We start from the raw sequence: 55,415 nt of genomic DNA on the forward strand, positions 1-55,415 counted from the left end.
TATTCGTTGGTACAACGAAAAACGTATCAAAGTATCTCTGGGACGTTTAAGTCCTGTGGAATACCGGCACAAGCTTGGCCTAGCCGCATAAAACCAGTCCAAGTTTTTATCCGCACCTCCGTTCTGCAGCTTGCCTAGCCCGCTCTGCGAGGTACAAAAGCAGGTCGGTGCGAAAAAATACCCAGCCACGGCCAAACTTCAGTCCAGGCAGCTCTCCTTTTCTGGCGAGTGCTTCGATGGTCGTTACATCACAGAAAAGCAGTTCTGCGCACTGTTTCGCGTTGATTGTGTCGGTCATAAGTCCACCATCGGCTTAAATACGCAAAAAAATAACCAACAAAAAACCAGCAACGTCCAGTCAAAAGCAGCTGGTCAAGGCTCTCTTCATAATGCCAAAGTGAGGCAGTGCACTCATTACCAAACAGAGAGGGAGAGGTCTGCTCATGTCTAAAGCCCAAATGAACTGGCGGTTTGCCGCGGTACACGAATACAACTCCTGGAGGCTGGCACCCTTCGAGTCCCAGGACAATGCAATTACTGGCCCAAAAGGTGCGCACAGGTTGCTCAGCGAGGGTCGATGGGGTACTCCACTTAGGCGGAAAGAAGACGGCCTAGCACTTGCTGTATTGGTCTGGAAGACTTCCCCTATGGGAATCGGCGCGCGCCCCCATGAAAAAGACACATCTACAGCGACGGTCATTCGGCCCGCCCCAGGTGCAGAGAAGCGTTTCGATGAAGCGAGGGTACCCATTGAACTAATCAAGAGCTTCAAAAGGCGCAGCGGCCCGACACCAGCTCAAATTGATGACTGGTTCGAGTTTTATAGAGTGAACGGCACAGAGCCTTCAAGCGATTCACTGGAGCCTAGCCTAGTCGAGTTCTACCGCTGGCTGGACAACGCACAACCGCCACTATCAGCCACAGAAAAGGATGCACTGGTCAAAGTGCGCATCGGTCAAAGCGCCTACCGGCGCCAGCTTCTGCGGCGCTGGAAGGGCTGCGCCATAAACGACTGCCGCGAGAAGACGCTGCTAATTGCCTCTCATATCAAACCGTGGAGCGTGTCCACCGACGATGAGCGCCTCTCCGTAGACAACGGAATCCTGCTGAGCCCAACACTCGATAAGGCCTTCGATTCAGGGCTAATCAGTTTTGGGGACGACTTCAAGGTTTTGCTTCACCGCAATCTGAGCGCCCACTCGATGGAGGCTTTGCACCTAAAAGAGGATATGCGCCTAAGACAGCAGCATGAAGGCATGAGAGCTTTCTTAAAGTGGCACAGGCAATTTCACGGATTTGAATAAGCACCTCCCCCTCCGAGTTGGGTTAACGATGCCCACTTCTCGCAAAAACCTTGCTAGTCCTTCAATTTGATTTTCATTGATTGTTTTTCAAGTGCGGGCGACTGGGGCGCGTGGAAGAGGCGGGCAAGAGCTGACAGTCACGCGCGCGTATTGCACTCGAACGTCGCCGGAAAACTGAAGTTTTATCAAGCTCCTCGCGCTCGAGGCATAAAGAAATGCTGGGACGACTTCAGGTTTTCTCATGTCGGCAAAGGTTCTTCAGCCTCAACATTTCTCAACATGTGCAGCGCTGCAATTTCAAGTTTTATCAAGTAGGTGATGGCAGCATTGCAGTTGCTCGACCCTCGCCCTTCACCTTAGTGCGCTGGCGTCTAAACATTAAGGTAATTGCTTGCTCAGGCCCTCGGGTAATCTTTGGGTGCTCTTACAGCAATCTTGCCGTGGACATCACCCCAACCTGTCCCTAGAGCCACCACTCGGAGGGGCCGTAATTGAGCTGTCCGCAAGCGTTGTCAATGTCAAGTTTTGACAAGTTCTGTCCGCGTGCGTGCCGCGATGCACACCAAGGTTCTGGTCTTTGAACCATAACTTTTCTTAACAGGCCCCGCCTTACCCTGCCCTGTAGACCACGCTCATAGAATTAGACTTCACAGAATAAGGGGGCGATATGACTTACACAGGATGGATGTCAGTAAAAATCGATGGTCACGAAAACGAGGTTATGGACATTCCCACACTGAGTGCCGTTCCGCCCTCGGATTTCAAAGACTATGCAGAGACACACCTGCTATATATCGACCACCATGATGTGATTCGAGCCATAGTGGGCGACTATCCAGTCGCAACGTCTGCTGCTCAAGCAGACGAGCTCATCAAGTTGTTGGAAGAGTTCAAGCGGCGAATGACCTAAACCGGTCTAATTTAGAAAAATCGGCTGCTCATAGCTATCGCGCACATCACCTGCTATCTCTCGCGCGTGATGCGCATCGAAGTTCGACAGCAGTCGCAGGTGAATCCTGCCCCAAGACACACCTCAAGGAGATGTAATGCGCGAAGAGACACCGACCGAATACGAGGTGGACAAGCTCTACCAAGTTAAGAAGGTGGCCGACAACCTGGCTGGCATTCTTGGGGTGGGCTGGGCAGGCTTTGCGTTCATGCTGTCCCAGAATGCGCTCATCGGCGTTACGGTCGGTGCAGCGCTGGCGCTGCTGGTTCGCGCTCCGTATGCCAGGCGGTACAAGGCGGCCAAAGCCTACCTTGACCACCTCACCTCATCGTCTGGCGCCAGCAGCTGATATAGGGGCTGACAGCAGGCCGGGTTGAAACCCAATACTGGGCGAGACCGGTGTGACTGGCGAAAGCAGGCTTTGCTGCATCCTGTTGCTCGACAGAAGACCGCGCATGGCCGGCCTTGCCAAGATGAGCCCCATGGCCCCGACATTGCCAGTTGTCGCCCCTAGAGTTGCAGGCACCACAGCATCAAAGAAACCAAGGCTTGGCACGCTTCCAACCACTTCAGGTGTGCGCATCACCGTGGGGAATGTTCGGCCAGCTTGAGCAATGGACAGCATGTCGCCAGTGAGCGGCTTGCCTCTTTTAAGAGCCGCACCCAATGCTTTGGCATCGATGTTCCCCGATGGCGTCAATACCCGCTCCAACTCGTGCACCCGGGCAATTTGCTGCCGCGCATCCCTGAATGCCTGCACAGCTGCTTCGTTTCCTGTCCCTTGCAGGTGGCGCTCGAGCTGGTTCTCAATAGCTGTCGCAGTTTTTCGCGCTGCTCGGCCGGCGGTCTGATTGCCGGCCGCAAACAGGTCACCAGCTCTTTCACGCAAAGTCCTGATGGCATCGACAGCAGAGCTGCTATCCATCGTCTTGACGTTAGCGCCCTTCACAATCTTGGCCACCCCGTTATCCGGGACCAATCCAGGGAAGCTGTTCTTGGTGTTGGCGTATTGCTTGCCGATGTCTCTGAGCTCAGTTCTAAATGCCTTATCTGGGGTGATGGGACCCAAATTACGGAGCGCCTCGTAACTCTGCCCTGCCTGCTGGCGCAGGTTGGCCAGAGACTGGCGGGATAGCTCCGCCCCCTCGGGCAATCCAACTGCACGGCGAGCCAAATTGTTGGAGGCCTGCTGGTTGCTTAGCGTCAGCTCTGCATTGAGCTTTGCTCGGTCCAAAGCGCCATCAAGCACACGATTTACCGTCGATGGCTTTGCCTGGCTCGGTGGCTGCTTGTAGCCCGCCTCGATTGCATCCTTTACTGCCTGGCGGTGCATCTCTGGCATGACTGGGCCGCGGGTCGCCTGCTGCACCGCCTGTCTCGTTGCCGAGACTGCTGGCGCTGGTGTTTTGGCCTTGTAGTCGCGCATCGCGGCTTCGAATGCGGCGCGAGGGTCTGCTCCCGAAGGATTAGATTGCTGTCCAGGCTGAGCGTAGGTTGGGGGTTGCTGCTGTGCTGGTGTGGCAGCCGCCGCGTTGACGTTAGGACCTTGGCCGCCGTACTGCGTTCGGTACTGCTGCATGGCTTGCTCGAATGCTCTGCGGGCATCAGGGCCGGACTGCTGCGGCAGTTCAGCAGCGCCAGCAGACGGAATGACGGCATCCAATCTCGCGGCTGCTCATGGTGACAGGCGCTTGGCCTGCACCTGTAATGGTCTGGATGGCGCCGCTCATTACTGCACCCCCAGCACTGCACGGATGCCTGCAACTGGCCAGGCCAAACGGCAGTGCGCGACGCTCGCGGATCTGCTGAATGGCAATCAGGTCCTGCGACAGCGGCGAGAAATCCTTGAGCCCCAGCAGGCGCTTGTAAGCGTCGAAGTATCGGCTCAGCAATTGATAGCGGCCGGCGGCCGTGCTCTTGATCTTGAGACGCGGCAAGTCAATGAGCTGACGCGGGTGGTCCGCGTAGCCAGAGAATTGCCCTCCACCCACCAACACGTCATAGCCTCGGTCGCGGATTGGCTGACGCCCGTTATCCGTCCCCTCCCCCCATGCCAGCACATTTTTGCCGCCGGCGTGGCCTGCTGTGATTGCCGTCACACCGCACCTCCATCCTTCGGCGGCAGGCCCAGGCGCTTGCGCACCCACTCATTGAGCAGCGGGCCCAGGGCGAATTGGTCCCAGGCGCGAAAAGCCCAATCGCCCGCCGTCATTGAGAACATCCCCACCAAAAACCCACCCAGCCCTTCGGATAGGCCTGTTGCCTGCACAAAATCGGGTGTTCCGTAATTGCTGGCGGCAATGCCCAGCACCAACATCGCCGCTTTGCGCGACCAGGTTCCCTGCATCCACATAAGCGCTCCTGCGCTACCGAGGATGCCTGGCACCTTTGGCAGCAGTTGGTCAGTCCAGTTGTTATCCATTCACCCCTCCTTGGGCGCGTAAATCTACGTTGAGCCAAATGCTATGGAGAAACACTTGACTTTCAGCAATCAATAAAAAAACCGCCCGAGGGCGGTTTGGTTTTTTTTATCGAATTCAGAGCCAGGTTTTAATAGTCTCCTGCTTCCATATCTTGCACAGCAGATCTCACAGCTAGAGCGATCAATACTCCGAGCGTCAGCAGAAAATATGTCATCGCAGGCCCTTTCTATTGAATCTGTAACCTTTATCGCACAACTATTTCTGATGTAACAGATAGTAAAACCCAAAGGAATCACTGTCAGAATCAGATGACTTAGGGTAAGAAAATCGCCAATAAAATCAAACCGCAATCAATTAAGGGAGCACTCACATACAGAAAATTGACGTAATTTCAATGAATAAATTTAAAGCATCTCTACATGCAGGAAAAATCTTTCCGCAACCATCCACACAGAGTGGCCAAGCCGCACCCGCGCTCGCCACAAACAGATGGCGGCATATGACTAGGCTAGAAAATAACCCAAGCAAAATCAATGACCATATGTATATAGATCCAATTGATTCAATCCCTGCCGATCAATAAAAAGCCCGCCGAAGCGGGCACTTCCAATACGGAAGTGGTGAGGTATTCAAAGTGCTGAATCATCTAGACTCCCACTCTTAGCGGAGATGACTCTCAATGAACAAAATACTGAAACTCGCCTTTGCGGCATGGCTCTCTGGACTTGCACTTCTTGCCAACGCGTTCAACCCCAATCAGCCCACTGTTCCAGAGGGGACCAAAGTCGGGGCCTACCTCTGGGGCGGCATGTTGAACTCAGGAGAAGGCTTGGACAGGTTCCACAGATCTGTTCAATTTCTGTTGGATCAGGGGTTTGAAGCGATCAGGTTCACTGTCTCCAACAACAGCATCAAGGAACTCGGCCTCGACAAGACCCAATGCAACCGCGAGACGCCGATGGGCTGCTATCTCGGGCAAGCGCTGAACCACCCAGTTTTTAGTGACAAGCGCTTAAAAGTTCTCATGGTGACTTTCCACGAAAACTCTGCGCGCAACGTTGTCGTATCAGGATTGGATAGCGCATCTCGAAAAGGCATTTCAGCCGAGCTAAATGACGCCTTGCGTCAGTTGCAGACACACTTCAGCGGAAGACCTGTCAAAGTTGTGATCTCCAACTGGGAGGGAGACAACATGGTCTACTGCGGCGGGGTATTTCAGTACATCCGCTCTCAGAAGGTTGCCAGCGACTGCGACACAGGCGACGGCAAAGGTTTGGACCGCCGGCTAGACAACTTTGTCAGTTGGATGAAGCTGCGTGACTCGGTGGTTACCGAGTTCCGAAAATCACACCCCGCTCTCGACGTTCAGCATGCACCAGAGTTCAACATCGCGGATCTCGTTCCCAGCCGCTGCAAGGTGTCCTGTGATGAAAACAAAACCGTCTTCAAAGCGCTTGAAAGAGAAGGCCGAAGACCTCTGTGCTCCTTCTCTTCCTACAACAGCACCAACCGCAATGCGCTCGACCAGGACCTGCCTCGCCTTCTGAAAACTTGCGACCAAGTGATTCTTGGAGAGCTTGGTTTCGCAGAAGACCGCATGGGTTCAAAGCGTGTGCAGCAAGGCTTCTCCAATGCTGCAGCTGCTGTCTCACAGCACCCAGGGAAAGTGCCTGCAATGATGATCTGGAATGCCTTTAACGAACCAGGCAGAACCCGCAACGACAGCTACGGGCTATTCAAGGAAGATGGACGCCCTGGGAATATCTTGAACATTCCTCAGAGCATGCGTCCATAAGCCCCTGCGAGCATCAAACCAGAACTACGCCGTACCTAGCCGCGAGGTAATTCTCAACTGCGCTCAGCTCAGACAGGCTGAGCGCTCCTGAGTTGAAATACAGATGCGACGCGTGCTGCCCATAACAAGGGAATGTGCCCGCACCAGCTGAAGTAAGCTGCAGCCCCAAAATAGGTGCGAGTGCATTGGGGACGGCGGGATCTACAACAGGCAACGGTGCGGTAAGCACTGCCACCTGAGAGGCCCGCCCCTTGTCCACGTTAATCCGCAGCCTCATGCTTGCGACATCAAGAGAGCACCGGATGATATGGAATGCACCATCGCGCAAATCTATGTCGGGCGGATTGGCGGTGATCGACACTCCGCCTGCACGCAATAACGGCCGACCAGTGGACTCGCTGATCCTCAAACCAGGCGTTGTGCCATCTGCTGGGCCAATACTGCCCCATACCTGACCGCCTGACACAGCTGATTCACCGCTACCCGCCAAAGGACAGCGGATCACCGAAATCACAGTGAAGCCACTTGTCGGATTGATGAGTGCATGCTCGCTATTGGGCCGCATGGCGCCGCGATCCACGCCGGCGAACTTGTCAAGGCCAAGGTGCCAGCCGTACCGTGGGCTATGCTGTAGTTGCTTGCACAAACAACAACCAAAGGGATTGCGGAGATGAGCGAAGAAACGCTGAAGCAACTGCTTGCCGAGCAAGCGAAACGTATCGAAGAGATTTCAGCGCTACAGGTCCAATTGCTGGCGATGATTACGGCGAACACAACCATTGCCACCGCGCTCATAAAAATGGATGGGGGAACAGATGCACTCATTGCTGCACTCGCTCCTCAAACACTTCGAACAGAAGCCCTGCTACTGAATTTTTCGACTGGAGATGCGCTGCTGGAGTCCTACTGGGATTTTCTTCGGGGTACCTTGCCTCCGAGCGTGCACGAGCGAGTTCAAAATCATCAGCTTTGGCCCGTGGCGCAAAAAACTGCGGCATAGATTTCGTCTGCTCTTCAAGAGCGCGCGCCCCTGCCATCAACTGGTCAAACTTTCGATCCATACGAGCAGACCGAATTGCCCAGTGCATCGGCAGCGGCGCCGGCCTCTTGGCTTGGCGTATCTCACTCATGGCCCACCTCCTTGGTCGGGGTGGAGGGCTGCGCCAGCTCGGGCATGGTTTGGGGTTGAGCGGCGAGTTCGGGCCAGATCTGCCCAGTCATTGGGGCGCAAGTCGCGGCGCGTCACGGCACCGCTGGTGCGACGCTCAATTTCGGGGCAATGCTCAATCGGGGTCCTGCGCCCTTCCTGTTTCCATTGCCAAACAGCCGCTTTGGTTACGCCAAGCCAATCAGCTAACGCTTTCTCTGAACCGGCGATTTCAGCCGCTTTCTCAATCGGATGTTTCATACCCTTGAGACTAGCATTTCTAGTCTTTAGAGGCAAGTATTACTAGCCAATTGAAGTATAGAAAATCTATACGATCACGCCATGGATATCAAAGACTGGATCAAGGCTGCGCGTCAGCACGCTGGTTGGACCCAAGAGAAACTGGGCGAGGCGGTGGGCCGTACGAAGGCCAATGTCGGCCACTGGGAAACAGGCAAGCACGAACCAAAGCTCGAACAAATCGAAGCAATAGCCAAGGCAACTGGATACGCGCCTCCCACATGGGGTGGCCTTGTGCATTCCAACGTCGAGCCAGCCCTAGAACTTAAAAAATCAAGAAGAGTGCCAATCACAGGAAGCGTGCGCGGAGGAGACGACGGCTATCTGGTTCAGGACGTGGTGCCTGATGGATGGGTCGAATACTGGACTGGTGACCCCAATGCCTATGCCCTGCGCATCAAGGGCGACTCCATGCACCCGCGATACCGCGCCGGAGAGTTCGTGGTCATCACGCCAAGCATTGAGGCACAGCCTGGTCGCGACGTGGTTGTGAAACTGCTCAACGGAAAGTGTTTGCTTAAGGAGCTCAACTGGATCCGAGGCGACGAAATCCAGTTGCGGAGTATCAATAACGGGTACGCCCCTATGACCATCCCCAAAGAGGAGGTGGAATGCATCTTCCGCGTAGCTGGCTCAGTAGGGCCTGATTCGATGGTTTTTTGAACGTGGCAGTGTTGGGCAAAGATTCAGAATCGATGCCTGATAGCGAGATAACCACCAGCCAAAGTCCGCCCTGAGCGGGCTTTTTTACACCCAGTCTTCTCTGACTTCGTAGATCACCCAGGCCACAAGCACCGCCACCACCCACAGACCAACCAATTGCAACATGAAGGTAGACATCGCCGCTCTCCTTGAAGTGCGTTGATGTAGTCATAGTCTCACTTTAGATGGTCTCCTGCAAATGGAGACAGCTTGATCAACGCTGGCATTTCCGCCTACACGTTTGGCTGATCGACTGGGTCACTTGGCGGTTTCCCCGGCGGCGCATTGTTCGGGGGGTCAATCGGTTCGGGCGTCGGCACCTGCTCTTTTCGGGGATCCGCCAGTCTTGGAAAACAATTCATCCGTCGCAGCAACAACCCGCCGCGATGGGTGCCAAGTGATCGAGCCAGCACCTTGGGTCTTTAACAAGCAACTCGGGTGAATTGGCGTAATTGATGAAAGCGTCCTGCCCCCGCAATCTGTCGGCAGACAGCAAAAGACAGGTGACGCGAGAACCAGCCAAGCCCAGTTGGGCCAGATCAATCGAGCACCACTCGCTTGCCTGAGCGGTCAATCAGGAAGCTGAAGCGGACTTCTCCAGGCTACGCAGCCACCGTGCACGCCTGCAGGAAAACAGGTATCGAGAACCACGCGCGGCAACCCAACCAGGGCCTTGTGCACAAGGCTGCGGTTTGCAACTCAAGAAGTTCAGCCATGGAAACCGTCAACACCAAGAAGCAACCCTACCCCAACAACCCAAGCGGATGCCGGGATCACCACGATTACCGCTATCAGCCAGTGACGGATCGCAACTGCATTCTCAGGGAGAAGATCATCGCCTTGGCGCAACGTCATCGACGTTACGGCGCGGGCATGATCTATCTGAAGTTGCGCCAGGCTGGCGAGGTGGTGAACCACAAGCGAGTGGATCGCCTGTATGCCCAGGCGGGGCTGCAAGTGAAGAAGCGCAAGCGCAAAAAGATCGCACTGGCCGAGCGGCATCCCTTGGAGCGCCCGACGGAGGCCAACCAGGTGTGGTCCATGGACTTTGTGTTCGACCGCACGGCTGAAGGGCGCTGCATCAAGAACTTGACCGTGATTGATGACGCTACACACGAGGCGGTAGCTATCGTGGCGGAGCGTGCGTTGAGCGGCAACCAACTGGTGCGTATCTTGTAGCAGTTGGCCAATACACGGGGGTTGCCCAAGGCGATCAGAACCGACAACGGCAAGGAGTTCTGTGGCCGAGCAATGGTGAGTTGGGCGCATGTGCGTGGCGTGCAACTGTTCCTGATCGAGCCGGGCAAGCCTAACCAGAACGCCTATATCGAATCATTCAACGGGCGGTTCCGCGATGAATGCCTCAACGAGCATTGGTTCACCAGTCTGGCGCACGCTCGGGCGATCGTCGAAGCTTGGCGCCGGGAATACAACGAGGAGCGCCCCAAGAAGGTACTTGGCGGATTGACCCCTGCGGCCTATGCCCAGCGACTGATCCAAAACCAGTTAAATTAACCCCGGACTCCAAAGCCAAGCGCTACTGAAAACGGGGGGACGTCGTACATACGCAAAAACGACAAACCCGCCGAAGCGGGTCTTTGTTTAACAATTGCCTTTCTTGGCTTGCCCAGGCGGGCAGCCATGCGGATGTGGCTTCTTGTAGCCATCGTCGTAATAGCCACCGCGATCATGATAAACAGCACAGCCACCCAGAGTTAGTACTACTGCCGCCACAGTCAAAAGCTTTTTCATAGTTTCCCCCTTTACTAACCCGGCCCGAGTCTATTCAGATTGCCGATCGCGCTCTGTAAAGCATTGTCACGAAAGGTCCTAGCTGCCAGTCAACGATCTGGCTTTTCTTTTGGGATTTGGATGAGTCTGACTTTCGTAAACTGCCATGGCAAAACCATTTCGCGCGCCCGGATGGCGGTCATGCGGGCCGAAGCTCTGGAGCGGGAGCGCGTGGCTGCAAAGGCTGACCAGGTGTCTGCGCACAAAGGCTGGCGCGTCATCGGTTTTCCGCCCGAAACCCTACCCAAAGCAAAGGAAGAGCATGCACGGCTGCAAGTCATGGCTCGCAAAGCAGGTGACAAGCCAGTCTAAGACTTTAACGAGCCGGCATGGCTGCGCAAAGCAAGACGCTCTACAGTGCAAAGAGCTGGCAAGCAAGGCTAGATGGATCGAAGTTCAGATCCAAGAAGGTCGTAGAAAAAAGCCCCACCTTACAGCGCCAGCGAGCACATCTCACCCAACACAGCCCGCCACTGAGCGGGCTTTTTGCTTTCTAGAGACCTATAAGCCGCCCCTACTAAAAGGTTGGTGTTTGTTGGGCAACAACCAGCACACGACTTAGGTCTACGCCAAAGCCCTGGGCCTTTTCAAGCAACTGCCTGAACTTCTGCTCAGGAATCGACTTGCTGCGTGACAGCAACCAGAAATAGTCAAGGCTGTCGCCAATCACCAAAGAGGTCTGGTACTCATCGTCGAGGCTCACCACGTTGTAGCCGCCATAGAAAGGTCCGAAGAAAGAAACCTTGAGAGCAGCCAAACTAGGATCTCCCAGCAAGCTAGCCTTGCCATTGGCTTCACGCCATTCTTTCCTTGCCGCGTCATATCCACGGTTAACGACTGTCACAGTACCATCGTCGTTGAGGCTGTAGTGCGCCGAAACCTCGGTCAACCCCTTTTCAAAATGATGATCAATGCGCACTAGTTCATACCAAGTGCCCATGTAACGCTTGACATCAAAAGAAGCGACCGGCTGTATGCCCTTAGGCACAGAGACAGCACAACCAGAAACCGCCGCAGCGACCCCAGCAGCAACCACGGTTAAAGCAGCAGTACGAATCAGAGAATTTCTCGAAAAACGCATTGTTGTTTCCTTGGGCATAAAGCCCCATTCAAGCATTCACAATCAGGCCCGGCTTTAAACGCGGGCTTTTCTCATTCTGGGAGCCAATCTGCAAGACAAGGCCGATGCATATCGCTTGGAGCTGTGAAGCCACAACGTTCCCAATGCCGATCGTGCTGCTGGATTGAGGCGGCTGAATCGCCTCGCAGATCATCGCGGACTTCTGCAGCGGCTGCCATACGAGCGACGCAGCGGCCGCAGCATCATTTTTGTACCGGTCAAATTCTTTGAAGAGTACTTCATGGCGCAATCGGCAGAACGCGAAGCCCGAACAGCCTAGGAAGAAGCACAGATACGAAATCTACCGCACCACCTCTTTGTGACGCCTCTTCGTGACGCCTCTTCAAGCCGCATTGGAAGACATGATTCCAACGAAATTCCCGCTGCCTGGCTGCCCTCGCACGATTTCACTAGGCCCGCCCCGCTTATCCCTGTACTGTCTTGCATAGGTACAAAAATTTGACTGAAGGCCACGTTCCGCTCATGAGCAAAATCAAAGAATCCACCGTTCACCATGTCGTGGACTCTAAGCAGTGGGAACTCAATCGCGAAAAAGAACGTATTACCTATCCAGCGAATCACGCCGGACCGATACAAATGGACTGGCGCAAGCGCGAAAACTACTCGGCCTCTGATCTAAATTACCGAGGAAGAAACAAAGCACAGTAGAAGATCATCCCATTCTGACGACGACATCCAACTTATGGGGGGCAGTTCACTGAGTGGGGTTCTCTTTTTGGAGCTGCCATGGCATACAGAGCCAGCGCAACCCGCCCCAAGCTATCCCTACTCAGCGCACCATGCTGCACAACGCAATCCACGGCAGCCCGCTGACAACAAGCATCATGCGAAACAGCACAGCCCACAAAACCCAGAGCACCATCCAGGCGCTACGCCGTGCCTGCATGCTGATGGCATTGACCACCGACCGACAGAAGCAGACTACGCTTTCTTCGCCGCCCCAGAAAAAGCCAAAGCCCCGTTCATCGGGGCTTAATTTTTGAAAGCACTATGAATGCGTCCATAAAGAACTCAGCCATCCTTGCCATGAAAAGTCAGATTTGCTGACACTAAAAACCAGCCTCTCGCCAAAACACGCTTGCCGCTGTATTGACAAACTGGGAGGCGATAGCCTCCCAGCGGCCATGGATGCTGACTTTGCCTCGCCAGCGGTGTTGTGAAGCAGTGTCTTCACCAGGCTGCGTGGTCACATCCAACACTACTCTGTAGACGGGGCGCTCTGGGTAGAGCGCACCTTGCATGCTTCTCACCGGAATATTGCCTCCGGCCAGCGTAGACAAGCTCGCTTCGGAAAGAACCCGGCTTGCATCTTGGTCAATGCTGCGCACCTTCAAATCCAGCACAGGCCCTGCTCCACCATCGGAGATAAAAATCCCGCCATCTCCTATGCGGATGCGCTGAACATCTTCCTCCTGCACATAGGCAAGAATCTCCAACTGAGCGCCTACGACCTTACCCAACAATTCATGGCGTGCCAGCCAATCACCAGGGCGAAGGTCTGGGTCAACATCTCGCAGCACACCCGTGCCTGCCGAACTCAGGCGATAGCGACTGGCTTCGATTTCTATCGCAAACTGCTGAGCCCTCGCCTGTGTTTGGCGCTCCAGCAGAACCTGCCAATCCCGACGTAGTTCGGAGTCAAAACCCGCAGCAGCCATTTGCTGCGAATACTGCGTCTGCTGAGCATCACTTTGGGTTTGAGCAGCTTTTAGAGACGGCGAATCCAGCATAAAGATCGGCGCATTCACTTCAGCCATCTGTGCTTCTGGCAGCAGTTGCTGCTGCAACTGCGATGCATCCAGCGCATGCAAAGGCCATACTTCTGCGGATTGCAACATACCTTGCGTACGGACCGGAGTAGGCAATGGCAGCCAGCAGAGAACCATGAGGGCAATCAACCCTATGGCACTCCAACGGGCTCTTCGACTATGAACAATCTGCGGCCAGCGCTTGTACCAGGCTGAAATTTCGGACCAGAGGGGCTTCGCAATAAACCACACAATTTCCACCAAAAATAGCAAGATGCCCAGTGCCTTGATAAAAAAGTGATAGACCAAGGCAGCGATACCCAGAAATAAGACCAATCGATAAATCCAGGTCGCCCAGGCAAACACAATTAGCCAACGGCGTTTTGAATCCGTGAAGGACTCGGGCACCGGTTCACCAAGCTTGAAGAGCTTTTCTCTCAAATCCCAGCGGGCCACCGCAAAAGCACGTGAATGCAAGTTGGGCATTTGCAAAAAATCCGATAGCAAAAAATAGCCGTCAAAGCGCATGAAAGGGCTGGCATTTATGGCCAAGGTGCTGACCCAGGTGGTGGTGGCCAGTAGAAAAGCCATGGACTTTGGCGCACCATCAGGTAACCAGACCCATGCCAACAAGGCCCATGCAGCTATGACGAGCTCCGTCACGATACCGGCACCAGCCACCTTGAGACGCTGGTCACGTCGAGTCAGTTTCCAGACCTCATTAGTGTCGGTGTAAGCCACCGGCCACAACACCAGAAACGCTATGCCCATGGTGGGAACACGGCAGCCAAATCGTTTGGCCGTAAAGCCATGACCCAGTTCATGCAGCACTTTGACAAACCCCAGCGTCAGCCCATAGGCCAGCAGACCCTGCCAAGTCAATGAGTCAACCAAGGTTGCCGTAAACTCTCCCCAGGAGCGCGAAACACCCCAAAGTCCCGCGACCAGAGCCAGCACGCTGGCCCAGGCGAAAGCACGGCTAAAGAGGAACTCCAGCCGTGGAGCCCAACGCCCCAGCCAACGATCAGGCTTGATCAGTGGCACCCGAAAAAACAGGTAATTGTGAAGCAGCCATTGCATCCAGCTTGATCGTCTGGACTGCCACTGCTGAGCCAGCTTTGCGGCGCTATTCGGCTCAGGCTCTAGCAGGTCATTGCGCTGTGCAAATTGAAAAAGCGCAGCCACATCTTCTTCACGGAGTGTCAATGTCGTGTGATTGATGATGTCCTGCGCAATGGATTGCGCCGCACCCAAATGCCAGCGTTTGAACACTTCGAAGCTTGCCCAATCGAGCTGAAAGAAAAGGTTGCGCACCGGGTCATGCAAAGTCCAGCTCGGCTGACCGTCAGGCAGCACGGGGCCAGGCAGCAGATCAAGCTCCTCACGGAGGCAGGGCCATGCATTGTTCATGCTCGCCTACCAAGCAATGAACTGGCGAAGCACGGCCCAGGGCTTACGCAAAACCCAATAGGCCAGCGGCACCCATTCACCTTGCAGCTTGGCCGTCCCTTTCAGGCCAATACGTGCCGCCGCATCGAAAGGCATGGCAGCGCGCATCCGATAGGCATAGCTGCCATCAGGCCTGGCGCTGGCGTCATACGCCATGTATCTAAGCTTGCCTTCGAGCCCTGCCATGGGGTTTGCCGCCAAATACAGTTTCACGGGAGAGCCTTGCTTCAGAGGAATGGCGTCACTGACCGGAACCCAGGCCTCGATTTCCACCTCATTGGGACGGGCAATACGCATTACCCGCTCGCCAGTCTGCACTGGCTTACCCAACCACTCTATGGGCGAATCAAATAAAACCATGCCATCTTCAGACGCCAACACCCGGCTGCGATCACGTTGATCATTCAGGTATTGCACCTCGCTGCGCTTCTCGCCAATGCGACCAACCAGTGCTGCCAGTTGCGCTTTGGAACGTGCATCACCCAGGGCCAACTGAGCAGATTGTCGGTATTCGGCTTCGGCGGTCAGCAATGCTTGCTGAGCGACATCCAGGCGACTGCTGATCTGAGCCTCATCCAAGCCAAACAGAGGATCACCTTTGCGCACGATCTGATTGGGTTGAACATGAATCTGGTCTATGACCCCGTCCATGGGCGCTCTGAGAACCACGGGCTGAGCAGCAACCAGCTCCCCTGGCGCCAGAACGCTCATATGCACAGGTAGAACACTTAGTACAAGCAACCCACCCAATGCCCAAGTGGACTTCTTCAACCACCATTTTTGAGCGACAGCGCTGGAAGCCACAGACTTTCGCCAAAGCCTGGACTGGCCGGCATTCAATGCCGCATAAGCGTGAAACCAGATATGGCCCCATTCTGCGAGAAGTGGAAGGCGCTGTGCTTCAAAGGGATGGGAACCTGAGAGTAGCAGCCCGCCACGGGGAAGAGACGACGCCAAGTCCTCAAGCAAAGGAACCCATACCGCATATGCTCCGAGCCATTCATTCCAGGATTTGGCCAATTCAGGGGGAAGCTGAGAAAGATCGACGCTGCGCACTTGCGTTGATTGCTGAGCATGTAAAAAACGGCACAGCTCATTCAACCACTGGGCATAAGGCGAATTTTTATCATGCTCCAGCACACCGGACACCGCAGTCACTCCGCTATGGCTTAGCCATAAGCAGGCTTGACGATAAGGGGCCAGCAAACGGCTGTCGTTGACCAGCATGAAGCCAAGTTCGGCACTGCTGCGTGCAGCCCGAGCGCGATGACCCAACTCCAGCAGCAGCATCGCCGGGTTCACGTTCTGAGGTAACACCGCTGCGTTCACTGCACTACTCCTCGGGTGGCTTTACGCATGATTTCATCAACCACGGGAATACATAGGCATTCTGTGCCCTGCCTGATGCTTCGCTGCATTTGCCATCTTCTCGCTCAGTCCTGCGCGCCCTGGGAGCACGACTGATGAAGTACGAGCAGTACCGATCACCAGCTTGAAAGTTTGAACGGACTCGCGCCCCTGTCCATCGCTCACCTTGATATGCAAAACAAGTGTGGCGTTCATGTCTTTAGGTGCATTGATCAACAGCTGGCCTGTATTGCGGTCCAATTGAATCCATCCAGGCAAGGCTTGTTGCCCGGAAAAACTAAATTGCAGTGAAGATGTATCGAATGAGCTTTCTGGAGCTATCAGCAAGGCCTTCAGATTCAGGCTGGAGCCAGTTCCAGCTGGAGCAGAAAGAAGCTCAGGAGTTCCATCAAGCGCAGATCGCATTGCGTCTCCCGAGGCAGGAAGGGGCGAACCCATCCAGTCACCAAAGCCTGTGACAGCTTGCAAAGCAGTCAATCCATATTCCGCCCCGCTCTCTGCTCCTGACATTCCAGAATTTTGCGATTGATATGTTGGATTAAGTATTGCCGATGCGGAGTGGAAAAAATCAGCGCCCGGTTCCGCGACTTCTGATGGCTGAAACAGGTTGAGACCAAGCCCCGATACCCCTAAATCGGCAACCATCAACACAGCTTGTGGCAATACGGCTGGAGGTACCAGAGGCTCAACGACGAAGTCGAGCAATGCTTCTCTGGATGTATTGCCTGCTGTGTCTCTCTGCTGAACCAAAAGCCTGTGTGCACCCAGACCCGATAGTTGCAGAGAACTGCCTTGGCCGATGCTCCAGGACACACCGTTGTCCAATGAATACTGCCAGCTAGCACCAGCTTCCAGCCCAGAAACAAAGATCACACCTGTGGGCGAGATCTGCTGCCCATTCACCAAGGTATATTGATCCAGCGCAAGCTCTGGTGCTGCAGGGGCAAGCGTTTCAACAGCATAGACATTGGAGTCGGTGCTGCCCGTGCCGGTATTTCCGGCAGCATCCGCATAGCCGGTGTTGTCCAGCGTGATCAGATTGGCGGTGTTCTCGAGATTGATCGTCGGCGTCAAGGTCGCCGTCCAGGTCTTGCCGCCATCGGCAGAGCTCAAGCCGGACAGCGTGCCGTTGGCAACCGTGAAGTCCGCCGTGGTCAATCCGGTCACCGCCTCGTTAAAGGTGATCGTGACCAGCGAGGTCTCGCCCACCGACAAGGCATCGTCGGCCACCACAATGCTCGCCGTGGGACGTACCGTGTCGATGGCGTAGTTGGCCGAGTCCGTCGTCCCCGTGCCGGTATTTCCGGCAGCATCCGCATAGCCGGTGTTGTCCAGCGTGACCAGATTTCTGGTGTTGGTAATGCCCGCCGTGGGCGTCAAGGTCGCCGTCCAGGTCTTGCCGCCATCGCTGCTGCTCAAGCCGGACAGCGCACCATTGGCAACCGTGAAGTCCGCCGTGGTCAATCCGGTCACCGCCTCGTTAAAGGTGATCGTGACCAGCGAGGTCTCGCCCACCGACAAGGCATCGTCGGCCACCACAATGCTCGCCGTCGGACGCACGGTGTCGATGGCGTAGCTGCCCGAGTTCGTCATCCCCGTGCCGGTGTTGCCGGCAGCATCTGCGTAGCCGGTGTTGTCCAGCGTGATCAGATTGCCGGTATGGCTAATGTCGGCTGTCGGCGTCAAGGTCGCCGTCCAGGTCTTGCCACCATCGCTGCTGGAGACCGCACTCAGCGTACCGTTGGTAATCGTCAGGTCGCTGTTGTCAAAACCGCTGACCGCTTCGCTAAAGGTAATCGTCACCAGCGAGGTCTCGCCCACCGACAAGGCGTCGTCGGCCACCACAATGCTCGCCGTGGGGCGCAAGGTGTCGATGGCGTAGCTATTGGAATCACTTGTCCCCGTGCCGGTGTTGCCGGCGGCGTCCAGATAACCGGTGTTATCCAGCGTGATCAGATTGCTGGTGTTGGTAATGCCCGCCGTGGGCGTCAAGGTCGCCGTCCAGGTCTTGCCGCCGTCGCTGCTGCTCAAACCGGACAGGGTGCCGTTGGCGACCGTGAAGTCCGCCGTGGTCAATCCAGTCACCGCTTCGTTAAAGGTAATCGTGACCAGCGAGGTTTCGCCGACCGACAAGGCGTCGCCGGCCACCACAATGCTCGCCGTGGGACGCACAGTGTCGATGGCGTAGCTATTGGAATCACTTGTCCCCGTGCCGGTGTTGCCGGCAGCATCCACATAGCCGCTGTTGTCCAGCGTGATCAGATTGGCGGTATGGGTAATGCCCGCCGTGGGCGTCAAGGTCGCCGTCCAGGTCTTGCCGCCGTCGGCAGAGCTCAAGCCGGACAAGGTGCCGTTGGCGACCGTGAAGTCCGCCGTGGTCAATCCGGTCACCGCCTCGTTAAAGGTGATCGTGACCAGCGAGGTCTCGCTCACTTTAAGTGCCGAATCGCTCACCACAATGCTCGCCGTCGGGCGCACGGTGTCGATGGCGTAGCTGGTCGAGTCCGTCATCCCCGTGCCGGTGTTGCCGGCAGCATCCGCATAGCCAGTGTTGTCCAGCGTGATCAGATTGACGGTGTTCTCGAGATTGACCGTCGGCATCAAGGTCGCCGTCCAGGTCTTGCCGCCATCGCTGCTGCTCAAGCCGGACAGCGCACCAGTGGCAACCGTGAAGTCCGCCGTGGTCAATCCAGTCACCGCTTCGTTAAAGGTGATCGTGACCAGCGAGGTTTCGCCGACCGACAAGGCGTCGTCGGCCACCACAATGGTCGCCGTGGGACGCAAGGTGTCGATGGCGTAGTTGGCCGAGTCCGTCGTCCCCGTGCCGCTGTTGCCGGCGCCATCCACATAGCCGCTGTTATCCATCGTGATCAGATTGGCGGTATGGGTAATGCCGGCCGTGGGCGTCAAGGTGGCCGTCCAGGTCTTGCCGCCATCACTGCTGCTCAAGTCGGACAGCGCACCATTGGCAACCATGAAGTCCGCCGTGGTCAATCCAGTCACCGCTTCGTTAAAGGTGATCGTGACCAGCGAGGTTTCGCCGACCGACAAGGCATCGTCGGCCACCACAATGCTCGCCGTGGGACGCAAGGTGTCGATGGCGTAGGCATTGGAGTCGGTGCTGCCCGTGCCGGTGTTGCCGGCGCCATCCACATAGCCGCTGTTGTCCAGCGTGATCAGATTGACGGTATGGGTAATGCCAGCCGTGGGCGTCAAGGTCGCCGTCCAGGTCTTGCCGCCATCGGCAGAGCTCAAGCCGGACAGCGTGCCGTTGGCAACCGTGAAGTCCGCCGTGGTCAATCCGGTCACCGCCTCGTTAAAGGTAATGGTGACCAGCGAGGTTTCGCCCACCGACAAGGCATCGTCGGCCACCACAATGGTCGCCGTGGGACGTACCGTGTCGATGGCGTAGTTGCCCGAGTCCGTCGTCCCCGTGCCGGTGTTGCCGGCGCCATCCACATAGCCGCTGTTATCCAGCGTGATCAGATTGCTGGTGTTGGTAATGCCGGCCGTGGGCGTCAAGGTGGCCGTCCAGGTCTTGCCGCCATCGGCAGAGCTCAAGCCGGACAGCGCACCATTGGCAACCGTGAAGTCCGCCGTGGTCAAACCGCTCACCGCTTCGTTGAAGGTAATCGTCACCAGCGAGGTTTCGCCGACCGACAAGGCGTCGTCGGCCACCACAATGCTCGCCGTGGGACGCAAGGTGTCGATGGCGTAGGCATTGGAGTCGGTGCTGCCCGTGCCGGTGTTGCCGGCGCCATCCACATAGCCGCTGTTGTCCAGCGTGATCAGATTGACGGTATGGGTAATGCCAGTCGTCGGCGTCAAGGTGGCCGTCCAGGTCTTGCCGCCATCGCTGCTGCTCAAGCCGGACAGCGCACCAGTGGCAACCGTGAAGTCCGCCGTGGTCAATCCGGTCACCGCCTCGTTAAAGGTAATGGTGACCAGCGAGGTCTCGCCGACCGACAAGGCGTCGTCGGCCACCACAATGGTCGCCGTGGGACGCAAGGTGTCGATGGCGTAGTTGGCCGAGTCCGTCGTCCCCGTGCCGGTGTTGCCGGCGCCATCCACATAGCCGGTGTTATCCAGCGTGATTAGATTGGCGGTATGGGTAATGCCCGCCGTGGGCGTCAAGGTCGCCGTCCAGGTCTTGCCGCCATCGCTGCTGCTCAAACCGGACAGGGTGCCGTTGGCGACCGTGAAGTCCGCCGTGGTCAATCCGGTCACCGCCTCGTTAAAGGTGATGGTGACCAGCGAGGTCTCGCCCACCGACAAGGCGTCGTCGGCCACCACAATGCTAGCCGTGGGACGTACAGCGTCAACACGCACGCCGGAGGTACTGGCAACGTTCTTGAGTAAGGTGATCGCATCGTTACCCACTGCATCACGCATCGTCGCCCCATTGAGCTGCATGCTATTGCCGACACTGATGCCATTGCTGTCAAGTTGGCCGCTGGTAACCGTCAAACGGAATACCAGAGCATTGGTTCCGGCGCCGGATAGGTAAGTTGCATAGGCCGTGACACCATTGTCCAGAGTGACCTCCAAACGTGGTGAACCCGCAGTAGTGTCGAGTTGCACCACATCGTCCAGATGCACGGTGAAGTCGAGGTTCTGCCCGGCCACATAGCTGCCGTTGGCCGGGACATCAACGCTGGTGATACTCGGCGCAATACGGTCGACGGCATAGACTGCACCGGAGAGGCCACCGACCACCGCATTGTCCGCAGCATCGACGATACCGGTTCCGCTGCCGTTGAGGTTCAACCCCAGCGTTCCTAAACCACTCAAGCCGTTCACCAGAACAGTCCAGGTTGTGCCGTTGACCCGGGTCACAGTAGAGATCGTGCCACCGGCGCTTCCGGTGAGAGTCAAAGCGAAGTCATTGACATCCACACCGCTGACGTCTTCGCTGAAGGTCACGGTGAAGCTGACCGAGCCGTTGTTGGTCGGCGTCGCGTCGACATGGACAATGCCGCTGGCGCTCGGTGCGGTGGTGTCCACCAGCACACCGGCAGTGCTGCCGAGGCCATTGAGCGCCAGATTCAGGTTATTGCCGGCAAGATCGGTGAGGGATTCGCCGCGCAAGTCTAGGGTGTTGACAGCGATACCGTCGGTATCGGTGTCACCACTCTGCACGGTGTACTTGAACACCAACTGCGCGCTACCGCTGCCCGAGATATAGGTGGCGTAACGGGTCGCGCCGCCCACATTCAGCACCAGCCGTGGCGGCAGGCCGCCGATCTGAACCGCCTCACTGGCGGTCAGGGTGAACGACAGCTCGCTGCCGGCCTTATAGCTGCCATCGGCCGGAACCGCCACGCTGACCACCGTCGGCACCACACCGTCGACCTTGACGTTGGCCGGGCTGGCGATGTTGTTCAACGCGGTCACGCTGTCGTTGCCAGCAGTATCACGGATGCTGCCGCCGTTGGGGTCGAGGCTGCTGCCGAGCGTGACGCCAGTGCTGTCGAGCTGCCCGCTCGCCACCACCAGACGAAACACCAGGGCGTTGCTGCCGGAACCGGAAGCGTACTGGGCGTACACCGTACCGCCAGTGTCCAGGGTCACGGCGATACGCGGGATGCCTCCCACGGTACTGACCACCACGTTTTCACTGAAGTTGACCGTGAAATCGAGGTTCTGGCCGATGATGTAGCTGCCACCGGACGGCATGCCGACGCTGGTCACCACCGGTACCACACCATCGACCACGATGTTGCTGCGACCGCCCAGAGAGTCCGCACCGCCTACGGTCGGCAGGGTCAGGATCGCCACTTCGCCAGCGGTGTTGGTCAGTACCGCGTTATTGAGTTGCAGCGCCGCCGTGCTCTGGAAGTCGAGGTCGGCGCTGGTGTCACCGGCCTGCACGATGTACTTGAACACCAGCGTGTTGCTGCCCGCCCCGCTCACGTAGACCGCACTGCGATCCAGCAGCCCGGTTTCCAGCAACAGGCTTGGCGTGCCACCGCTGAGGTCGACGTTCATCGTCTGGTCAAAGACCATGTTGATCAGCACTTCGTCGCCGATCTTCACGGCACGGTCCAGGCCCTGGGCAGAAACACTGGTGACCGCCGGGTTGGCTGGAACCACGGTGATGAGGATTAGGTCGAAATCGGTCTTGGCACCGCCGCTGCCGGAAAAGCCCATGTCGTTGGTCTGGATGCTCATTTGAGCATTGCCGAGGAAGCCGGTGGTCGGCTTGAACGTCAGACTCTGCAGCGTGGTGTTGAGAGCAGCCAGGGTACCCTGCATGCGGATGGATGTGTCATCGACGCCGTCGCCGGTCACGAAGCTCACACCGCCGGCAGCGGTCAGCGACATGGTGCCGTTCACCGAGTTGAGGATCACGATCACGTTGCTGCTACCGGCATCCGGATCGCTAAAAGAAATGGCGTTGCCTTTAAGGGTGTTGAACGCCAGGACCTCGTTCTGCTTGGTGCTCTGAGCACCCGGCACACTGTTGACCGGCGCATCGTTCACCGCGGAGACGTTGATGATCACGGTCTTGCTATCGGTCTGCGCAGCGCCGCCGGTATTGCCGTTGTCGTTGATCGATACCGTCAGCAGCACGCTGTCGGTGCTGTTGAGGGCAGTCTGGAACGACACGCGGGTGGCGGCGATGAAGGTGTTGATATCGCTCAGGCTGCCAGACAGAGTGAGCGTGCCGGTACCCGAACCATCCACCGTGACCCCGCTGCCGGAGACGGCGCGCAGGACGCCGCTTGGTACCGAGAAGGTTGCAGTAACCGAAGCATTGCCGGCGTCCACGTCGCTGAAGCTGATGTTGGTCACGCCGCCTGGCACATCTTCGGTCACGGTGAGCGATACCGGTACGGTGACCACCGGCGCGTCGTTCACCGGGGTGACCGAGAGGGTGATGGTCTTGGTGTCGGTACCGACGCTGCCAGTGTCGACCAAAACCGTCAGAGTCGCGTCGACCGTGGAGTTGGCGGCCGTGGTGTAGGTCACGCGGTTGTTGGAAATGAAGGCATTGACATTGGCGATGGTACCGCTCAGGGTCATTGCGGCAGGGGTTCCGCCCACGGTCACGCCAGCGCCGCCTAGGGCTCCAAGGGTGCCGGAGGTGACGCTCAGGGTCATGAAGATGTTGCTGGAGTCAGGATCGCTGATGCTGATCTGGCTGATTACCGTGGCGATGTCCTCTAGCACCGTGATGCTCGTCGGCACATTGATCAGCGGTGCGTCATCCACGGCGCTGATGAGGATGTTACGGGAGACGCTCAGGGAGTCCAGGCTACCGTCATTGACCTTGAACTCTACGGTGCGGGTCCCGACTGTGGGCGATTCCGACAGGTTGGTGAAGGTCACCGCCTGCAACGCCGCCTGGAACTGCGCCAGGCTCGCCTGGTTGCCGGCAGAGGTTAGGGTCAAGGTGCCAGTGCCGGCATCCCACGTGCCGATGATATTGCCCATGGTCGCCGAAACGGAAACCAGCGCCAGGTAATCATTGCCGTTGCTGTAGTTGTTCGAGATGCGCGCGGTCGCCGAGGCGATGTACGGGCCGTCGGCATCGGTGATGGTCAGGCCGCTGTCGATGACGACCGGGATCGACGTGGTGTTGTTGCCCTCGGTCCAGGTCAGGTTGCCAACACTGCCGGTGAGGGTCGGCGCGTCGTTGACCGCTGTCACGGTGATGCTGGCAGTGTCGAGTCCGGCGGAGAACGGCGTAATGCCGCCAGCAGAGGACGCAACGGCCTTGGTGCCGTGCATGCCGTTGGTGATGCCGGTCTGGTCCCAGGCGCGGAACGTGAAGCTGGCGGTGGTGCCGCTGACACCATTCGGTACAAAACGTACATGGTCGCTGGAGCGCAACAGCAGTGCCGAGTTGAGGCTGACGACACCGACGTTGTACCAGTTGCTGCCGTTGAGGCTGTACTGCCAGGTGCCATTGCCTGCGTTCAGGCTGGTAATGGCGATGCCCTTGACCGCGCTGGTATCGACATCGGTGTAATTGGTGGAGTAGAGCGTGCTGACCAGCACACCGACGTCGTTGATCTGGCTATCGGTCAAGCCTGGCAGCGTCGGCGACCCTGCGGTCAGCACCGGCGCGTCGTTGGCGTTGGTGACGGTCAGCGAGGCCGTTGCGGTACCGCTAGAGTACGCGCTGCTGCCACCGGCGATGCTGGCGTCACCTGTACGCGGGGTACTGGCGGAAGACGCAGTCCCGCTGGTCTGGTCCCAGGCGCGCAGGGTAAAGGTCGCGGTCTCGCCATTGACACTGCCGGGGGTGTAACGGACAAACGTGGTGCCCGTCAGCAGCAGCGCGGTGCTGTTGGAGAGCGTGCCGAAGGCGGTCCAGCCGGTGACGCCGTTGAGGGAAAACTGCCAGGTGCCGTTACCGGTGGTGGCCGTAACTGCTGCCCCGAGCAGCGCGCCGGAGTCCGGATCGCTGTAGGTCAGGCCAGCCAGCACCGTGTTGATCTGGACCCCGGTGGACGGGATGTCTTCAGTAGTACCAGTCAGCAAGTACGGACCGCCTGCAAGCGTTGGCGCATCGTTCACCGCGACCAGGGTAATCACGCTGGATATTGCCACGTTTGTGGCGTCGAGTCCGCCATTAGCGGTACCGCCACTGTCGCGAATGCTGGTCAGCTTCACGGTGCGGCTACCACCGGAGGGGCTATCACTGTCGTTGCGGTAGGCCAGGGAGTTGACGATGCTCTGTGCCAGAGCCACGGAAATACTGGTATGGGAAATGGTGACGTTGGCAACGCTACCAGTCACCGTGACCGATACGCTCAGCCCGTTGCTACCAGTAGTCGCGATGAACCCGTTGGTCAGAGTGATGTCAGTGCCGTCGATCACCAGCTTCTCGAAGCTGCCGTTGGCAAGGTTGTTCACCTCCACGCCAATTTGCTTGATGCTCTGCCCGACTTCGACGGTGCTGATGCTGGTGCCGCTGTAAAGCTGCACCGCAGAGCCGTTCTCGGTATAGGTTGGGCTGGAGCCGGTGGAGGTCAAGATCGGCGCATCGTTTACGTTGGTAACGCTGACGGTGATGTCCGCGTTGCCGCTGGTTGCGCCGTCGCCATCATTCACGGTAATGCGCACGGTACGGGTAGCGGTGCTGGGATCGGCGGTGTTGCTATTGGTATAGCTGATGCTGCGCACCAAAGCCTGGACGGCTGCCGGGGTCGCATTGGCGTTCAGGCTGATCACCAGGTCGTTGCTGCCGGCCCCGCCGGCGAAGCTGCCTATGACTTGACCTCCGAATGTGATGTTCAAGCCCGAAACACCGATCTGCCCTGCCCCAACCCCTTGGTTCACGATGGCCAGAATGTCTTCGCCGTTGACGCGGTTCGCAACGATAGCGACGGTAACGTTGCCGCTATTGAAATCCACGGAGGTGTTGTCAAGAACCGTGGCGTCGTTGCCGGAGTCCAGCAGGACTGCGCTTGCACCCTCGATGAAAACCACGCTGTCACCATTCAGGTTGCCCAGCACAGGTGCATCATTAACCGGCGCAGTCAGGGCGAAGTCATTGCCGGTGCCGCCGACGTAGCTGGCAGTCATCACGACACCGTTGCCGCTAGCCGTGACGGTGCCGCCTTCGGCTAGGCCGCTGAAGCTGCCTGTCACGTTGTCGTTGAGATTGTTGTTGATCAGTGTGTAGGAATCGCCAGAACCGGGGGTATAGCCACCGCTCACAACCAAGATTGCACCGGAAACGCCTACTGTTCCATTGACAACCAACTGGTCGTACTGGCTGCCGGCCGTCGTGCCATTGATCTCGACCGCCAGGGTGCTGCCTACCTCCATCTGCAAGTTGCCGTTCAGCGTCAGGGTGCCGACGCTGTAGCCCGGCGAGAGGACGCCCCCCCCCCGCACGGTGACGGTATTGTTCGAGGCGGTGGCGAAGATGCTGCCGGTGCCGGCCAGCGTGGCGCCGGAAGCCACGGTCATGGCGGATGTGCCAGACAGGTCGCTGGTCACAACAAGCTTACCGGCCGAAACAGTTGTGGAGCCCGAATAGCTGCCACCGCCCGACAGGGTCAGTGTGCCGCTTCCGCTCTTGGTCAGGGCACCCAAACCGCCTATCGCACCGCTCAGGCTGACGGCCAGGCCGGAGTCCACCAAGATTCTGCCGGCGCTGGCGCCCAGCATGATCGCATTGTCGACGGTCCCTGAACTGGTGACCGACAACGTGCCGTCGTTGAGTTGCAGGGTTCCGCTGCCCAGATTGGCATCGCCACTGATGGAAACCGTACCGCCGCTCAACACTTGCACCCCCCAACTCTGTCCGCTATTGGCGCCGGACAGAGTGAAAGTGCCTCCGCCGTCCAGCGCGAGACTGCCGCTGCCGGTGACGCTGCCAGAGAAGGTGCTGCTGGAGCCGTTGATGCCTATCGTCAGCACCGAGTTTCCGAGAGCCAGCGTACCGGCGCCAGACAAGGCATCTATTGTCTCGTCGGCCGAGAGGCTCAAGGTCGCGCCTGACGCAATCGCCACTAAGGTGTTGTCGTCCAGCGCACCGCCGATGCGGTTGAGCGTCAGTCCGCCCGCCGACACGGTGGTGGCACCGGTATAGAGATTGTTGCCTGTCAGCGTCAGCGTGCCGCTGCCGGCCTTGGTCAGGCCTGAGGTACCCGAAATCACGCCCGAATAGGTCGTGCTAGTGTTGTCGCCACCGACAGTTAGCCCAGCGTTAAGCACTACGCTGCCTGAGCCCGCCAACGAGCCAATGGTTTCCGCATTGGAGACGGTCAGCACGGTGCCTGACGACAGCGTCACCGCGCTGGTATTGCCGAGCGCCGAGCCACCGGAGAGCGTCAGTCCGCCAGCCGCGAGGTTCACGGCACCAAAATGGCTGCTGTTGGTGCCGGACAACGTCAGCGTTCCGGAGCCGCTTTTGGTCAGCAAGTTAGCGCCGCTGAGGGTGCCGCTCAGCGTGGCGTTGGCGCTGGTGCTGATGGTCGATGCGGATGGCAGCGAGATCGCGTTGTCGACCGTGGTGACGCCAGTGATGGCCAGCGTACCGCCATTGAGCGTGATGGTGCCGGAACTCAGGTGGTCGTCTGCAGCGATTGACAGCGTGCCAGCGGTGATGGTGGTACCGGCGCTGAGCCCTGCTTCGTTGCCACTGTTGGACAGGACCAACGTACCGGAGTCGGTCTTGTTCATAGCATAAGCGCCGGACATAGCACCGCTGAGCGTCAGTATGGCGCCCGAAGCCGCACTGATGTCGGCCGCATCCGTCAGCGTGACCGTGCCACTCACGGTGCTGTTGCCGCTGACCAGATGAAGCGCACCGTAGTTGACGGCGGCGACCGTCTTGCCGCTGCCCGCGAGGCTGAAGGACTCGGCAACAGTGAGCGCGCCGGCCAGGCGCACAGTGGCACCGTTGCTCACCGTGGTGGAGCCAGCCGTAGTGCCCAGCGCATTGGTGTGGCTCACGATCACCGTGCCGGCGGCGATGTTGGTGGCGCCGGCATAGGTGTTGTTGCCGCTCAACTCCAGAATGGCCTGGCCATTTTTGGTCAGCGTGCCGATGCCCGAAACGACACCGGACAGCACCACCGCAGTGGACCCTGCCCCGCCACCGACATTGATGATGCCGCCGGCCGCGCCCAGCACGATGGCGTTGTCTATGGCCATGGCGCTGGCGGCGTTAGTCAGCGAGCCGCCGTTGAGCGTCAGCGTGCCAGAAGACAGGTGATCGTCGCTGCTCACCTGCAAAGTACCGCCATTGACCGTCATGCCGCCCGACATATTGGCCTCATTGCTGACGCTCGAAAGTACCAGCGTGCCACCACCGGACTTGCTCAGCGCACCGCTACCGCCGAGCGTCACGGCAATGGTGACGGTCCCTGTGGAATTGCTAAAGCCCAGCGTGGTGCCTGCGCCCAGAGTGATGGTGCTACCACCATTGATAGTGAGACCCGATGCCGAATCGGCATTGAGGGTCAGGCTTTCGTTGATGGCCAGGCTGCCGGCCAACGATACAGCGCTGTTGAAATTGCTGGAGAAAACCAGAGTCTGGCTGCCGGTGACATCGGCCGCCGCGATGGCCACGGCCTCGCTGAAGCTCACGCCATCGCTGATGTTGATGGTCGCGGTGTCGGTGGTGTTGGTGACATAGATAGTGTCGCTGGTCACCGTCACGTTAGCCATGGTGCTGCTGGCGCCATCGCTGAGCGTGTAGCGCATCGTGGCATCGCCCGCCGGCGTATCGTTACGGTAGCTGATGTGCCGCGCGACGTCGTTGACCAGCGCGGTCGTGGCCGCTGTGCCGCTGCTGGTGAACGTGATATTCATCACGCCGCCGATGCTCGTATAGGTCGCAAAGGTAAACCCGCCCGATTGCAAGCTACCGCTGGTCGTACCGGTCACGGTGAACAACGCACCCGTGGTGTTGAATCCAAGCATGTCGGCCGATACTGCGGTGCCGCTACGCTGCACCGTCAGGGAGGCACCGGACCAATTGCCGTTGCCACCGTTCAGCGCGCCAAACTCAGTATCGGCAAAGACTGCATTACCACCCACATCGAGATTGACGCTATTGCTCACGCCAGCCCAGGCGACGCTGTCGCCGTTGATGTTGCTGATGACAGGCGCGGTGTTGAACGTGGAGATATTGCTCAACGCAATATTGTCGAAAGCCCATGCCAATTCTCCCCCGTTATCCGGCGTGGTGATCGTGACGCTGGTCACGCCCAAGAAATACTCGGGATGAGCGGCATTGCTCACATTAAAAACCCAGGTGTTGTTGACCCAGGTCGGCGTGAAGGTTTCGCTCCCCTTGGCAGTCGTCAGGGTAATGCTTCCATCAAGATATAAAGGAACCAGCATGAACGAGCTTAGGTCGAAGCTTTTTCCACCACTGACCGTCAGCGTGAGCATCGACTCGGGCGACTGGCCGCCCTCACCTGTTGCAACCAGAAGGCCTGAGGCATCGCTGACGAACCCGAAGTTGTTCTCAGTGCTAACCAGCAATCTGGCATCTTTGGCAGTAATGACCAGCGTATCTGAGCCAATGGTTTGCGTGATGGCTTTATCGTTCGCACCGTCCAGCACATTTTCAAAATCGAAAATTGTCGTAGCCAGAAGGCTCTGATAATCGCTCGCTATCAGGGTGCCGGCTTCTATCGTTCCCGCACTGTATTCCAAGGCCCAGTCACCGCCAAGCAAGGCGATGCCAGTGGCATCGCTGGAGGCAGCCACATCGGCGCCGCTTACCTGGGATAGATGCTCAATGAAATTCTGACCCACCGGGGTTTGCGCCAGATCGCAACCGTAGAGCAGCACATCGCCATCGGGCTTGAGGGCGCTTCCCAGCTCAGTCAGTTCCGCCCGCACCTGCGTATTCGACAGACTGGCGTCGGTCAATGTGGTGCTGCCCAGGTGCAACTGGCCATCATTGCCATGCGACAGGATGTGGATCGCATCCAGTCCGCTCTGGCCCGCAGCCCAGGCAGCTATCTGAGCCAAGCCGTCGGCCCTACCGTCGAACTCGACAATGCCCACGCCGTCGCGTACGCCAGCTTCCAGCGTCTTGTAGTTGGCCAGCGAGGTATCGACGAGTACGACTTCTTTTTTTCCGCCGTCGCGCGCAGCGGGGGCGGCGCGCACCTCGACGGCCTGAGGCAGCAGCAGCGGCCCACTGTCATGTGCCACGGCAGCCGAAGCCGTATGCGCGGCGTCGGCTGCGGCACCGTCAAACATAAAGCGCTGCTCCAGCGCCAGCGGGCGCAAGCTGGAGACCATGGGGGCAGTACCTGCCACGCGGCCACCACGGGCTGGCGAGCCAGAATTACCACGGGTCAGAATACTGAAGAGCTTCATGATCGTTGATCAACAGGTTATTGAAAGCGCTTGCGCAAAACGGGAATCAATCCAATCAGCGCATCGGGCTAGGTTGCCGAAAAAATGGACTGCAGGTGCAACGATCCATGAGCCAATGGCAGCAATCACGGACGTGTCGGGTAAATACCGTCCGAGACAATGCAGAAATTCAGTGCCTGCCGTGGAGGAATGGTGGCCACCGTGGCCGTTGGCCCCACCCCCACAGTAGCTGTTCCGGTCACCGGCAGATTCACCGAGCCTGTGGCTTGGCCGCTTACCGTGCCACCGGAGACCGCCAGGTTATGTGATGAAGGCACTGCGACCTTGGTGGCACCCGGCGGGTAGAAATTGTTTGAAACCCCTGTTTTTCCCACTGTATTGCTGGTGCTTGAGGGGATATTGACACCGCTGCTGGGCGAACCATCTCCGTTGAGCGCATTGACTGTCACATTGCCGGTAATGCTTTGTCCGGTAATGGCCGTATTGGCCAATGGCAAAGTAAGGGAGCCCGTGACATTTCCAGCTAAGTTTGCAGAAAATCTCGGCAAATTGGCGGCATTCAAAACAACCGACTCTTGCCCATCTTTTTGCCCATACGGAACGTTACTTAGATTTGGGCCTGCGCCAGTTCCCACCGGCATGCGCCCGCGCATATCCGGCAGCCCGAATGTCGTACGTCCGTCCCCTCCATACGTTGCTCCCAGCAAGGCGTATAAGACTTGATATTGCATAACGGACACGGTTTGCCCTTGCATAGGCAAGGTCCCACTGGGACACCAATTGAAGGCAACCACGCAGACCGAGCCCACATAGTCTTCAGAACCACAGGCCAGCGCATTGGACAGGGGCGCAGCGCCCAGCATGGCCCACAAAGCCGCGCGGCCGACCAGAGTGCGAGGACGCAAAAAAACGTGAAATTTCATGGTAGGTGCAAGGTAGGAGGTGGAGATATCTGCCATCAGCGTGCCGAATCCATCAATGGCGCCGTGGTGCACAAAGAGTTTCCTAAGGGCTGAGGCTCCTGAGCCTTGATGCCACAGCTATAACCTGTTCCACCCATGGAGCCTCCCTCGGCCAGCCGAGCGACATGCCACTGGTTGCCGTCCAGGGCCTTGCAGGCAGCTGCGTTGAACAGCGCGGCTTCTTGTACCGTAACCAGTCGGTGGCCTGCCGGGCAACTGTTGTCCTGGTTATGCAAACGCAATGGCAAGCTGTAGCACAGGGTGGCCGCTTGCTTGCTGTTGTCCTTGTGCTTGACGTGGCACCAGCCGCCCACGGTGCTGATCGAGCCACCTCCCAGCAGCCGAGCGCTGGGCGTGCCGTTCAAGGCCTTGCATGCCTGCTCCTCATAAGTCATGGCCGCACTGATGGACAGTGCGTAGCTGCCACCGGGGCAAGCTTGCTCGCCATCGCCGCTGGCCAGCCGAAAATCCGCTGCCAGACTGCTCTGCGCAGCCAATGCCAGCAGGCCTGTTGCCCACAGAGCAGCAAGGCGGGAGTTGCGACGCACAAATAATGACTTGGTCATGTTGCTCACTTCAAAGGTTGATAAGCCTTGCAAATCCCCACCTTGGTGGTCGAAAAATCCCAAATCAATAGCAGCCCGTGCTCATGCAATAAAGACCAATGCCGAATTTCATGCCCAAACATGAGACTCCATGGCCCCATGCCTGCCCACGACGGTCCGGGACGGCAAAGCGTATTACTTGAGTTCTGGCGACCTGAGCAGCACTTGCCCGCTCATGCCCGCTATCAATTCGGGAAACTTGCCGTTGATGGCAGCATTGACCTTGATGGACTGGCTGACCGGGTCCACTCTTGCCGCCAGGCGCTGCACCTTGGCAGGATAGGCCTTGCCGGTTTCATCAATGCGCACCTGAAACTCCGTGGCCTGGTTCAGCCAAGTGAGCCAGCGTGAGGGAACCAGGAATTCCAACTCCAGCAGGCTGTCGTCAATGATGTCCAGCAGGGGCTGGCCTGGCTGGGCATATTGCTGCTCGCGAATTTTTTGCTCGGCCACCCGACCTGCATAGGGTGCGGTAATCTGGCATTTACTCAGCAGACTGCGGTTGGCTGAGACTTCTGCCCTGGCCTTGTTCCATTCGGCCTGAGAGACATCCAGTTCCACCTTGCCGACTGAGTTCAACTCCGCCAGACGCTGGTTGGCTTTCCAGGTTTTTTCGGTGGCGTCAACGCCTGCCTGGGCCTTGTTGAGCTGTGCTTGCGGCAGGCTGCAGTCAAACTGCACCAACAGCTGACCTTGGCGAAAGGCCGCGCCTTCCGTTATGGGCAGGCGCTGCACTTTGGCACCGATCTCGGCCGCCAGCGTGGTGTAACGACGCGGCGCCAACTGGGCACGTATCTCACGCTGTTCCAGAACACTGGGCAATGCAGCCTTGGGTTTGGGCATCGGCGTGGGCGCACTAGGCTGGGCATGGGCGCCCATGGAGAGGCCTAAAAGCATCCATAGAGCATTACGAGGCACGAAACGCATCATTGAATCTGCCCTGCTTCCCAGCTTTGCAACGATCGGGCCACGGCCTGCGTGAGTTCGGGCAAGGGCATGTTGTCCGTGCCTTCAATCACGGGCTCCATGCCCAGCGTGGCTTGCAGGCGGGAGCTTGCAGCCTGCATATTGGACAGGGCTTGATAGCGGCGCAGCACCGACAGAATGGTGGCCGTACGTTGGGAAACCAGCTCCAGTGCATTGATCTTCTCGGCCTGCAGCTGGTTGCTCACATGCTCGGAAATGCGCTGATCCACATCGGCAATGGTTTGTGCTCTTTCATATTGGTGCACGGCATTGGCGAACTGCAGACGGGCAACATGCAACTGAGTCAATACCGCCATCTGGGTAGCCAGGCGACGCTGATCGGCCAGTTTGACACCGGCATCAGCCAGTTGGCGCTGGGCCGGCAAGGCCAGCAAGCCCAGCAGATTGAAGGAAATCTGCAGGCCTGCATCCTGCCAGCGGTCATTGATCAGATAGCTGTCGCTGCTTTTGTTGGCGCCATAGTTGAAGGACAGGCCAGGGAACATGCGCAGCATCACGCGCTTGGTTTCCTCGTTGGCAATACGGGCGTTGTACAGGCTCTCACGCAAATCGGGGTTGAGCAGCAGGGCCCGGTCTTCCAGCTTTTCCACGGGTTGCTCCAGCCAGCGCTTGGCGTTGGACATGGCCGGCTCCACCACGCGCAGCGGCTGCTGGAGCGCACCGGGCGGCATGCCCATCAGTGAGGACAGCTCCACGCGCGCGGAAGACAGCTCCTGCTGCACGGCTTCCAGCAGGCGTATGTTTTCCAGCAACTGGCGCTGATAGCGCAGCGGGTCCAGCGGTGAACGCAGTTTTTCGGCTTCCACCTTGCGCGAGTCGTCCAGCGCCTTGTCGGCCTCCTGCGCGGCGGTGGAGAGCGAGGACTCGAGTGCCTGGGCCGCAGCCACGCGCCAATAAGCAATGCGCACATCCTGGATCAGCGTGTGGATCGCTTTGCGGCGGCGCTCAGACGCAATCTGGGCCCGGTCCGCATGCTGGCGCGCAGCATAGTAGCTTTGACCAAAGTCCAGCAGACTCCAGGAAAAACTCAGCGAAGTCAGCGTGGATTCCCTGTCCGAGGATATATAGGGATGTGCCAGAGAAGGCGCCCCCGTCACCGAATCCGTGCTGCGGCTGATCAGATCCTTGTCGCGATAACGGTAACCAGCCGAAGCCACCAGTCTGGGCAGCATGTCGAACTTGGCCACATCGGCCGTGCCCTGGGCCACAGCCTCCTCCATGCCGCGCAAGCGCTGAGCAGAGTTGTACTTGATGGCACGGGCAATGGCCTCCTCAAGACTGACAGGGCCGCTCAGAGCAACCGCATCCTTGCCCAGGCTTTGCTTGTCTGCCTGAACCTGCGACTGTATTTCTGCCGTGGACAGCGCCTGGCTGGTTAAATTGGCACAGCCGGTCAGCCAAATGGCAGACCCGAGCAAGGCGGTCAGCCGGACACGGCCACGAAAATTTGTCTCTGATCGGTCGTGAGCAAGGGTGTTCATATCTGCGATGGAGAGAATGGCAAAGTCGGCTCGACAACAAGACCCGGCCGAAATCTGCGCTACAACACTCAAAGAGTGTTCAAAGGTCTTAATTGTCAAAAAATGTATTTTCAATACTAGCGAGCAACCGTTACATCAGCAATCACTGAAATCAGGTATTTTTTGTAACTAATACCGTTTCGAACTCCTTTCGCCTTGATCTGTAGCACACAAAAAACAAGACTTGAGTACGGGCGGCACCCTCAAACAAACCTATGCACCTGAGCAATACCTCGCCCATTTGCACGCCGTGTATGCACAGTTCCAATTACCGTTCCAACCGATGCCGCCGGCATCAGAGGCGGATCTGGCTTCGCTGGCCGATGCGCTTGGCCCCTTGGATGCCCAACTGGCCGCGCTGTGGCGCATCACCCGAGGCAGCAGCACCGATAGCGATCAACCCATGTTTCAAAGACCTGGCTTCGTCGATGCCCTGGACTTTCTCACGCCACAGCAGTCCATCGCCCAGGCACAGGCCATGGAAAAGCGCGCTCAACGCATGTGGGATCTGGCCGGGCCGGCTTCCGACGACAGGCGCCTGACCGGGCGCTGGTGGCATGCAGGCTGGCAACCGTTTGCCAGCTTTTACGGGGACATTGTTTTGCTGATTGACCACCACCCCGGCCCCGAGGGCACGGTGGGCCAGGTAATTACCTATGCACACGACCCCGATCAAATCAGCTGGATTGCGCCGACTTTCAGCGCCTATCTGCAGGCTGCCGCAGACAGCATGGACCAAGACCGCGAAGAATTTCTGAACGGGCCATTAGAAGGAGCATGAGACGCTCAATAGGTGATAGAACCTCACAGTTCCAGTACTCGCCCAGGTCCTGTGCCGGACAGGAACACCTTCTTCAGACCAGCCTTGCATCACTTTCTACGGATTGCTGCCTCATCATGAAGCTCGGATACACCATTGTTTACGTACCCAACGTCCCAGCCTCTTTGCAGTTCTTCTCGACCGCTTTTGGTTTTGCGGTTAAGTTTCTGCACGAGTCCGGTAGCTACGGCGAACTGGCCACCGGCGAGACCACACTGGCGTTTGCCGCGCATGAGCTTGGTCATGGCAATTTCCCCGGGGGACATATCGCGGCGTCAGAGTCAGAGCAACCGCTGGGCATGGAGTTGGCGCTGCTCACTAACGATGTGGAGGCCGCACATGCCCGGGCGATACAGGCAGGAGCCGTGCAACTGGCCGCGCCCAGCACCAAGCCCTGGGGCCAGACCGTGTCCTATGTGCGCAGCCCTGACGGCTGCTTGATCGAGCTTTGTACACCGGTGGGCGGCTAGGGTTGCAGAACCCTTCGTGCGAGCAGGCCTGGCTCGTCAAAGAATGTCTGCGGCTATGCCTTTGTCCATCGCCGCGCCCAGGCAATAGCTGGACATGGTCGCCGACTCCATGAAACGCTCTTCGAAATAAACCCGTTGCGCCACGTCCTGCTGCGCCGCACCGACGACCACCATCAGCGGCAGCAGATGCTCTTCACGCGGGTGGGCCATGCGCGCACCGGGAGCACTTTCCCAGTCGGCCAGCCGCTGGCTGCGCTCGGCGGGCGTGGTTTGAAGCATGGTCTGAGCCAGCCAATCGTCAAAGCGCTTGGATGGCGCGTGGCCCGCAATGCCAAAGGTGCGCATATTGTGATAACTGGCACCGCTGCCGATGATGAGCACCTCTTCGTCGCGCAGCGCTGCCAGGGCACGACCCATCGCCAGGTGTTCGGCCGCGTTCAGGTTGCTGCGCAGGCTCAGCTGCACCACAGGCACCTGGGCCTCGGGGTAGATGATATGCATGGGCGCAAACATGCCGTGGTCATAGCCGCGCTGGCCGTCCTGGCGCACAGCAATGCCGCCCTGCTCCAGCAAACGCTCCACACGCTGGGCCAATGCCGGCGAGCCGGGCGAGCGGTACTGCACTTGATAGGTGTGAGCGGGAAAACCGCCATAGTCATACAGCATGCCCGGCTGCTGCGCGCTTTGCACGGTGAATACGGGCTCCTCCCAATGGGCCGAGATCAGCAATACCGCTCGCGGCCTGCGGCCTAGCTGGCGCGGTATGCCACGCAAAGCATCTGCCATCTGCGCGTGCCAGGCCTGCATTTCGGCCACCCAGGGCCAGGGGCCTGCGCCATGGCAGATGAAATAGACCGGCATGCGACTGCTCTGCACCATGAAATCCCCTTAGATGGCCTTCTTACTATCAAAAACATAGCTTCATACGCTTGAGCAGGCGGCACTAGACGCTCAAAAAGGCATGAAAAAGCCTCCTTTCGGAGGCTTTTCAGGGATGAAGGACTCAGGCTGAACAAGCCCTAGCCATGCATCACTTCGCGGCTCAGGCGGCGAAGTTGGCTTCGGCAAACTTCCAGTTCACCAGCTTGTCGAAGAAGGTTTCGACAAACTTGGGACGGGCATTGCGGTAGTCGATGTAGTAAGCGTGTTCCCAGACGTCCACAGTCAGCAAGGCCTTGTCGCCCGTGGTCAGAGGGGTGCCGGCGGCGCCCATGTTGACGATGTCCACCGAGCCATCGGCCTTCTTGACCAGCCAAGTCCAGCCGGAACCGAAGTTGCCCACGGCGGAGGCCACGAAAGCCTTCTTGAAGTCGGCGTAGGAGCCCCACTTCTTGTTGATGGCATCGGCCAGGGCGCCTGTGGGTTCCGCACCGCCGTTGGGGGCCATGCAGTTCCAGAAGAAGGTGTGGTTCCAGATCTGGGCTGCCTGGTTGTAGATACCGCCCGAAGACTTCTTGATCACGTCTTCCAGCTCCATGTTTTCAAACTCGGTGCCGGCTTGCAGTTCGTTGAGCTTGACCACATACGCGTTGTGGTGCTTGCCATGGTGGAACTCCAGAGTTTCCTGGCTGTAGGCAGGAGCCAGAGCATCAATGGCGTAAGGCAGTGGGGGCAGAGTGCGTTCCATTTTGGTTTCCTCGTGGTTGAAATTGTGGTTGAGCAGCAGACATACAGCGCCTATGCCACCGGCAAGCCAGAGCACATGCTGTACTACAGCGTTCAAGTATTGCACAAGAGAGTGCTTGCCATCCCCTTCAATGCGGCATTGCAGGGATGCTCAAGACGCGCGGCAAAGCCATTGTAGAAACAACTGCGGGCAGTGCCGCCGTTCATCGAGACTATGCAGCGCCCGGGGCCTAGCCGTTTTGCAAGCAAGCGCTCACCGAATAAAGCCCACCACCATGGGATGGCAGAGCAGCAAGCCTCTTCAAATCATCAGAGCCTGATAAAGAGATTTGATCGCCCGCATCTGAATTGCCTCAAAGCAGGCGCGGCTGGGTGACGACCACATCCACCGCCCCGTCGGCAAGCTGGGCTTTCAGCGCCGCACCCGGCGGGGCCTGCTTGATCTGGGTCACGGGCTTGCCCTTGGTATCGGTCAGCAAGGCATAGCCGCGCTGCAGCACCAGGCGCGGGTCCAGCAGTTGCAGGCGCAAATCCATGCGCTCCAGGCCTTGTTTTTGCTGCTCCAGACGGCGCTGCAAGCTTTGAGGCAATTGGGCTTGCAGCGCTTGCTGGTTCTGCGTCATACGCTGCAATTTGAAGAGCATGGCATGGCGCAGGCGCTGGGCCTGACGGGCCAGTTGCAAATGGTTGCGCGACAGCTGCTCGCTGGGGCGGCCCAGGCGCTGAGCGGCCAGATCCAGGCGCTGGGCACTTCTATCCAGCACGCGCTGCACGGCGCTCTCCAGCCGGTCCTGCAGCAAATCCAGGGCACCCAACCAGAGCTCGCGCGGCTGGGCCACCAGCTCGGCAGCGGCCGTGGGCGTGGGGGCGCGCAGATCGGCACAGAAATCGGCAATGGTGAAATCGGTCTCGTGCCCCACGCCGCTGATCAGAGGCACGGGGCTTTGCACCACGGTGCGGGCCAGTTGCTCGTCGTTGAAGGCCCAGAGATCCTCCATGGAGCCGCCGCCGCGCACCAGCAAAATGCAGTCTATGAGCGGCGATTTCTGAGCCAAATCGGCCTCTTGTCCTTGCCCAGACTGCGCCAGCAGGTACATTTTTTGTAGCGCATCGACCAGCGACTGGGGCGCTTGAGCGCCCTGCACCAGGGCCGGAACAATCACCACCGGAATATGCGGCACACGGCGGCGCAAAGCCGTGACCACGTCATGCAAGGCCGCAGCCCCCAGCGAGGTGACCACGCCAATGCCACGGGGCATGGTGCTCAGCGGTCGCTTGCGGGCCGTATCAAACAGGCCTTCAGCCTCCAGCTTTGCCTTGAGCCGCAGAAACTGTTCGAACCAGGCACCCTGGCCGGCACGCTGCAACTGCTCCACCACCAGTTGCAGATCGCCGCGTTGCTCATACACCCCCAGACGCCCGCGCACCTCCACCAACTCCCCATCGCGGGGGTAGAACCCCATCTGTTCGGCATTGCGGCGAAACATGGCACAGCGAATCTGCCCACCGGCATCCTTGAGGTTGAAATAGCAATGCCCACTGGCTGCGCGCGAAAAGCCCGAAATCTCGCCACGCACGGCCACAGGGTTGAATCTGGCCTGCAAAGCATCACCAATGGCGTGGCACAGGGCACCAACTTCCCACACACGCGGCGCGCTGGCTGGATTGGAGGAGTCAAACATCGTATTCATGCGGGCTTACAAACAAAGAGGTGGCTTCGGGGTGGCTGATTTTTGTCCACAGATGTCGGCGTCCAGCCTCGGGGGCGACATTGCACTAACACGCTTCGAAATCATTCAAACAACAACTTGCAAGCATTTGATTTAAAACAACTTTCTCAATATTCACGGCATGGACACAATCGTAACCGCGCTCTATTGCAGCGCAGCATGAAGTGATAACTCCGGCTTAGCGCACAAAGTTATCCACAGAATTTTGTGCTATATACGCGAATAACGGGTTAGTCGTGGATCGTAGATGGGTCAAAATCACGACACAAAATCAGAGGGAAACACCCGTCGAATCTGGCGCAGACCCGTTGTCAGCCGCTGAATCTGAGCCGGCTTGTCCTGGCGCAAACCCGACCGCAGCTCTTCAAGACAATCGCATCAACACGCGCAAATACGAATCCAACTGCAACAGCCCTGAGCCATAATCGCCGACTGCAATTGCGAACGACTAGGGAGAAGCAACGTTGCTGTCGATCATACAAGCCGCAGGATGGCCTATCTGGCCTTTGATTGCCTGCTCGATATTGGCTCTGGCGCTGATTTTTGAACGCTTTGCTTCGCTGAAGACGGGCAAGGTCATACCACCCAATCTGCTCAACGAGGCCATCACCGTTTCCTCGCGTAACCTGCCCACGCCGGAGTTGACGCAGCAGCTGTCACAAAGCTCGGCACTGGGCGAAGTGCTGGCCACCGGTCTGCGCACCATGCAGATCCACCCGGACAGCAGCGAAGATGAATTGCGCGCCGCCATGGAAGGCGCGGGCCGCGCGGCCGCCCACAAGCTCGAAAAATACCTTAGCGCACTGGCCACCATTGCCTCGGCCGCTCCTCTTTTGGGATTGCTGGGCACGGTCATTGGCATGATTGAAATTTTTGGCTCGCAGTCGGGCACCCCCACGGGTGGCGGCAACCCGGGGCAGCTGGCTCACGGCATCTCGATTGCGCTGTACAACACGGCGTTTGGCCTGATTGTGGCCATCCCCACCCTGGTCTTTTGGCGTTATTTCCGCGCTCGCGTAGACGGCTATCTGCTGAGCATGGAGCTGGCTTCCGAACATTTTGTGCGCCATCTGTCGCGCCTGAAGCTAGCCAAGTGAGCGGCACATGAATTTCCGTCCCCGCCATCGCGATGAGCCAGAGATCAATCTGATCCCCTTCATCGACGTGCTGCTGGTGGTGCTGATCTTTTTGATGCTGTCCACCACCTACAGCAAGTTCACCGAGCTGCAGCTGACGCTGCCCGTGGCCAATGCCGAACAGCAGCGCAACCGGCCCAAGGAGATCATCGTCTCCGTGGCTGCCGACGGCCGCTACGCCATCAACAAAGCCGCTGTGCAAGACCGCAGCGTGACCGTGCTGACCCAGGCCCTGACCACGGCCGCCGTGGCCGGGCTAGACAGCATCGTCATCATCAGCGCCGACGCCATGGCCCCCCACCAATCCGTGGTCAGCGTGATGGAGGCGGCCCGCCGCGCCGGGCTGTCGCAAATCACTTTTGCCACGCAGACATCGGCTGCCGCAGGCATGGCCAAGTAAGAGCGCGCCTGTCACGCAAGCCGCCTTGACTGGCGGCTTTTTCATTTGCGCAGCAACTGCCTGCCACGCCGTATGATCGGCCAGGCTTTTCCATCCCCGTCTTCATGCCTACAGCCCCAAGCACCTCCTCTCCATCCCTGCCCTCCAGCGGTCTGCGCGCCCTGTGGCGCCGGCGGGGTGTGGGCGCCTGGTTGCTGTGGCCGCTGTCCAAGCTTTATGGCGCGCTGCAAGACTGGAACGCGCAGCGCATGCTGCAAAACCAGCAAAGCGCGGGCTTGCCCGTCATCGTGGTCGGCAATGTGATTGCCGGTGGCGCGGGCAAAACCCCGGTGACCCAGGCCGTGGTGGCCCACTTGCTGGCCCGCGGCTGGCAGCCCGGCATCATCTCGCGCGGCTATGGCCGCAAATCCCGCGATTGCCGCGAAGCCCGCGCCGACAGCTGCGCCAGCGAAGTCGGTGACGAGCCCGCCCTGCTGGCCCGCTCCACCGGCGTTCCCGTGTTTGTCGCCGCCCAGCGCATTGAAGCGGCCCGGGCTCTGCGCGCTGCCTATCCGCAGGTCGATGTCATCGTCAGCGACGACGGCCTGCAGCATCTGGCGCTGGCCCGCGATGTGGAGCTGTGCGTTTTCAACGATGAAGGCGTGGGCAATGGATTTTTGCTACCCGCAGGCCCGTTGCGCGAAAAATGGCCCCGCCCCGTGACCGCCAGCCTCTATGCCGGCCAGCCGCCCAGCCCGCCGGGCAGCGCCCCAGCATTTGCGCTGCAACGCCAACTGGCCGATACCGCCGTCAACGGCAAAGGCGAGAAGATCGCGCTGAGCTGTTTTGCCGGCCAGCGCGTGGAAGCCGTGGCCGCCGTGGCCAGACCCGAATCGTTTTTTGCCATGCTGGCACAGCAGGGCATTGCCCCTGCCGCCACCCAAGCCTTGCCAGATCACTATGATTTTGAGAGCTTTTCGCGCAGACTGGATAATGGCCAGCCCTTGATTTGCACCGAAAAAGATGCGATCAAACTCTGGAATTCCCACCCCGAGGCCTGGGCCGTGCCCCTGCAGTTGCAGCTGCCGCAGGCCTTCTGGGACTTGCTGGATGCACAGCCGGCTCTGGCGAATCGCCCCAGGATTTGCGACAACGACCCGCAGCCCATGGCCGGTGCTGACTATCATTGACTCAATACAGGCCGCCAGCCCCGGCTGGCCGCCTCAACTCATCACACTTTTGCAGGATTCCCATGGACGCCAAACTTCTTGAACTGCTGGTCTGCCCCGTCACCAAGGGCCCGCTGCGCTTTGACCGCGAGCGCCAGGAACTGATCAGCCACAGCGCCCGCCTGGCCTACCCCGTGCGTGACGGCATTCCCGTGCTGCTGGAAAACGAGGCCCGTACGCTGTCGGACGAAGAACTCGAAGAAGACCGCTAAGCCATGAGCTACACGGTACTGATTCCTGCCCGCCTCTCCTCCACCCGCCTGCCGGGCAAACCCCTGGCCGATATTGGCGGCCTGCCCATGGTGGTGCGCGTGGCCCAGCGCGCGGCGCTGGCTGGCGCAACCCGCTGCGTGGTGGCGGCAGACGATGCCAGCATCGTGACGGCTTGCCAGCAGCACGGCGTGCAAGCCATCCTGACCCGCAACGACCACCCCAGCGGCAGCGACCGCCTGGCCGAAGCCTGTGAACAGCTAAATCTCTCGGGTGACGATGTGGTGGTCAATGTGCAAGGCGACGAGCCGCTGATAGACCCCACCCTGATCGACGCCGTGGCCCAGCTGCTGCTGGCACGCCCCGAAGCCAGCATGGGCACGGCCGCCCACCCCATAGACAGCCTGGCGGACTACCGCAACCCGAATGTGGTGAAAGTGGTCTGCGATGCCAAGGGCCTGGCCAACTATTTCAGCCGCGCGCCCATCCCTTTCTCGCGCGATCATGCCGATGCAGCCTGGTGGAACGCCGAAAGCGGTGCTGCGGCCAAGGCCGGTCATGCGGGCTTTACGCCGCTGCGCCATATAGGCATCTACAGCTACAAGGCCGGTTTTCTGCGCGAGTTCCCCCGCCTCTCGCCCGCCCCCACCGAGGCCATGGAGCAGCTGGAACAGCTGCGCGCCCTGTGGCACGGCCATCGCATTGCCGTGCATATCACGCCCCATGCGCCAGGCGCCGGCGTGGATACGCCCGAAGATCTGGAGCGCGTGCGCGCTCTGTTTGCCTGAAGCCGGACACACCAAGGGAATTCCCTTGGTTTGCTATCAAAACAAAAGCATCCTGCGTTCCATGCATATGGGCCCCATATTGAATTCAATATAAAACCCATATAAATCAAGCGCTTCCCGCTATAATTTCCACTTAGTCCGAATAGCGCATGCGGGCGCCAGATTCCACAGCTACAACTACAGCCATCGCTCAAAGGTAGCAGCAAAGCCTTCCCAGGCCCCACTTGTGACAGTCGCTAGCCACTTGTGTAAGCCTGTGTTGGTCTTGTGCGTGCTATCCTTGCCCGCGAAAAAATATAGCCGGAGGGCAAAACTGGTGACCACCCACCACCTCTGGCAAGCCAAGAATTTCTACTCTCCTCAAGGATCTCCATGAAACTGATTTTGTTGGGTGCACCCGGCGCCGGCAAAGGCACTCAGGCCGCCTTCATCTGCCAAAAGTATGGTATCCCCCAAATCTCCACCGGTGACATGCTGCGCGCTGCCGTCAAGGCCGGCACGCCTCTGGGCCTGCAAGCCAAGGCCGTGATGGACGCCGGCCAGCTGGTCAGCGACGACCTGATCATCAACCTGGTCAAGGAACGCATCACCCAGCCCGATTGCGCCCAGGGCTTTCTGTTCGACGGCTTCCCCCGCACCATCCCCCAGGCCGACGCCATGAAGGCTGCTGGCGTGAAGCTCGATTACGTGCTGGAAATCGACGTGCCTTTCGAGGCCATCATTGAACGCATGAGCGGCCGCCGCAGCCACCCCGCCTCGGGCCGTACCTACCACGTCAAGTTCAACCCACCCAAGGTGGCAGGCAAGGACGATGTCACTGGCGAAGACCTGGTGCAGCGTGAAGACGACAAGGAAGAAACCGTCAAGAAGCGCCTGGATGTGTACAGCAGCCAGACCCGCCCTCTGGTGGACTACTACAGCAACTGGGCCAAGGCCGACGCCGCTGCAGCTCCCAAGTACCGCGCCATCAGCGGTACAGGTACCGTGGAAGAAATCACTGCACGCGCTTTTGCGGCTCTTGCCGAATAAGCCAGCCTCTGCAAGCCGTCATTAAGACACGCGCTCAAAAAAGCACCTCATCGAGGTGCTTTTTGCTTTCTAGCGCTTACTCTGCATACGCCAGCAGCTATCAGTTCAGGAGTCTTCACTCGACTGCAATGCCAGCGCCAGCATCAACGCCACGCGGGCCTTGCCGGGCGTCAACAGGATCACATCCGGCTCGCCCGCCGTTGCACCAGCGCGCAGCCAGCCGGAAAGCCCCGCCATCGCCTTAAGCACAGAGGGTTGCGAGGGTTGCTCGGTAAAACCCACGGGCAAGCCTTCCAGGCAGCGGGTGCTGCTCCATACCACCACGCCAGCCTGCTGCGCGCGTGCCAGTGCCTGCAGCATATGGGCATGAATCGTGGCATTGCCCGTGCCCGCCACTACCAGACCGCGCACGCCGGCGGCCACCAGCGCATCCACGCTGCGTCCGCTTTGCAAAGCCCCAGAGGTCAGCAATTCCACCCAGGGCAGCTCGCTGCGGCCCAGCAAGTCCTGCAACGCCGTGCTGCTCAAAGCCTGTGCCTGCCTGACGGCCACGGGCTGGGCCAGCCAGCGCACGGCACACTCTTGCACCACGGCACAAGGTCCGCTCTCATAGGAGCGCAGCGCATTGAGGCGATAAGGATGAACCTTGAGCACCTGCTGCGCGCCATGCACTTCGCCAGCCGCAACCACCCACACCCCAGCCACGGCGCTGGCAGCCACCACCACGGCATCGCGCAGATTTTGCGGACCATCGGCCTGCAGCGAAGTCGCCGGGCGCATGGCACAGGTCAGCACCACCGGCTTGATGGGCTGCAGCACGGTGTGCAACAACCAGGCGGTTTCCTCCAGCGTGTCCGTGCCGTGCGTGATCACCAGGGCCTGCGTATCGGCATCGGCCAGCGCCTCGGCCACGGCCTGCAGCAAGCTGCGCCACACCGGCCAGTCCATATCCTTGCTGTCGATCTGAGCCAGCTGCACGGCGGCCAGCGGAGCCGCAGCCAACTGTGGCAAATCCGGCACCGCGGCCAACAGACTCTCCACGCTGATCTGCCCGGCCTTGTAGCCCACGGCCTGCGTGCTCGATTCCGCCTGGCCCGCAATCGTTCCCCCGGTGCCCAAAATCACAATCTTAGGATTTGCCACTTGCTCTCCACAAAAAACTGGTTAAAAATACAGGTACTGTATAAACCAACAGATCAGAATTCCAGACCCAGGCCTTCAAGCCTGAGCCTATCGAACCAAGACTGGATGCCAGCATGCTAGACCACCCCAAGCTCACTCCTCGCCAGCAGCAGATTCTGGACCTCATCCAATCGACTATTTCCCGCACCGGCGCTCCCCCTACCCGCGCCGAGATCGCCAGCACTTTTGGCTTCAAGTCCGCCAATGCCGCCGAAGAGCATCTGCAGGCCCTGGCCCGCAAGGGCGTGATTGATCTGGTCAGCGGTACCTCGCGCGGCATCCGCCTGCGCGCAGACACCGTGCGCAACATCAATGCCGCGCGCGGCGCCAGCTTTTCCCTGCCGCTGTCCTCCATGGCACAGCTGGTGCTGCCGCTGGTGGGGCGCGTGGCTGCCGGCTCGCCCATTCTGGCCCAGGAACATATAGACCAGAGCTATGCGGTCGAACCCAGCCTGTTTGCCGCCAAGCCCGATTACCTGCTCAAGGTGCGCGGCATGTCCATGCGCGATGCCGGCATCATGGACGGCGATCTGCTGGCCGTGCAAGCCACCACCGAGGCGCGCAACGGCCAGATCGTGGTGGCCCGCCTGGGCGACGACGTGACGGTCAAGCGCTTCAAGCGCACGCCCCAGGGCATTGAGCTACTGCCCGAAAATCCCGATTACAAGGTAATTCATGTAGCGCCCGAAGAGTCGTTCGCCATCGAAGGCCTGGCCGTAGGCCTGATCCGCAACAGCATGTTCATGTAACTGCTGCCGCTGCGCGCCCGGCCTCACCGCTGCGCACAGCCCCTGTTTTCTCCAGTCCAGGTGGTAGGCGCGAAGCCTTGCAGCTTCGCCCTGGGCGAAGCTTTGCCTAAAGTTTGCAATCCTGCCCTGCTCATGCCTCACGGCTTTTGATAAGGAGTTGCCAAATGGGATTCACCGCACCACTGCTGTCTTTGACACGTTTTGCCTGGAAAGTCTTTCCCGTCGCCGCTGCCGCAGGACAGCCCTCAGCCGCATGGGCGGCCAGCAATGACAGCGGGCCAGACCACGTCGGCGGACCCAGCTCCGACAGCGCACAGGCACAAGAGCAAGCACAGCGGCTTCAAGACACTGGCGCCTGCCCCAACGTGATCACCCTGCGCAGCAGCCGTACCCGTCGCCACAATAGCCCAGGCCGATATGACAAACCAGTGGCCGCGCTACAGCAACTGGCCTTGCCACTGCAAGCGGCTGACAGCATCCAGCCGCGCCTGTTGAAAATCGTGCAGCGCGAACCACAAAAGCAGCCCGAGTGCCTGCTGATTTCCGGCCGCATGGCCGATGTTTGCGCGGAGCTTGAGCGCATGGCAGGCGCAGAACAGGTCTGGCACGCCTGAGCCGTTGCGGACAACGATCACCGCCCCCTGACGCCGTAATACAGCCCCGCTGCTGAGCTATCCCAAATACGCTCAGCGTTGCTCAAGGCGGTTCACATGCCCCCTGGAATCCGTTGCACACAGCCACTGCACACCTTGAAGCATGAGAAAGACTTCATAGCCTCCAGCCGCAGGCACATGCGATAGCGGCAGCACGAACAAGGAATTGGCCCCACTCTTCAAGGCCAGAGCGCTTTTGCACGCAGCCATGGCTGCCGATGCAGCCTGCATATCGGCGGCCGGTGCCGGCTGACCGGTGCTTGAAGAACTTTGCTCCATGGAAAGCGTGTATTGCGCCTGTTCACCGCGCCGCGCTGCATTGCGCATCAGAAACACATGGATGACATAGTCTGCCCCCGTCTCCGGTCGAAACATGCAGACATTGCCCGTCAATGCGCCTTGGCAAACCGCCTCTGAACGGCCTTTTTTCTCGACATTGAAGTAATTGCTGGGGTTGTTGGTGACCAGTTTGACCGTCACTTGCTGGTCCGGCCCGGCAGCCAGCGCATATTGGGCGCTATCGTCCCCCTTGATCTGCCCGCTGACCGAGGAGCTGGCACTGCTGCGCAGCGCGACACGTTCCTGGGCATATGCTCCGCCGCTCATCAGGCTGACGGCGATCCACAAGATCGGAAGAATTCGTGTCATACAAAGCCCCTTGTGCTGGTTCCAGAGCGCATGCAGCATCTGTTGGAAGTTGCAATTTTGCCTCGATATCGCTGCTGAGTCTGCTCAAACCGGCTTGAAGTCGACAGACTGCAATGGAGTTAGAGCACTTTGGCGCGCTATCTGATCTCCGCCTGCAGGAGGCTCCAGCCAGCCTGCGCTTTTGCGGCTCTCAACATGACTTGCAGCGGCACTTCGCCTTGGTCACGATGGCCGGCTTTTGCTCCTAAAATTGATAAAAATCAAATGGGGGAAGCGAGATGGATTTCTTAGGCAGTCAAGGATCCGAGCTGAGAAAAATGAAAAGTCAGCTCGTGGCCCAGGAAGCGCTGCTGTTCGCAGTGATAGAAACCCTGAACCCCGAATATCTCAAAACTTTGCGTTTGCGTTTTGAGTTGCGTGCCGAAGAGGCCAAGACCGAGGTCCTGAACTCCATGGCCACGGACGAGTTGTATGAGCGCCTGCTCGAGCATCTTGAAAAATATTCAAAAACCATCAGCAACAGCGATTGATGCCATAAGCACACCGGCCAGCGACGGATAGGAGCTTCCGCTTTTCTTTTTGACTGGGATTCCCAGTCATCCCATCTTTGGAGATCCGCTCACAGCGCCCAGACCTTACCCCTGAAGCAGCCTGAAGGGCAATAGAGTCTCTGCTATCAATCTTCTTGCAGCATGGCATCAAAATACTGAGCAGATCCTCTTCAGGTGACATACTTTGAAAAGTGATGCCAAAAGCTACGCTAAGCTATGGAGTGAGTAAGGCGGGCCTGAGCCGCCTGGCGGCGTTGGTTTTGGCGCAGATTGGGGTAGCCAAAGCTTTAGCGCATTGAATACATTGGATTTATCCAATCAATTCAGCCACTTACCAAAGGATTCCGGTAGTGAACATAGTTATTCTGGACGATTATCAAGATGCTGTGCGCAAGCTCGAATGCGCCCAGTTGCTGGAGCCTTTCAATGCCAAGGTCTACACCAACACGGTCAAGGGCGTGGGCCAGTTGGCCATCAGGCTGCGCGATGCGGACATCATCGTTCTGATCCGCGAACGCACGCCCATCACCCGGCAGTTGCTGGAAAAGCTGCCTCGTCTCAAGCTCATTGCCCAGACGGGCAAGGCCGGAGCCCATATCGACGTCAAAGCCTGTACCGATCATGGCGTGGCCATTGCCGAAGGCATAGGCTCTCCGGTCGCCCCCGCCGAGCTGACCTGGGCCTTGATCATGGCTTCTATGCGCCGCCTGCCGCAATACATCGCCAATCTCAAGCACGGAGCCTGGCAGCAATCGGGACTCAAGACCGGCTCCATGCCTACTAACTTCGGCCTGGGCAATGTGCTGCGTGGCCGCACCTTGGGCATCTGGGGCTATGGCCGCATAGGCCAGTTGTTGGCCAGTTACGGCAAGGTGTTTGGCATGCAGGTCTGCGTCTGGGGCAGTGAAGCCTCCCGCCAAAGAGCGGTGGATGACGGCCTGACGGCCGCAGCATCCAAGGAGGCATTTTTTGAACAAAGCGATGTGCTGTCCCTGCATCTGCGCCTGCATGAAGCCACGCGCGGCGTGGTCACGGCTCAGGACCTGGCCCGCATGAAGCCCACCGCCCTGTTCGTCAACACCTCACGCGCCGAGCTGATAGAGCCTGAGGCATTGCTCTGCGCGCTCAATCGCGGCCGCCCCGGTCTGGCCGCCATCGACGTGTTCGAGAGCGAACCCATTTTGCAAGGCCATGCCTTGCTGCGCCTGGAAAACTGCATTTGCACGCCGCATATCGGCTATGTAGAGCAAGACAGCTACGAGCTGTACTTCCGCGCCGCCTTTGAGAATGTGGTGAATTTTGTGGCTGGCAATGCCACCCACATCCTCAACCCCGAGGTGCTCTCCGGCCCTATCCGGCTCAGGCAGTGAAACAGCTGTCGAGCCTTGGAGATCAATGCCCGTTTTCCAGGCCCTGCTCGGACTTCAGGCGGACTTGCTTTGACAGTTCGCCCTCTGTGGCCTCGTAAACAGACTGGCGCACCACGGTTTCCACCTCCTGCCGCAGCCTAAGCACCATGGTGCGGGTCTGCTCCTGCACCACTTGCGCAATGGCCTCACGCAAGCGCTGCTCCAACACCAGATCAACCCTTTGCATGAGGCGGTGAACCAGATCTTCCTCGCTTACCGCGGAAGCCAGAGCATTCGCAACCAGCCCTTGCTGCGGCTGCTGGGTTGTAGGCAGGCTAGTTGCCAAGGGGAGCGCCGACTCAAGCTCTCTGACAGGCTCTGCCCCCAACTCGGGCAGGTTCGCAATATCCAGCGGATGTGATTCAGCTTGAGCCAATAGGTCTGTTTCAAGATGGACATCGGCGGCCGGTCCCGGGTTCGCTGCCGCAATCACTTCAGCTGACGCAAACGAGGGCTGAGGCGGCAAAGCCTCGGGCAGCGGCGGCAACTCCTTGGGAAGAGCTGCTGCGCCACGCTTGGCATACAAACCGTCGGCAAGCCAGGGAGAATGGAAAGCAGCAGCCTGCTTGGGCACCGCCAAAGCGCCAAGCGCGTCTGGTACCAACTCGGGCTGCTGCGCCGACTCTGGCATCGGCACGCCTTCCGAGCTTGTTGCGTCTTGTTCTGCAGCGGCCGACTCATGCTCTGCAGCTATTACTTCGGTCAAGGTCGGAACAAAGCGTGGCGGAATTCTGGGTGTGGAATTCATGGCCTACCCCTTGAGATTCAAGTCATGCCGCGCGATGGCATAGCCACGCGCTGCATAGTCTTTCCAGCGCTCGCGCGCATCATGGCGGTCCATTTCGTCCACGGACGAGACGATTTCTACCACTCGCGCGAACTGTGCGAAAGACTCCGGCACCTGCCGGGTGAGATTGACCAACACATCATGATGCGGCAAGTCCTGCAACGAGCTTGTCAACACAATGGGAGCTGCCGAGACGAGTTGAGCACCATCGCTGATGCGTGAATGGGCCAGAAAATCCGTGGGCGAAACCGCCCACAGCTTGGGCGAGAGGCTGGCAAGCTGCGCCTCCTCAGCCAAAATGACAAGACGGGCGCCATGATTGATGGCTTTGCGCGCAAAACGGCAGGCATAGGCCTGTTTGTCAGGCGCATTGAAATGAAAAGCGATTTCAGTCACATCACACTCCCGCCAGTGCTCCAGACTCCAGAACTGGGCCAAAACACCGGCGGATGGTTCATCAGATGGCGGAGCCGCCAGCAACAACTGGCTTGGCACGCACGGCACGCGGCTTGGTCGCGCCTGTAGAGTCAATGCCCGCAGCTGCAGTCTTGATCGTCTTCGCTACAGGTTTGCTCGTCGGGGTTCGGGTAGATGCTCTGGTCGATGCCTTGGTTGATGCTTTCGCTGAAGTCTTTGCCGAGGTTTTAGCCGGAGTTTTGACCACAGTCTTGGCCGTAGCACTTTCCTGCGCCAGCAGATAGTGCAGCAACAAGCCCACGGGCCTACCTGTACCGCCCTTGGCTGCGCCACTCTTCCAGGCCGTACCGGCAATATCCAGATGCGCCCAGGGAATGTCGCCCACGAATTTCTGCAAGAACTTGGCGGCCGTGATTGCACCGCCGGCACGACCGGCCACATTGCCCATATCGGCAAAATTACTCTTCAGGCCTTCGGCATATTCGTCATCCAGCGGCAAGCGCCAGCACAGGTCATGGGCTGCATCACCGGCGTTTTGCAGCGCCTGCGCCAAGGCATCATCTGCCGTGAAAAGACCGCTGCGCACGCCGCCCAGGGCCACCACACAGGCTCCGGTGAGCGTGGCCATATTGACCATGGCGGTGGGTTTGAAGCGGGCAGCGTAAGTCAGTGCGTCGCACAGCACCAGACGGCCTTCGGCATCGGTATTGAGAATTTCTATGGTTTGACCGCTCATGCTGGTCACCACGTCGCCGGGCTTGACGGCCGCGCCGTCGGGCATGTTTTCGCAAGCAGGAATCACGCCCACCACATTGATTGCCGGCTGCAACTTGGCCAGTGCCTGGAACACGCCCAGCACACTGGCAGCGCCCCCCATGTCGAACTTCATCTCGTCCATCTCGGCTGCAGGCTTGAGCGAAATGCCGCCGGTATCAAAGGTGATGCCCTTGCCTACCAGCACAATCGGGGCCACGTTCTTCGCCGCACCGTTGTAATGCAGCTCGATCAGGCGCAAAGGCTCACGCGAGCCCTGGGCCACGGCCATGAAGGCTCCCATGCCCAATTTGGCAACTTCGGCCGGACCGTGAATCTTGCAGCTCATTCGCGCCGCCTTGGCAATGCTGCGCGCAGCATTGGCCAGCAAGGTAGGCGTTGCATGATTGGCGGGGCGATTGGCCCACTCACGTGCAGTTTCCACGCCGTTCATCTGCGCCACGGCCAGATCAAAAGCGGCAGACAGGGCTGCCGATTTCGAAGGCACGCCCAGCAACACTTTTTTAAGCGCCACTGCCTTGGCCTGGGGCTTGGTATGGGTGTAGACATAAGTGGCATCCGCCAGCATCTGCACGGCCGCGGCAACAGCCTGCGCCGAAGCCTCGAAGGAGAAGCTCAGCACCGCCTTGGCAATGCCTTCCGTCTTGAGCAGGGATGCACAAGCGGCCAGTGCATTGCGCACGTCCTTGGCCGTACCTTTGCCGGCACCGAGCAACACCACGCGGCGGGCAGCCACTGCGGGTACTTGGTACATCTGCAGTTGCTTGCCGCAAGACAAGGCAAAATCACCGTGTTTAATGGCATGGGCCGCCAGGGTACCGATGGCATCGCTGCCCAGTGCAGCCTCTTCGGAAACCAGCACCAGCAACAAGTCACATTTCTCACGCGCTGCAGCGGCAGCGGTCAGAGCCTTCAGTTCAAAGTTCATAATCGGCATTTTCCTTTTAGCCAATGTTATTCGATTCATCCATACGCAAAGAGCTGGCCCGCAGCTTTGGCGCGACGGCCGTGGTTCTTATCACTGTGGTGATGACCATGATGCTGATTCGCACCCTGGGTCAAGCTTACAAGGGCAGTGTCAGCCCTTCCGACGTGATGCTGGTCATGGGCTTTACCGTGCTCGGACAATTGCCCACGATTCTTGCACTGAGCATGTTCGTGGCTATCGTGGGCTCCCTGTCACGCATGTACCGAGACAGCGAAATGGTCATCTGGTTTGCTTCCGGCCAGGGCCTGGCATCGCTGCTGCGGCCGCTGCTGCGCTTTGCCTGGCCGGTCATCCTGGTCACCACCGGTTTGGCCCTGGGCGTACTGCCATGGTCATATGCCCAGATCGAGCAGATCAAGACGCAGTTTCAGCAGCGCAGCGACATTGACCGGATTGCACCCGGAGAGTTCCAGGAATCAGCCGGCGGCAACCGGGTCTTTTTCATCGACAAGGATGCGCCAAGCGCCATGGCGGCCAGCAATGTATTCATTGTCTCCAATGATCCGGGGCGCGAATCCGTCACCTCGGCCAAGGGTGCCCGCCTGGAAGTGATCAATGGCGAGCGCGTGGTGATTCTCATGGACGGCCAGCGCATGGAAACCCGCGCCAGCGATGGCACGGTCAAGGTCAGCGAGTTCAAGGAATACGGCACCCAGATAGACGGCGAAAACCCCATCTCCATGGAAGAACAGGCCGCACGCAGCATGCCCACCATGGAGTTGATACAGCGTGATGAACCGATTGCCCGCTCGGTGCTGGGTTGGCGTCTGGGCTTGCCGCTGGCGGCGCTCAATTTCGTGATTCTGGGACTGGCGGTCTCCAGCGTGAACCCACGTGCTGGCAATAGCTCCAGCCTCATGATTGCCTTGTTCGCCTTTATCGTTTACTACAACCTCATGACCCTGGGCGAAAGCTGGGTCTCCTCCGGAAAACTCAGCATGACCGCCTTGCTGCTGCTGCTGCACGGCACCACCTTTATCACCGGCATGTTCATCTTGCTGGTACGCCACAAGCGCTGGTCATTGCGTGATCTGCTTGGCCGCAAATCCGCCACGGGAGCCGCACGATGAAAGTATTGCGCGGGCTGATCTATCGCCAGATTCTGGCTGCCGTCCTCTACGTGACGTTGGCCTTCCTGGCCCTGTTCTTCTTTTTCGATCTGGTCGATGAGATGCGCTGGGTCAGCCGCAACTCGGCCTACGGCATCACACAGGCGCTGCTGTTCGTGGCACTCGCCATTCCAGGCCATCTGTATGAGCTGATGCCGATTGCCGTGCTGATCGGCACAATTTTCGTCATGGCGCGCTTTGCCCAAAGCTCGGAATTCACCATCATGCGCACCAGCGGCATGGGGCCCTGGCTGGCCTTACGCACCTTGCTGGTGCTGGGCGCATTCTTTGTGGCCGTCACCGTGATCGTGGGCGACTACGCCGCCCCTGCGGCAGACAATGTGGCGCAAAAATTGCGCGCTCTGGGCAAGGGCCAGCTCACCCGGGGAGCCACCGGTGCCTGGCTCAAGGAAAAGCAGGGCGATCACTCCATCGCCATCAATGTGCGTGCCGTCAAGGCTCCAGGCGATTTCGTCAGCGTTCGCGTATTCGAGTTCGACGGCGACGGCCGCATAGTGCGCCAGCTCAATGCCACGGCAGCCCAGGTGGATGAAGACAACGACCAATGGCTGATGCAGGGCGTGCAGGAGAGCCGTTTGTCTACCGAAGGCGACAACACCAAGCTGGTTCGCAGCACGCATGAATCCATGAGCTGGCCCACCAAGGTCACGGCGGCCATGGTTTCCGGTGCGCTGCTCAAACCCGACAGCATGTCCACCATTGCCCTGTTCCAGTTCATACGCCATCTGGATGCCAACGGCCAGGCCGTGCAAAAGTACGAGATCGAGTTCTGGCGCAAGGTGTTCTATCCCTTGAGCTGTCTGGTCATGGTGGTGCTGGCCCTGCCTTTTGCCTATTTGCACTTCCGTTCGGGCGGCATTGCCACCTATGTCTTTGGTGGGGTGATGGCCGGCATCAGCTTCTTCCTGCTCAACAACGTGTTTGGTTATATAGGCACGCTGCAGACTTGGTGGCCATGGCTGACCGCCGCAGCGCCGGGCCTGCTCTACACCGCGCTATCGCTTTCAGCCTTTGGCTGGCTGGTACTCAGGCGTTAATTGATGGAAAACTCAAGCCATTTCCCTCACACAAGCCCGGCCACCAAACCCGGGCTGATTCTTCTGGCCCACGGCTCGCGCGATGCACTGTGGCGCCAGCCAATTGAGGCCGTACAACAAGCCGTTGCAGGGCAGCAGCCTGAGCTGCCTTGCCTGTGCGCCTATCTGGACGCTTGTGCTCCGGATCTGCCATCGGCCACTGCCGAACTGCTGAGCCAAGGCGTCGATCATCTCACCGTGCTGCCGCTATTTCTGGGCACAGGCAAGCATGCGCGCGAAGACATTCCACGACTGATAGACGTTTTACGCCAGCAGTACCCGCACTGCCGCTTTGAAGTACTGACTGCTGCTGGCGAAGACCCTCGCGTGACGGCCTTGCTGGCCGATATGGCCCTCAAAGCCATCAGTACCCAGCCAGCAACAGACAGCGCCAGATAACGCTTACGAGGGTATTGAACCCTCCTCCAAAAAATCCTGCTGAACGATCAGAGCTGGCTTGCGGCTCGGGCATCGCTTTTACAAGGCTCTTGGCCTTGCCGAATTTGAAGCAATAGTTCAAATTTATCTATCGACAGTTGCCAGGCGATTAGGGATTGTCTGCACAAAGCGAGCCATGCTGCGTCGATTTTTACTGCAGCTGCGGGGCTATCATGAACCATGGCGCCCTAACGAGATCGACATCGCCACACCCGGCATTGCGCTTCTTCAGCAGCCATTACACCGGGAAAACGCCACAAATCCAGCCGCCCCGAAACGGGCTTGGCAACACGCATCGGACCTGCCCAGCCATTCATCCACAAAACCCTGTGAGATTTCCAATGCGCATCAAGTTCCAGCACTGGATTGTTTCGGCCAGCATCCTGCTTATCCTGCTCCTGACTGCAGTCTTCATGGCACTCGTCTTCGGGCAATTCCAGGGCCTAGCAGTCAGCAGCGCAGAAGAAAAGTTCAATTTGATCGCTGACAAGGTATTCCTCCAGTTGGAAGAGTCACTGCAGACGGAAAAGCGATTTGTGGAAATCATGTCAACCAGTGGTGTGGGTTTGGCCAATCCAGCTACCGCCTTTGAGGGCGCGCAAAATCTCTTGCCCGTTGTTTCAAGGGCATTGCGGGCCATGCCCATCCGCTTCTCGGCCTATTTCGGTTTTCCGAATGACGATTTTCTACAGGTGATTGCCGTACGCGCCAATCCTGCAATCGAGGCCGAGCTGTATGCCCCTCCCGGTACTTTCGAAGCATATCTAACCATTCATGGTGATCTGCGCACGGAAAGCTGGTCATTCCGGGACCACGAAGGCCGGGTGCTGGGAGAGCGCACCACACCGACAATCTACCGACCCAGCCAACGGGTCTGGTATACCCAGGCCAGAAATGCGAATGCTGTGCAACTCAGCGCTCCCTATATTTTTGTGGAGACTGCATCCCACGGGTTGACTTTTTCGGCCCCCACGCCCAACGGCACCGCAGTGTTTGGCAGCGACATCATGTTGACAGCGTTCAACGAGATTCTTAATCGCCTGAATCTCAGTCCCAATGCCACGGTTCTGGTCACCGATGGCGTTGTTGCATAAATCAGCCCCAGGCCAGATTTCCCCAACCCCAGACGTGGCTACGCCACAGCCACCGTCTGCGGGCAGCCCAGTTCAGTAAACCGATTGAGGATTGCGGCTCGAATG

Annotated in this window: 45 protein-coding genes and 2 pseudogenes; 26 read left to right on the forward strand and 21 right to left on the reverse strand. The window is 58.7% G+C overall.

Annotation, left to right across the window (positions count from 1 at the left end; genetic code table 11):
• On the forward strand, window positions 1–91 hold a 91-nt coding region (locus tag ACNAZA_RS20505; RefSeq protein ID WP_415797097.1), incomplete at its 5' end, for an IS3 family transposase.
• A 15-nt stretch (window positions 92–106) separates the two neighbouring features.
• On the opposite strand, the gene ACNAZA_RS20510 is transcribed toward ACNAZA_RS20505, so the two are convergent.
• Window positions 107–298, reverse strand: a complete 192-nt coding sequence (locus ACNAZA_RS20510) for a helix-turn-helix domain-containing protein (protein WP_415798351.1) — start codon at window positions 296–298, stop codon at window positions 107–109.
• 145 nt (window positions 299–443) lie between these two features.
• Between ACNAZA_RS20510 and ACNAZA_RS20515 the strand changes: the two genes are divergently transcribed.
• From ACNAZA_RS20515 to ACNAZA_RS20525, 3 genes are all read left to right on the forward strand, one after another.
• A complete protein-coding gene (locus ACNAZA_RS20515) occupies window positions 444–1,304 on the forward strand; it encodes an HNH endonuclease (RefSeq protein ID WP_415798352.1) in 861 nt (286 codons plus the stop codon).
• A 667-nt stretch (window positions 1,305–1,971) separates the two neighbouring features.
• Window positions 1,972–2,214, forward strand: a complete 243-nt coding sequence (locus ACNAZA_RS20520; protein WP_415798353.1) for a hypothetical protein — start codon at window positions 1,972–1,974, stop codon at window positions 2,212–2,214.
• Window positions 2,215–2,350: 136 nt separating this feature from the next.
• Entirely contained in the window at window positions 2,351–2,602 is a 252-nt protein-coding gene (locus ACNAZA_RS20525; RefSeq protein WP_415798354.1) for a Rossmann-fold NAD(P)-binding domain-containing protein, read from the forward strand.
• On the opposite strand, the gene ACNAZA_RS20530 is transcribed toward ACNAZA_RS20525, so the two are convergent.
• From ACNAZA_RS20530 to ACNAZA_RS20540, 3 genes are all read right to left on the reverse strand, one after another.
• Window positions 2,579–3,679 (reverse strand): hypothetical protein, encoded by a 1,101-nt coding sequence (locus ACNAZA_RS20530; protein ID WP_415798355.1) that lies wholly within the window; start codon window positions 3,677–3,679, stop codon window positions 2,579–2,581. The genes ACNAZA_RS20525 and ACNAZA_RS20530 overlap by 24 nt on opposite strands.
• A gap of 202 nt (window positions 3,680–3,881) precedes the next feature.
• Window positions 3,882–4,352, reverse strand: coding sequence for a glycoside hydrolase family 24 protein (locus tag ACNAZA_RS20535; protein ID WP_415798356.1), 471 nt, complete (start codon window positions 4,350–4,352; stop codon window positions 3,882–3,884).
• Window positions 4,349–4,675, reverse strand: a complete 327-nt coding sequence (locus tag ACNAZA_RS20540; protein WP_415798357.1) for a hypothetical protein — start codon at window positions 4,673–4,675, stop codon at window positions 4,349–4,351. Before ACNAZA_RS20540 ends, ACNAZA_RS20535 begins: the two co-directional genes overlap by 4 nt.
• A gap of 680 nt (window positions 4,676–5,355) precedes the next feature.
• On the opposite strand from ACNAZA_RS20540, the gene ACNAZA_RS20545 reads away from it, so the two are divergent.
• Both ACNAZA_RS20545 and ACNAZA_RS20550 read left to right on the forward strand, forming a co-directional pair.
• On the forward strand, window positions 5,356–6,471 hold the full coding sequence (locus ACNAZA_RS20545; RefSeq protein ID WP_415798358.1) for a hypothetical protein: 1,116 nt from the start codon (window positions 5,356–5,358) through the stop codon (window positions 6,469–6,471).
• Window positions 6,472–7,141: 670 nt separating this feature from the next.
• Window positions 7,142–7,471, forward strand: a complete 330-nt coding sequence (locus tag ACNAZA_RS20550) for a hypothetical protein (RefSeq protein WP_415798359.1) — start codon at window positions 7,142–7,144, stop codon at window positions 7,469–7,471.
• Window positions 7,472–7,741: 270 nt separating this feature from the next.
• On the opposite strand, the pseudogene ACNAZA_RS20555 reads toward ACNAZA_RS20550, so the two are convergent.
• Window positions 7,742–7,879 (reverse strand): annotated as a pseudogene (locus ACNAZA_RS20555) (YdaS family helix-turn-helix protein); the annotation flags it as partial.
• 81 nt (window positions 7,880–7,960) lie between these two features.
• On the opposite strand from ACNAZA_RS20555, the gene ACNAZA_RS20560 reads away from it, so the two are divergent.
• The 3 genes and pseudogenes from ACNAZA_RS20560 (at window position 7,961) to ACNAZA_RS20570 (ending at window position 10,723) form a co-directional block, all read left to right on the forward strand.
• The gene (locus ACNAZA_RS20560; RefSeq protein WP_415798360.1) at window positions 7,961–8,581 is read left to right on the forward strand and encodes a LexA family protein; all 621 of its coding nucleotides are present in this window, start codon (window positions 7,961–7,963) and stop codon (window positions 8,579–8,581) included.
• Window positions 8,582–9,406: 825 nt separating this feature from the next.
• Window positions 9,407–10,145: pseudogene (locus ACNAZA_RS20565) on the forward strand (IS3 family transposase); the annotation flags it as partial.
• 347 nt (window positions 10,146–10,492) lie between these two features.
• Window positions 10,493–10,723, forward strand: a complete 231-nt coding sequence (locus tag ACNAZA_RS20570) for a hypothetical protein (protein ID WP_415798361.1) — start codon at window positions 10,493–10,495, stop codon at window positions 10,721–10,723.
• A 205-nt stretch (window positions 10,724–10,928) separates the two neighbouring features.
• Here the strand turns inward: ACNAZA_RS20570 and ACNAZA_RS20575 are convergent, their stop codons facing one another.
• Complete coding sequence (locus tag ACNAZA_RS20575; protein ID WP_415798362.1) at window positions 10,929–11,510, reverse strand: lipocalin family protein; 582 nt, start codon at window positions 11,508–11,510, stop codon at window positions 10,929–10,931.
• 504 nt (window positions 11,511–12,014) lie between these two features.
• Between ACNAZA_RS20575 and ACNAZA_RS20580 the strand changes: the two genes are divergently transcribed.
• Entirely contained in the window at window positions 12,015–12,200 is a 186-nt protein-coding gene (locus ACNAZA_RS20580; RefSeq protein WP_415798363.1) for a hypothetical protein, read from the forward strand.
• Window positions 12,201–12,601: 401 nt separating this feature from the next.
• Here the strand turns inward: ACNAZA_RS20580 and ACNAZA_RS20585 are convergent, their stop codons facing one another.
• From ACNAZA_RS20585 to ACNAZA_RS20615, 7 genes are all read right to left on the reverse strand, one after another.
• Entirely contained in the window at window positions 12,602–14,710 is a 2,109-nt protein-coding gene (locus ACNAZA_RS20585) for a site-2 protease family protein (protein WP_415798364.1), read from the reverse strand.
• 6 nt (window positions 14,711–14,716) lie between these two features.
• The gene (locus tag ACNAZA_RS20590) at window positions 14,717–16,078 is read right to left on the reverse strand and encodes an efflux RND transporter periplasmic adaptor subunit (RefSeq protein WP_415798365.1); all 1,362 of its coding nucleotides are present in this window, start codon (window positions 16,076–16,078) and stop codon (window positions 14,717–14,719) included.
• A gap of 36 nt (window positions 16,079–16,114) precedes the next feature.
• Window positions 16,115–29,923, reverse strand: coding sequence for an Ig-like domain-containing protein (locus ACNAZA_RS20595; RefSeq protein WP_415798366.1), 13,809 nt, complete (start codon window positions 29,921–29,923; stop codon window positions 16,115–16,117).
• Between the two features lie 125 nt (window positions 29,924–30,048).
• Complete coding sequence (locus tag ACNAZA_RS20600; protein ID WP_415798367.1) at window positions 30,049–30,882, reverse strand: phage tail protein; 834 nt, start codon at window positions 30,880–30,882, stop codon at window positions 30,049–30,051.
• On the reverse strand, window positions 30,882–31,451 hold the full coding sequence (locus ACNAZA_RS20605; protein ID WP_415798368.1) for a hypothetical protein: 570 nt from the start codon (window positions 31,449–31,451) through the stop codon (window positions 30,882–30,884). The genes ACNAZA_RS20600 and ACNAZA_RS20605 overlap by 1 nt, the downstream gene beginning before the upstream one ends.
• Window positions 31,452–31,625: 174 nt before the next feature.
• The gene (locus ACNAZA_RS20610; RefSeq protein ID WP_415798369.1) at window positions 31,626–32,408 is read right to left on the reverse strand and encodes an efflux RND transporter periplasmic adaptor subunit; all 783 of its coding nucleotides are present in this window, start codon (window positions 32,406–32,408) and stop codon (window positions 31,626–31,628) included.
• An 8-nt stretch (window positions 32,409–32,416) separates the two neighbouring features.
• On the reverse strand, window positions 32,417–33,958 hold the full coding sequence (locus ACNAZA_RS20615) for a TolC family protein (RefSeq protein WP_415798370.1): 1,542 nt from the start codon (window positions 33,956–33,958) through the stop codon (window positions 32,417–32,419).
• 322 nt (window positions 33,959–34,280) lie between these two features.
• On the opposite strand from ACNAZA_RS20615, the gene ACNAZA_RS20620 reads away from it, so the two are divergent.
• Entirely contained in the window at window positions 34,281–34,778 is a 498-nt protein-coding gene (locus ACNAZA_RS20620; protein ID WP_415798371.1) for an SMI1/KNR4 family protein, read from the forward strand.
• A gap of 116 nt (window positions 34,779–34,894) precedes the next feature.
• Window positions 34,895–35,287: a VOC family protein gene (locus ACNAZA_RS20625; protein WP_415798372.1), complete on the forward strand. Its 393-nt coding sequence runs from the start codon at window positions 34,895–34,897 to the stop codon at window positions 35,285–35,287.
• A gap of 36 nt (window positions 35,288–35,323) precedes the next feature.
• Here the strand turns inward: ACNAZA_RS20625 and ACNAZA_RS20630 are convergent, their stop codons facing one another.
• From ACNAZA_RS20630 to xseA, 3 genes are all read right to left on the reverse strand, one after another.
• Entirely contained in the window at window positions 35,324–36,166 is an 843-nt protein-coding gene (locus ACNAZA_RS20630) for a DODA-type extradiol aromatic ring-opening family dioxygenase (RefSeq protein WP_415798373.1), read from the reverse strand.
• A gap of 163 nt (window positions 36,167–36,329) precedes the next feature.
• Window positions 36,330–36,914, reverse strand: coding sequence for a superoxide dismutase (locus ACNAZA_RS20635; RefSeq protein WP_415798374.1), 585 nt, complete (start codon window positions 36,912–36,914; stop codon window positions 36,330–36,332).
• 352 nt (window positions 36,915–37,266) lie between these two features.
• Complete coding sequence (xseA, locus tag ACNAZA_RS20640) at window positions 37,267–38,595, reverse strand: exodeoxyribonuclease VII large subunit (RefSeq protein ID WP_415798394.1); 1,329 nt, start codon at window positions 38,593–38,595, stop codon at window positions 37,267–37,269.
• 512 nt (window positions 38,596–39,107) lie between these two features.
• Between xseA and ACNAZA_RS20645 the strand changes: the two genes are divergently transcribed.
• The 6 genes from ACNAZA_RS20645 (at window position 39,108) to adk (ending at window position 43,414) form a co-directional block, all read left to right on the forward strand.
• The gene (locus ACNAZA_RS20645) at window positions 39,108–39,740 is read left to right on the forward strand and encodes a MotA/TolQ/ExbB proton channel family protein (protein WP_415798375.1); all 633 of its coding nucleotides are present in this window, start codon (window positions 39,108–39,110) and stop codon (window positions 39,738–39,740) included.
• 7 nt (window positions 39,741–39,747) lie between these two features.
• Entirely contained in the window at window positions 39,748–40,179 is a 432-nt protein-coding gene (locus ACNAZA_RS20650; RefSeq protein ID WP_415798376.1) for an ExbD/TolR family protein, read from the forward strand.
• 104 nt (window positions 40,180–40,283) lie between these two features.
• Window positions 40,284–41,348: a tetraacyldisaccharide 4'-kinase gene (lpxK, locus tag ACNAZA_RS20655; RefSeq protein ID WP_415798377.1), complete on the forward strand. Its 1,065-nt coding sequence runs from the start codon at window positions 40,284–40,286 to the stop codon at window positions 41,346–41,348.
• Window positions 41,349–41,410: 62 nt separating this feature from the next.
• Window positions 41,411–41,599, forward strand: a complete 189-nt coding sequence (locus tag ACNAZA_RS20660) for a Trm112 family protein (RefSeq protein ID WP_415798378.1) — start codon at window positions 41,411–41,413, stop codon at window positions 41,597–41,599.
• 3 nt (window positions 41,600–41,602) lie between these two features.
• Window positions 41,603–42,385 carry a 3-deoxy-manno-octulosonate cytidylyltransferase gene (gene kdsB, locus ACNAZA_RS20665; RefSeq protein WP_415798379.1) on the forward strand — a complete coding sequence of 261 codons (783 nt, stop codon included), beginning with the start codon at window positions 41,603–41,605 and terminating at the stop codon, window positions 42,383–42,385.
• Window positions 42,386–42,757: 372 nt separating this feature from the next.
• Window positions 42,758–43,414 carry an adenylate kinase gene (gene adk / locus ACNAZA_RS20670; protein WP_415798380.1) on the forward strand — a complete coding sequence of 219 codons (657 nt, stop codon included), beginning with the start codon at window positions 42,758–42,760 and terminating at the stop codon, window positions 43,412–43,414.
• A 105-nt stretch (window positions 43,415–43,519) separates the two neighbouring features.
• Here the strand turns inward: adk and ACNAZA_RS20675 are convergent, their stop codons facing one another.
• A complete protein-coding gene (locus ACNAZA_RS20675; RefSeq protein WP_415798381.1) occupies window positions 43,520–44,557 on the reverse strand; it encodes an asparaginase in 1,038 nt (345 codons plus the stop codon).
• 113 nt (window positions 44,558–44,670) lie between these two features.
• On the opposite strand from ACNAZA_RS20675, the gene lexA reads away from it, so the two are divergent.
• Both lexA and ACNAZA_RS20685 read left to right on the forward strand, forming a co-directional pair.
• Window positions 44,671–45,345, forward strand: a complete 675-nt coding sequence (lexA, locus tag ACNAZA_RS20680) for a transcriptional repressor LexA (RefSeq protein ID WP_120967526.1) — start codon at window positions 44,671–44,673, stop codon at window positions 45,343–45,345.
• 164 nt (window positions 45,346–45,509) lie between these two features.
• Window positions 45,510–45,959 (forward strand): hypothetical protein, encoded by a 450-nt coding sequence (locus ACNAZA_RS20685; protein ID WP_415798382.1) that lies wholly within the window; start codon window positions 45,510–45,512, stop codon window positions 45,957–45,959.
• A gap of 72 nt (window positions 45,960–46,031) precedes the next feature.
• Here ACNAZA_RS20685 and ACNAZA_RS20690 read toward each other — a convergent pair whose 3' ends face one another.
• Complete coding sequence (locus ACNAZA_RS20690) at window positions 46,032–46,646, reverse strand: hypothetical protein (RefSeq protein WP_415798383.1); 615 nt, start codon at window positions 46,644–46,646, stop codon at window positions 46,032–46,034.
• 317 nt (window positions 46,647–46,963) lie between these two features.
• Here ACNAZA_RS20690 and ACNAZA_RS20695 point away from each other — a divergent pair, with 317 nt between their 5' ends.
• Window positions 46,964–47,176 carry a hypothetical protein gene (locus ACNAZA_RS20695; RefSeq protein WP_415798384.1) on the forward strand — a complete coding sequence of 71 codons (213 nt, stop codon included), beginning with the start codon at window positions 46,964–46,966 and terminating at the stop codon, window positions 47,174–47,176.
• Between the two features lie 371 nt (window positions 47,177–47,547).
• The gene (locus tag ACNAZA_RS20700; protein WP_415798385.1) at window positions 47,548–48,567 is read left to right on the forward strand and encodes a D-2-hydroxyacid dehydrogenase family protein; all 1,020 of its coding nucleotides are present in this window, start codon (window positions 47,548–47,550) and stop codon (window positions 48,565–48,567) included.
• Window positions 48,568–48,589: 22 nt separating this feature from the next.
• On the opposite strand, the gene ACNAZA_RS20705 is transcribed toward ACNAZA_RS20700, so the two are convergent.
• From ACNAZA_RS20705 to ACNAZA_RS20715, 3 genes are all read right to left on the reverse strand, one after another.
• Window positions 48,590–49,354: a hypothetical protein gene (locus tag ACNAZA_RS20705; RefSeq protein WP_415798386.1), complete on the reverse strand. Its 765-nt coding sequence runs from the start codon at window positions 49,352–49,354 to the stop codon at window positions 48,590–48,592.
• Between the two features lie 3 nt (window positions 49,355–49,357).
• Window positions 49,358–49,789 carry a DNA polymerase III subunit chi gene (locus tag ACNAZA_RS20710; RefSeq protein WP_415798387.1) on the reverse strand — a complete coding sequence of 144 codons (432 nt, stop codon included), beginning with the start codon at window positions 49,787–49,789 and terminating at the stop codon, window positions 49,358–49,360.
• A gap of 61 nt (window positions 49,790–49,850) precedes the next feature.
• Complete coding sequence (locus ACNAZA_RS20715; RefSeq protein WP_415798388.1) at window positions 49,851–51,512, reverse strand: leucyl aminopeptidase; 1,662 nt, start codon at window positions 51,510–51,512, stop codon at window positions 49,851–49,853.
• Between the two features lie 23 nt (window positions 51,513–51,535).
• Here ACNAZA_RS20715 and lptF point away from each other — a divergent pair, with 23 nt between their 5' ends.
• From lptF to ACNAZA_RS20735, 4 genes are all read left to right on the forward strand, one after another.
• On the forward strand, window positions 51,536–52,642 hold the full coding sequence (gene lptF / locus ACNAZA_RS20720) for an LPS export ABC transporter permease LptF (protein WP_415798389.1): 1,107 nt from the start codon (window positions 51,536–51,538) through the stop codon (window positions 52,640–52,642).
• Complete coding sequence (gene lptG, locus ACNAZA_RS20725; protein ID WP_415798390.1) at window positions 52,639–53,739, forward strand: LPS export ABC transporter permease LptG; 1,101 nt, start codon at window positions 52,639–52,641, stop codon at window positions 53,737–53,739. Before lptF ends, lptG begins: the two co-directional genes overlap by 4 nt.
• Before the next feature lie 3 nt (window positions 53,740–53,742).
• On the forward strand, window positions 53,743–54,177 hold the full coding sequence (locus ACNAZA_RS20730) for a sirohydrochlorin chelatase (protein WP_415798392.1): 435 nt from the start codon (window positions 53,743–53,745) through the stop codon (window positions 54,175–54,177).
• 380 nt (window positions 54,178–54,557) lie between these two features.
• Entirely contained in the window at window positions 54,558–55,310 is a 753-nt protein-coding gene (locus ACNAZA_RS20735) for a hypothetical protein (protein ID WP_415798393.1), read from the forward strand.
• The last annotated feature ends 105 nt before the right edge of the window (window positions 55,311–55,415 follow it).

This window comes from Comamonas aquatilis (genome assembly GCF_965139575.1).
Lineage (GTDB): Bacteria > Pseudomonadota > Gammaproteobacteria > Burkholderiales > Burkholderiaceae_C > Comamonas > Comamonas aquatilis.

Excerpts from the sequence above, each read along its gene's own strand:
- lptF (WP_415798389.1), top strand. The coding sequence starts at position 51,536 with ATGTTATTCGATTCATCCATACGCAAAGAGCTGGCCCGCAGCTTTGGC.
- ACNAZA_RS20560 (WP_415798360.1), top strand. The coding sequence starts at position 7,961 with ATGGATATCAAAGACTGGATCAAGGCTGCGCGTCAGCACGCTGGTTGG.
- ACNAZA_RS20605 (WP_415798368.1), bottom strand. The coding sequence starts at position 31,451 with ATGACCAAGTCATTATTTGTGCGTCGCAACTCCCGCCTTGCTGCTCTG.
- ACNAZA_RS20530 (WP_415798355.1), bottom strand. The coding sequence starts at position 3,679 with ATGCGCGACTACAAGGCCAAAACACCAGCGCCAGCAGTCTCGGCAACG.
- xseA (WP_415798394.1), bottom strand. The coding sequence starts at position 38,595 with ATGTTTGACTCCTCCAATCCAGCCAGCGCGCCGCGTGTGTGGGAAGTT.
- ACNAZA_RS20585 (WP_415798364.1), bottom strand. The coding sequence starts at position 14,710 with ATGAACAATGCATGGCCCTGCCTCCGTGAGGAGCTTGATCTGCTGCCT.
- ACNAZA_RS20615 (WP_415798370.1), bottom strand. The coding sequence starts at position 33,958 with ATGAACACCCTTGCTCACGACCGATCAGAGACAAATTTTCGTGGCCGT.
- ACNAZA_RS20595 (WP_415798366.1), bottom strand. The coding sequence starts at position 29,923 with ATGAAGCTCTTCAGTATTCTGACCCGTGGTAATTCTGGCTCGCCAGCC.
- ACNAZA_RS20620 (WP_415798371.1), top strand. The coding sequence starts at position 34,281 with ATGCCGCCGGCATCAGAGGCGGATCTGGCTTCGCTGGCCGATGCGCTT.
- lptG (WP_415798390.1), top strand. The coding sequence starts at position 52,639 with ATGAAAGTATTGCGCGGGCTGATCTATCGCCAGATTCTGGCTGCCGTC.
- ACNAZA_RS20630 (WP_415798373.1), bottom strand. The coding sequence starts at position 36,166 with ATGGTGCAGAGCAGTCGCATGCCGGTCTATTTCATCTGCCATGGCGCA.
- ACNAZA_RS20515 (WP_415798352.1), top strand. The coding sequence starts at position 444 with ATGTCTAAAGCCCAAATGAACTGGCGGTTTGCCGCGGTACACGAATAC.
- ACNAZA_RS20625 (WP_415798372.1), top strand. The coding sequence starts at position 34,895 with ATGAAGCTCGGATACACCATTGTTTACGTACCCAACGTCCCAGCCTCT.
- lexA (WP_120967526.1), top strand. The coding sequence starts at position 44,671 with ATGCTAGACCACCCCAAGCTCACTCCTCGCCAGCAGCAGATTCTGGAC.
- ACNAZA_RS20690 (WP_415798383.1), bottom strand. The coding sequence starts at position 46,646 with ATGACACGAATTCTTCCGATCTTGTGGATCGCCGTCAGCCTGATGAGC.
- ACNAZA_RS20715 (WP_415798388.1), bottom strand. The coding sequence starts at position 51,512 with ATGAACTTTGAACTGAAGGCTCTGACCGCTGCCGCTGCAGCGCGTGAG.
- lpxK (WP_415798377.1), top strand. The coding sequence starts at position 40,284 with ATGCCTACAGCCCCAAGCACCTCCTCTCCATCCCTGCCCTCCAGCGGT.
- ACNAZA_RS20730 (WP_415798392.1), top strand. The coding sequence starts at position 53,743 with ATGGAAAACTCAAGCCATTTCCCTCACACAAGCCCGGCCACCAAACCC.
- ACNAZA_RS20635 (WP_415798374.1), bottom strand. The coding sequence starts at position 36,914 with ATGGAACGCACTCTGCCCCCACTGCCTTACGCCATTGATGCTCTGGCT.
- ACNAZA_RS20705 (WP_415798386.1), bottom strand. The coding sequence starts at position 49,354 with ATGAATTCCACACCCAGAATTCCGCCACGCTTTGTTCCGACCTTGACC.
- ACNAZA_RS20685 (WP_415798382.1), top strand. The coding sequence starts at position 45,510 with ATGGGATTCACCGCACCACTGCTGTCTTTGACACGTTTTGCCTGGAAA.
- ACNAZA_RS20510 (WP_415798351.1), bottom strand. The coding sequence starts at position 298 with ATGACCGACACAATCAACGCGAAACAGTGCGCAGAACTGCTTTTCTGT.
- ACNAZA_RS20650 (WP_415798376.1), top strand. The coding sequence starts at position 39,748 with ATGAATTTCCGTCCCCGCCATCGCGATGAGCCAGAGATCAATCTGATC.
- ACNAZA_RS20735 (WP_415798393.1), top strand. The coding sequence starts at position 54,558 with ATGCGCATCAAGTTCCAGCACTGGATTGTTTCGGCCAGCATCCTGCTT.
- ACNAZA_RS20600 (WP_415798367.1), bottom strand. The coding sequence starts at position 30,882 with ATGGCAGATATCTCCACCTCCTACCTTGCACCTACCATGAAATTTCAC.
- ACNAZA_RS20580 (WP_415798363.1), top strand. The coding sequence starts at position 12,015 with ATGAGCAAAATCAAAGAATCCACCGTTCACCATGTCGTGGACTCTAAG.
- ACNAZA_RS20520 (WP_415798353.1), top strand. The coding sequence starts at position 1,972 with ATGACTTACACAGGATGGATGTCAGTAAAAATCGATGGTCACGAAAAC.
- ACNAZA_RS20575 (WP_415798362.1), bottom strand. The coding sequence starts at position 11,510 with ATGCCCAAGGAAACAACAATGCGTTTTTCGAGAAATTCTCTGATTCGT.
- ACNAZA_RS20695 (WP_415798384.1), top strand. The coding sequence starts at position 46,964 with ATGAAAAGTCAGCTCGTGGCCCAGGAAGCGCTGCTGTTCGCAGTGATA.
- ACNAZA_RS20550 (WP_415798359.1), top strand. The coding sequence starts at position 7,142 with ATGAGCGAAGAAACGCTGAAGCAACTGCTTGCCGAGCAAGCGAAACGT.
- ACNAZA_RS20545 (WP_415798358.1), top strand. The coding sequence starts at position 5,356 with ATGAACAAAATACTGAAACTCGCCTTTGCGGCATGGCTCTCTGGACTT.
- kdsB (WP_415798379.1), top strand. The coding sequence starts at position 41,603 with ATGAGCTACACGGTACTGATTCCTGCCCGCCTCTCCTCCACCCGCCTG.
- ACNAZA_RS20525 (WP_415798354.1), top strand. The coding sequence starts at position 2,351 with ATGCGCGAAGAGACACCGACCGAATACGAGGTGGACAAGCTCTACCAA.
- ACNAZA_RS20660 (WP_415798378.1), top strand. The coding sequence starts at position 41,411 with ATGGACGCCAAACTTCTTGAACTGCTGGTCTGCCCCGTCACCAAGGGC.
- ACNAZA_RS20540 (WP_415798357.1), bottom strand. The coding sequence starts at position 4,675 with ATGGATAACAACTGGACTGACCAACTGCTGCCAAAGGTGCCAGGCATC.
- ACNAZA_RS20570 (WP_415798361.1), top strand. The coding sequence starts at position 10,493 with ATGAGTCTGACTTTCGTAAACTGCCATGGCAAAACCATTTCGCGCGCC.
- adk (WP_415798380.1), top strand. The coding sequence starts at position 42,758 with ATGAAACTGATTTTGTTGGGTGCACCCGGCGCCGGCAAAGGCACTCAG.